Origin of the sequence: Streptomyces sp. NPDC056373 (genome assembly GCF_042262425.1) — a bacterium.
Classification (GTDB): Bacteria; Actinomycetota; Actinomycetes; order Streptomycetales; family Streptomycetaceae; genus Streptomyces.
In genome coordinates this window covers 304,584-362,058 of sequence record NZ_JBHJPX010000008.1, presented here as the reverse complement: position 1 = coordinate 362,058, position 57,475 = coordinate 304,584, and the positions used below count along the sequence as shown (strand labels likewise).

The window sequence follows — 57,475 nt, the reverse complement described above, 5'->3', positions numbered from 1 at the left end:
AGCCGCTCCGGATGGTCCAGGGCGAGGTTCCAGGCGATGTTGCCGCCCAGTGAATTGCCGGCCACCGCGTAGCGAGGCACCTCCAGCGCCTCCAGGAAGGCCGCCACCGCCGCCGTGTAGGTCGGGATGCGGTAGTCGCGGTCGTTGCGAGGGCCGGTCAGGCCGAACCCCGGCAGGTCGGGGCGGATGACGTCGAACGACCCCGACAGCAGGGCCGCCGCACGGTCGAAGTGCTGAAGCGACGAAGCGCTGCCGTGCAGCAGAACGAGTGCCGGGCCGTGCCCGGCGCGTTTGTAGTGGATCCGCGATCCACCCACCGCGATGAACCGGGAATCGGGCTGCGGCTCAGACCAGGTGCTCATAATGGCTACACTGTTACCGATAAGGTGGGCCTGTCAAGTGCAAGCCCTCCGGGCGTCACGGTCTCGCGGCCTGAGGAGTCGGGCGCGCGCCGCGGTAGCTCGCGCCTCGGCCGGGCGGGCGTCCGCAGTCGCACGGGAGTCTGATCCGGGGAGGCCTCGGGCTGCGTCGGCCGGCGGCCGACCAGCGTGTTCGGCGGCTTGAAGGCACCGCCGGGTGTCAGCTGTCGCCCGGCGGCGCCAGGCGGTCCATGCCGCCTTCGCGTGGCCGCGGCGGTGGATGAGCCACTGGCCTTTCAGCCGGGCGCGCCCACGGCGTCCGCGCCATCCACTGCGGGCGACCGTGGTGTACTGCGCCACCCGTACCTGTACGAGTCTCTGTACGGGCTGCCTCATGAAATCCCGGCGGTAACGACCGGCAGCCTGACGGGATTCGTCCTCGCGGCTCGCTCAGGTGACGATGCGGCAGGGCAGCTTGCTCAGCCCGTGCAGGGTGTTGTTCACGATGAACTCGGGCCTGCCGATCTCGAACCGGCGCACTCGTGCGAGCAGTGCTGTGAGGAGGGCGTGTGCCTCCAGCTTGGCCAGGTTCTGGCCGACACAGGCGTGGATGCCGACGCCGAAGGTCAGGTGGTCGGAGGGCTTCCGTGTGATGTCAGCTTCCCGACGCGGACGGCTCACGCGTGGTCTACAGCGAGGAGATCCTTCCCGAGGCCCTGGCGCCCATCGTCGAGCGAGCCGTGAGTGAGGGGATCGAGGGCATCGCCCGGTACTTCGCCGCACACCCCTGACGTGCGCAGGGCGCACGAGGTGCGAGCCGGATCGACGGTGACACAGCGGGACGCTCCGGTGCGGGCCGGGTCAGGCGACCCGGCCCGCCTCCTTGTACCTGGCGGGCCTCCGAGTCACGGGACCTGTCCGCCGAGCACGGCCTTCGCCGGCCGCTCGGCCACCTTCCGGCCGGGCTCGTCGCTCACCGCGCGGGAGTGGCCGGTGAGGTGGGGTCGGCCAGGGGGCGCCGGGCGGCCCTGTGGGCGTCGTCCTGTGGCACGCCCAGCATCCGCAGGACCATCTCGGCGAGGTTCACCGCGGCCTCGTCGCCGTCCAGGTCGGGGCGGGCGAATCTCAGCTCCACCAGGGACAGCAGGGTTCCGCCCAGGGCGGTCAGGGCCACGACCGGGTCGACCGGGGTGAAGCGTGCGGAGGCGAGGCCGGCCTCGAGGTCGCGCAGTGCCCGCCGGGCCAGTCCGTTGTCCGAGTGGATGTGGCCCATACCGCGCAGGCGCAGGACCTGCATCAGCTCGGGGTGGGAGTCGGCCATGCGGGCGCTGAGCCGGAAACCCGCCGCGACGAGTTCCGCGGGGTCGTCGATCCCGGCAAGGCGCTCGTCGAAGTTCTGGCCGAACTCCTCCAGGGCGTCCACCACGGCTGCCTCGAACAGCTCCGTCTTGGACTCGAAGTGGTTGTAGAAGGAGCCGAAGCCGACGTCGGCGCGCTCGGCGATCGCCTGGATGCTGGCGCTGGTGTCACCGGTCTCGGCGAGGATCTGCCGGGCGGCGCCGATGAGTGCGCGACGGGTCTCTGCGCGGCGCCGCTCGAAGCGGTTGCTGGGCGGGGCTGACGTAGGCATGGACAGAGTCTAACCGCGGGGCGATGACGACAGCAGCTCTGATGAAATCATCATTTCCTGTCGGGAAGGCCTTGACGACGAGACTGTCAAACTTGATGATTCCGTCATCACGGCAATGCTGCTCGGAGGGCACCATGTCTGAACCCTGCGTCCACGGGACCGACGTCAAGACGGCCCACCAGGACCTGCACAGCGACCAGGGCGCCCTGCGCGGCGAGCACCCCGGCCGCTCCCGCGATCCCGTCATCAAGGTGGCGGACCTGGCCTGGCTGGAGTTCGAAAAGCCCGACCTGGACCGGGCGGAGGTCTTCGCCCGGGACTTCGGGTTCGGTATCGCCGCCCGCACGGAGCGGGAGCTGTGGCTGCGCGGCACCTTCCAGGGCTCGCCCTGCATGGTGATCCGGCGGGGGCGGAGCTCGCGCTTCATCGGCCCGGCGTTCCGCGCGGCGGAGCGGGTCGACCTGGACCTGCTGGCGCGGGCCACCGGGTCCGACGTGCGGGACGCGGACGTGCCCGGCGGCGGCAAAGCGGTCGGCCTGCTCGACCCGTCCGGCCTCCCGGTAAGGGTGGTGCACTGCGGGGAACAGCTTCCCGCGCTGCCCGGGCAGCAGCCGCTGCTGCTCAACTTCGGCACGGCTCACCGCCGGACGAACACCGCACAGCGCCCACCGCGCGAGCCGTCCCGGATCCAGCGGCTGGGACATCTGGTGCTGGAGACCCGGGTGTTCGCGCGGGCACTGGACTGGTACCTGGACACCCTCGGCATGATCGTGTCCGACTTCCTGTTCATCGACGGGCAGCGCGAGCGCGGCCCGGTGATGGCGTTCCTCCGCTGCGACCTCGGCAGCGTGCCGGCCGACCACCACACGCTGGCCATGCACCTGGGGCCGAGTACCGGCTATGTCCACTCCGCCTACCAGGTCACCGACCTGGACTCGATCGCCGCCGGTGGCGAATATCTCAAGGAGCGTGGCTACAGGCGCAGTTGGGGCATCGGCCGGCACGTCCAGGGCAGCCAGCTCTTCGACTACTGGCGCGATCCCGACCACTTCATGCTCGAGCACTTCGCAGACGGCGACCTGTTCTCCTGCGACGTCGAGCCCGGCTGGGCGGCCTTCTCGACCAGCGGGCTGGCCCAGTGGGGTCCGCCGGCCACGCGTGACTTCCTCGGTGCGAGCCCCTCCCCGGAGCGGCTCCGCCACGTCATCGAGGCCCTGCGCGGTGACAACGAGATGGACGTGGCGCGTCTGCTGGGTCTGCTCCATGCCGCCAAGTCCTGAATCCTCAACTCCTCCACGAAAGTACTGACATGAGCACCAACGTCCTGCGCACCGCCGACGGGTGGTGGGTGGTCCTCCCTCAAGCTCCCGGCTCCGCTCGAGCAGGGGGGACCCCCATCGACCGGGCCGTCCCCGTCGGCACCGAGGCCGTCAGCACCGCCGAACTGATCGCCGACCGGGCCGCCGTACGAGAGGCCGCGCTCTCCGGCGAGCCCGGCACGCCCGTCGCCGACCTGGCCGTCCTCTCGCCGGTCACCACGCCCTGCCGGGTGGTCGCGCAGATGGTCAACTACCGTAGTCACGCCCGCGATTCGGGGTTCACCGGAGACATTCCGCCCGCCTTCTTCCGTAAGGCGTCCGGCTCGGTCACGGGCCCCGGCAACGCCGTCGTCCGGCCGCCGCATGTGAAGTTCCTCGACTACGAGATCGAACTCGGCCTCGTCATGGGGGCGCCGCTGCCCGTCGGCACCCGAGTCGACGAGCGGGACCTGCCGTCGTACGTCGCCGGGCTCGTGATCACCGACGACGTCAGCGCGCGGGACGTCCAGCTGACCAAGACGCAGTTCTACGAGAGCAAGTCGTACCCGACCTTCACCCCGACCGGGCCGTACCTCACCCTGCTGGAGCCGGAGGATTTCGCCCGCCTTCTCGACCTGCGGCTGAAGTTGTCCGTCAACGGCGCACTGCGCCAGGACCGCACTCTCGCCGACATGATCGTCCGCCCGGCGCAGGCTCTCACCCTGCTGGCCCGCTTCCAGACCCTCGACGCCGGTGACCTGCTGCTCACCGGCACCCCGGGCGGAACGGCGCTCAAGGCGCCGCCGAAGCCGGTCGAGAAGATCGGCGCGCTGCTGCCGCCCGCCGTGAAGTGGAAGGCGTTCTTCAGGAGCCAGGCGAAGAACCCGCACTACCTGCACGCGGGCGACGTGATCACGGCGACGATCGCGACCCCGGACGGCCGCATCGATCTCGGCGAGCAGCGTACGCCCGTCACGGACGCGCAGTAGGGCAGAGGTGAGCCGCACATGACCGTCGAGCACAACCCGGCAGCCGTACCCGTGGTGATCATCGGGGCCGGACCCGTGGGCGTGACCGCCGCCCTCCTCCTCGCCCGGCGCGGGATCCGCAGCGTCGTCCTCGAACGCCACCAGGACGTCTACCCGCTTCCACGCGCCGTCGCCACCGACGACGAGGTACGCAGGATCCTCCAGGCCGCGGGCGTGGGAGAGGAGTTCGCCGCAATCGCCCGACCGGCCAACGGGCTGCGGCTGCTCGACGCCCGGCACCGGGTGATGGCCGAGTTCCGCCGCACCCGGCACGGCCTGCACGGCTACCCGCAGACCAGCATGTTCGACCAGCCCGAGCTGGAACGACTGCTGCGTGCCGCCCTGGCCCGGCGCCCGGAGTGCGAGCTGCGGGGCGGTGTGGAGGTCACCTCCGTCGGACCGGACACGGCCGGCCCCGTGCGCGTGACCTACCGCGACGACGACGGCGAGCACCAGCTGTGGGCCGAGGCGGTCCTCGGCTGCGACGGCGCGGGCAGCCTCACCCGCGAGGCCATCGGCGCCGTATGGGAGGACCTGCGCTTCGAGGAGCAGTGGACCGTCGTCGACGTCCGCACGACGGCCGACGTCCGCTCCTGGGAGGGCGTCGACCAGGTCTGCGATCCGGACCGGCCGGCCACGTTCATGCGCGTCGGTGAGGACCGCTACCGCTGGGAGTTCCGGCTCCGGGACGGCCGGCAGCCGGTCCGCGAGCTGATCGCCCCGTGGCTGCCGCAGTCGTACGACGGGGACTTCGAGGTCGTCCGTGAGACGCAGTACACCTTCCGGGCGCGTGTCGCCGACCGCTGGCGCGGCGGACGGGTCTTCCTCCTCGGCGACGCCGCCCACCTCACTCCGCCGTTCATCGGGCAGGGCCTTTGCGCGGGCCTGCGGGACGCCCGCAACCTCACCTGGAAACTCGCCCATGTCCTCCAACGGGGCGGCGAGGAAGAGCTGCTGGCCACGTACGAGAGCGAGCGGAAACCGCATGCCCGCCATGTCATCCGGCTCGCGGTCGCCATGGGCTGGGCCATGACCGGCGGCCAGGACGGCGCCGCCGCGGCGCGCCGGAGGCTGCTGGCCGTCGCCTGCCGCATGCCCGGGCTCACCACGGCGGCCGGCCGCGACCTCAGCCCGCCCCTGACCACCGGACCCCTCGTCCGGCGCCGTCCTCGCAGGGGACTTGCCGGCACCCACTGCCCGCAACCGTGGATCACGGCCGACGGGCGCCGTACCCGCCTCGACGAGCTGCTCGGCGACTCCTTCGCCCTCCTGACCGCCGACGAACCCGGGCCCTCGCTGAACGCCCTTGCCCACGGACTCGGCATCCGCGCGATCCCCGTCACGGACCTCTGTGACGACGGCACCCTCGCCGCCTGGCTGCACGCGGGCCGGGCGGACGCCGTCCTGCTGCGTCCCGACCGCATCGTCATGGACGTCGTCCCGGCCGGCGGCCTCGACTTCACGGACACCTCCGCCTGGGCGTCCCTCCTGCACACCACGCTCGGGCCCCGTCCTTCCTCCCGGACCCTCGACGACCGCCTGCTGAGGAGCATCACACGATGAGCGTGCCCGACCCTTTCCTGACGCCTGATCCACGGGCCGTCGCGGACAGCTGCATCATGGACTTCGCCCGCCACGCCGGGATGCCCGGCTCCGACTACGCCACCTTGCACCGCTGGTCGGTCACCGATCTGGAGGGCTTCTGGGGTGCGGTGTGGGAGTACTTCGACATCGACGCGGACACCCCGTACGAGCGGGCGCTGGCGGAGGAGCGGATGCCCGGTGCCCGCTGGTTCCCGGGCGCCACCCTCAACTACGCGCACCACGCCCTGCGCAACCACGCCGACGACGCCGTGGCGGTCATCGCCCTCGACGAGACCGGCTCCTGCTACGAGGTGACCGCCGGTCACCTGCGCGCCCAGGTCGCCTCGGTCGCGGCCACCCTGCGCGAGCTCGGCGTGGGGCCAGGCGACCGGGTGGTGGGCTATCTGCCCAACACCCCGCACGCGATCGTCGCGTTCCTGGCCGCCGCGAGCCTGGGCGCCGTGTGGTCGGTGTGCGGGCAGGACTACGCCCCCAGGGCGGCAGCCGACCGGTTCGCCCAGCTCGAACCGACCGTCCTGGTCGCCGCCGACGGCTACCTCTTCAACGGCAGCACCTACGACCGTCGCGACGCCGCCCTCGAACTCGCGGCCGCACTGCCGACGGTGAAGGCCACCGTGCTGGTCGGCCACGTGGGCCTGCCGTGGCCCTCGCGGGCGTATCCGTCCCTGGTCGTCTCGTGGGAGGACGCCTCCACCCGCACCGAGGAACTCACCTGCGTCCCGGTGCCGTTCGACCACCCCCTGTGGGTCCTGTTCACCTCCGGCACCACCGGCCTGCCCAAGGGCATCGTCCACGGCCACGGCGGTGTCCTGCTGGAGCATCTCAAGACCTTGGGCCTGCACTCCGACCTGGGCTCCGGAGACCGCCTGCTCTGGTACACCACCACGCACTGGATGATGTGGAATCTTGTCGCCTCGACGCTGCTGACCGGCGCCACGACCTGCACGTACGACGGCAGTCCGGCGCCCCTCGCGAAGCCCGACGTCCTGTGGGAGCTGGCCGCGCGTCACCGGGTCACCGTCTTCGGCACCAGCCCCCAGTACCTGCTCGGCATGGAAAAGTTCGGCATCGACCCGTCCGTCCACGACCTGTCGTCGATCAGCGTGGTCGGCTGCACCGGCTCCGCCCTGCCTGCCTCCGCCTACCCCTGGGTCCGTGACCACGTCGGCGACCGCGTGCTGCTGGCCTCCATCAGCGGCGGCACCGACGTGGTCTCCGGATTCGCGGGCGGCGCGCCCAACAGACCCGTCTGGGCGGGACAGTTGTCCGCACCTCACCTGGGTGTGGCGCTGGCCGCGTACGACGCCGAGGGCTTCCCCGTGGTGGACCGGGTCGGCGAGCTGGTCGTCACCCGCCCGATGCCGTCGATGCCGCTGTCCTTCTGGAACGACCCCGACGGCACCCGCTACCGCGACGCCTACTTCTCCTCCTACCCCGGTGCGTGGCGCCACGGCGACTGGATCACCCTCACCTCCCATGGCTCGGTGATCGTCCACGGCCGCTCCGACAGCACGCTCAACCGCAACGGCGTCCGCCTGGGCAGCGCCGACATCCACGACGTCGTCGAACGCCTCCCGGAGATCGCGGAGGCGCTGGTCATCGGTGTGGAGGAGCCGGGTGGCGGATACTGGATGCCGCTGTTCGTGGTGCTCGCCGCAGGGGCGGCCCTGGACGACGCCCTCCGCGAGAAGATCGGGGAAGCGATCCGGACCGGCGCCTCACCCCGCCACGTCCCCGACGACATCCTCGAGGTCCCCGGCATTCCGCACACCCGCACCGGCAAGAAACTCGAAGTCCCGGTCAAACGCCTCCTCCAGGGCGCCCCGGTCGAGCGGGTCGTCGACCCCGCAGCCGTGGACGCCCCCGACCTCATCGGCTATTACGCCCACCTGGGCGCCGGGCGCCGGGACCGATCGGCATGACCACCGCACAGACCACCCTCGCCGTCGCGCTGTCCCTCGTCGTCCTCCCTCCGGGGCCGGCGAAGATCGCCGCCGTGCAGAAGAGCACCCGCAGTCCTGATGAGTTCATCATTTCTCTGACCCCCGACGGTGCATTCCATCAAGCTTGAGGAGGCCTCTTCATGCCCATAGGTACGGAGATTCCCGTCTACCACCCCGATCTGTACTCGGCCTCGGCCATTCGCGACACGTATCCGCACTACGCCGCCCTGCGGGCACTCGGCCCCGTGGTCCGGCTGAGCAAGCACAAGGTCTACGCCCTGCCACGCTATGCCGAGTGCAAGCAGGTACTGCTGGACGACGACACCTTCGTCTCCTCGGGCGGTGTCGCCCTGAACCCCGTGGCCAACTGTGTGGGCCAGGGCACCACGCTGTTCAGTGACGGCGATGAGCACACCCGCCGCCGTGCCCTCCTCGGGCGCCGCCTCACTCCCAGGGCGCTGCGCACGATGCAGGACACGGTCGAGGAGCTGGCCGCCACCGTGGTCGCGGCCGCCGTCGCCCGCCGTACGGTCGATGCCGTCGAGGTCGCCACGGCTCTGCCGATGGCCGTCGTCCCCGATCTGGTCGGCTGGCCCCGGCAGGGCCGCGAGCACCTGCTGCGATGGGCCGGCGCCACCTTCGACGCCCTGGGTCCATTCAATCGCCAAGCGGTGCGCACCCTCCCTGCGTCCCTCGGCATGCTGCGCTACGCGCGCGGTGTCGTGCGCGACCGCTCCGTGCTGGACGGCAGTGTGGGGCACGACCTGCTGCGTGCCGCCGACGAAGGCCGCATCATGCCGGAGGAGTGCGCCACGATGATGATCGACTATCTGGCGCCGTCCCTCGACACCACGATCAGCGCCATCTCCAGCGCCCTGCACCTGTTCGCCACTCACCCCGAGCAGTGGGGCCTGCTGAAGGCGGACCCGGACCTCGTGCCGAAAGCGGTCAACGAGGTCGTCCGCTACGCATCTCCGATCCGCGCCTTCTCCCGGACCGCAGCCCACGACACGGAACTCGCGGGAGTCCCCCTGCCCAGGGGCTCCCGGGTGCTGGTCCTCTACGGCTCCGCCAACCGTGACCCGCTGGAGTGGGACGACCCGGACACCTTCGACATCCGCCGCAACGCCGCCCGCCAACTCGGCTTCGGGCAAGGCACCCACGGCTGTGCCGGCCAGGGCCTGGCCCGTATGGAGACCTCCGCCATGCTCCGGGCCCTGGTCGACCGCGTCGACCGCATCGAGGTGGCGGGCACACCCGAGTGGGCCCTGAACAACGTCATCCACCGCCTCGAGAGCCTGCCTCTCGAACTCATCCCCGCGTGAGTCCCACGCATGACCGTTGCGAGGACAGCACCATGAAGGTCTCCGTCGACCACGCGCGCTGCGAAGGCCACGGCCTGTGCGCCGAACAGGCCCCCGGCGTCTTCAGCCTGAACGACGACGCCGAACTCACCCACCACTTCGAAGGCGCAGAGATACCCGACGAGCATCGGACCGCCTCGCGCGCGGCCGCCGGCGCCTGCCCGGTCGGCGCCCTTCGAGTCGTGTCGTGACCGCACCCGAGTTGATCCTGAAGGACCCGGTAGCCGCGATGCCGTAGGAACGTGCAGGTCAGTGGCGTATGGGGTGGGACATCACAGTTCTGGGCGTTGGAGTGCACGTGCACACCGTGCGGGGGCCACGCTCACCCGTGTGGACCGGATGCCGTAAGAGGCCCGTCAAAGCCGGGGGCCTGGCCGTAAGGGAGTCGTCAACGGGTGCCCCTTTCCGGCCACAGAGGCGTTCTCCTCTAATCGTCCGCACCAACCGAACCTCACTCCAGGAGTTCGCGATGGCCGATCTGGCCTTCGTCGTCGTCACACTCGCGGGTTTCGCGCTCGTGGCCCTCGTCGCCAAGGGGGTGACGAAGCTGTGACCGTCGAGAACGTCGTCGGTCTGCTCGTGGCCGTCGCCCTGCTGGGCTATCTCGTCCTCGCCCTGATCTTCCCGGAGAGGTTCTGAGATCTTCATGGGCCCCGTACTCGCCGGCGTCCTCCAGCTGCTCGCCCTCATGGTGGCGCTGGCACTCGCCCACAAGCCCCTCGGCACCTACATGGCCAAGGTCTACTCCTCCGGCAAGCACTGGCGCGTCGAGAAGTGGATCTACAAGAGCATCGGCGCCGACCCCGACACACAGATGCGGTGGCCCGCGTACCTGCGCGGTGTCCTCGCCTTCTCGGCAGCCGGTGTGCTCTTCCTCTACCTGCTGCAGCGGCTGCAAGGTGTGCTGCCCGGCTCGCTGGGCTTCTCCTCGATCGACCCGGACCAGGCGTTCAACACGTCCGTGTCCTTCGTGACCAACACCAACTGGCAGTCGTACTACGGCGAGCAGGCCATGGGCCACGTCGTGCAGACCGCCGGGCTGGCCGTGCAGAACTTCGTCTCCGCGGCCGTCGGCATCGCGATCGCGGTCGCCCTGGTGCGCGGCTTCGCGCGGTCCCGCACCGGTGAGCTGGGCAACTTCTGGTCGGACCTGGTCCGCGGGGTCACCCGCGTTCTGGTGCCTGTGGCCTTCGTCGCGGCGATCGTGCTCGTCGCGTGCGGCGCGATCCAGAACTTCTCCGGGATCCACGAGGTCGGCCAGTTCATGGGCGGGCAGCAGCAGTGGAACGGCGGCGCGGTCGCCTCACAGGAGGCCATCAAGGAGCTGGGCACCAACGGCGGCGGCTACTTCAACGCCAACTCCGCCCACCCGTTCGAGAACCCGACCCCCTTCTCCAACCTTTTCGAGATCTTCCTGCTCCTCGTCATCCCCTTCGCCCTGACCCGCACCTTCGGGCTCATGGTCGGCTCCGTGAAGCAGGGCTACGCGATCCTCGCGACCATGGCCACCATCTGGCTGGGATTCACCGCCCTGATGATGTGGACCGAGTTCGCCCACCACGGCCCGGCGCTGCAGATCGCGGGCGGGGCGTACGAGGGCAAGGAGGTCCGGTTCGGGGTCGGCGGCTCGTCGATCTTCGCGGTGGCGACCACCCTGACGTCGACCGGCGCGGTGGACTCCTTCCACTCCTCGTTCACCGGCCTGGGCGGCGGAATCACCATGCTCGGCATGATGCTGGGCGAGATCGCGCCCGGCGGCACCGGCTCCGGTCTCTACGGCATGCTGATCATGGCGATCATCGCGGTGTTCATCGCCGGTCTGATGGTCGGCCGCACGCCCGAGTACCTGGGCAAGAAGATCGGCACCCGCGAGATCAAACTCGCGGCCTGCTACATCCTCATCACCCCGGCGCTCGTACTGATCCTGGCCGCCTTCGCGATGGCGCTGCCGACACCCGCGAACTCCATGACCAACAGCGGGGCGCACGGCTTCTCGGAGATCCTCTACGCCTACACGTCCGCCGCCAACAACAACGGCTCGGCCTTCGCGGGCCTGAACGCGGACACGCAGTGGTTCAACACCACACTCGGCATAGCGATGCTGCTCGGCCGCTTCCTGCCCATGGTCTTCGTCCTGGCACTGGCCGGTTCGCTCGCCGAACAGAAGCCCGTACCGGTCACCGCGGGCACCCTGCGCACGGAGAAGCCGCTGTTCACCGGACTCCTCGTCGGGGCGATCCTCGTCATCACCGGTCTGACGTACTTCCCGGCGCTCGCGCTGGGCCCGCTGGCCGAGGGGCTGGCGTCATGACCACCCGGACCGAAAGCACACAGATGTCCACCACCACACCGGCCCGGGCACCGCACAGCGACGTACCCACCGGGCGCAAGTCCCCCGAGGGCCGAGTCGGCGCGGGCCTCTTCGACCCCGCGCAGCTGCTGAAGTCACTGCCGGACGCCTTCCGCAAACTCGACCCGCGGGTGCTGGTCAAGTCCCCCGTGATGTTCGTCGTGTGGATCGGCTCGGTCCTGACGACCGTGTTCTCCTTCAAGGACCCGGGGGACTGGTTCGGCTGGGCGATCAGCGCCTGGCTGTGGCTGACGGTGGTCTTCGCCAACCTGGCCGAGGCCGTCGCGGAGGGCCGCGGCAAGGCCCAGGCCGACACCCTGCGCAAGGCCAAGACCGACACGGTCGCGCGCAGGCTGAACGGCCCTGCCGAGGAGCAGGTGCCCGGTACCGAGCTCAGGATCGGCGACCTGGTCGTCTGCGAGGCCGGTGACGTCATCCCCGGCGACGGAGACGTCGTCGAGGGCGTCGCGAGCGTCGACGAGTCGGCGATCACCGGTGAGTCGGCGCCGGTCATCCGGGAGTCGGGCGGCGACCGCAGTGCCGTCACCGGCGGGACGAAGGTGCTCTCCGACCGGATCGTCGTCAAGATCACGACGAAGCCGGGCGAGACCTTCATCGACCGGATGATCAACCTGGTCGAGGGCGCGGCACGGCAGAAGACGCCGAACGAGATCGCGCTGAACATCCTGCTCGCCTCGCTGACGATCGTCTTCCTGCTGGCCTGTGCCACGCTGCCGCCGTTCGCCGACTACGCGGGCACCCACCTGACGATGGTCGTCCTGGTCGCGCTGCTGGTCTGCCTCATCCCGACCACCATCGGCGCGCTGCTCTCCGCCATCGGCATCGCGGGCATGGACCGCCTGGTCCAGCGCAACGTCCTGGCCATGTCGGGAAGGGCCGTCGAAGCCGCGGGTGACGTCTCGACGCTGCTGCTCGACAAGACCGGCACCATCACCCTCGGCAATCGCCGGGCCGCCGAGTTCGTGGCGGTGGCCGGAGTGACGGACGACGAGGTCGCCGAGACCGCCCAGCTCTCCTCGCTGGCCGACGAGACGCCCGAGGGCCGCTCCGTCGTCGTGCTGGCCAAGGAGAAGTACGGACTGCGTGAGCGCCGGCAGGGCGAGCTCACGGGCGCCGAGTGGATCGGGTTCACCGCGCAGACCCGCATGTCGGGCGTCGACGTCGACGGGCGCAAGATCCGTAAGGGCGCCGCCGGTTCGGTCATCAAGTGGGTCGAGGAGCGCGGCGGCACGGTCGCCGACGACGCGGACGCAACCGCCGACCGGATCTCCGAGGCGGGCGGCACCCCGCTGCTCGTCGCGGTCGAGGACGCCGACGGCGCACGGGTGCTGGGCGTGATCCACCTCAAGGACGTCGTCAAGGACGGCATGCGCGAGCGGTTCGACGAGTTGCGCCGCATGGGCATCAAGACCGTCATGATCACGGGTGACAACCCGCTGACGGCCAGGGCCATCGCCGAGGAGGCCGGTGTCGACGACTTCCTCGCCGAGGCCACCCCCGAGGACAAGATGGCCCTCATCAAGCGGGAGCAGGAGGGCGGCAAGCTCGTCGCGATGACCGGCGACGGCACCAACGACGCCCCGGCCCTCGCGCAGGCGGACGTCGGCGTGGCCATGAACACCGGCACGTCGGCCGCCAAGGAGGCCGGCAACATGGTCGACCTCGACTCCGATCCGACCAAGCTCATCGAGATCGTCGAGATCGGCAAGCAACTCCTCATCACCCGGGGCGCGTTGACGACGTTCTCCATCGCCAACGACGTCGCGAAGTACTTCGCGATCATCCCGGCGCTGTTCGCCGCGGTCTACCCGGGCCTGGACAAGCTCAACATCATGGGCCTGTCCTCACCCGACTCCGCGATCCTGTCCGCCGTCATCTTCAACGCGCTGATCATCATCGCGCTGGTGCCGCTGTCCCTGCGGGGCGTGCAGTACCGGCCGGTGAGCGCCGACAAGCTGCTGCGCAGGAACCTGACCATCTACGGCGTCGGCGGGCTGATCGCCCCCTTCGTCGGCATCAAGCTCATCGACCTGCTCATCTCCCTCATCCCCGGGATCGGCTGAAGGCCATGAACAACTCCGTATCGAACACGGGCCGGTTGCTGTGGGCGGGGCTGCGGGCCCTGCTGGTGCTGACGCTGGTGACGGGCGTGATCTACCCGCTCGCCGTCACGGGCGTCGCACAGACCCTCTTCAACGACAAGGCCAACGGCTCGGAGGTCAAGGCGGACGGCAGGGTCGTCGGCTCCTCGCTCATCGGCCAGGCGTACAACCTGCCGCCGAAGAAAGGCCAAAAAACCCCCGAGCCGGACCTGAAGTGGTTCCAGGGCCGCCCGCAGAACGGCCTCGGCACCAACAACGTCAACACCCAGTACAAGCTGATCCTGTCCGGGGCGACCAACCGGTCGGCCGACAACAAGGACCTGATCGACTGGGTGACCACCGCGAAGGCCGCCGTCGTCAAGGACAACTCGGTGCCCGGCTACACGGTCGAGCCGTCCGAGGTGCCCGCCGACGCGGTGACGTCCTCCGGCTCCGGTCTGGACCCGGACATCTCCCCGGCCTACGCCGAGCTCCAGATCCACCGGGTCGCCGAGAAGAACGACCTGCCCGTCTCCCTGGTGCAGAAGCTGGTCGACCAGCACACCGAGGGCCGCACGCTCGGCTTCGCCGGGGAGCCCCGGGTGAACGTCCTGGAGCTCAACATCGCGCTCAAGGCACTCACCCGCGTTCCGCCACTGGTAAGCCTTCGGTAAGAACAGCTCCTCGCCCCTCGGCTCGGCATTGGTCATGTACCGGCCGAGGGGTACCGTCGCTCCGATATCGACGACGGCAGAACGGAAGCCGGTGAGAATCCGGAACGGTCGCGCCACTGTGTTCCACCCTCTGACAGCAGGGGGCGGAGAGTCAGACCCGTAGCCGTCGTCATGTGCACCACCGAGATGGGACGCGAACTCCCAGAGGAGGCCCTGCCATGGCGCAGCATGTCGCCCCGCCGACCGCCAACACCCCCGCTCTTCCCGCCAAGCTGCCGATCGGCGCGATCGCCCCCTGGGCGGTCTTCTTCGGCATCCTGATGCTGGTCCTGCTCTACTTCGTCGGCGCCGAGCAGGGCGCCACCTCGGTCGTCTCCGGCGAGGACGTCCACGAGTGGGTGCACGACGCCCGCCACCTGCTCGGCTTCCCCTGCCACTGACGCCGGGAGCCGACACCTCATGAACTCCACCATCGTAAGAAACCTGCTCGTGCGGGGCATGCTCGCCGGCCTCGGGGCCGGCGTGCTCGCGCTGGTCGTCGCCTACTTTCTCGGGGAGCCGAACGTCGACAAGGCGATCGGTTTCGAGCAGGCCCATGCCCCCGCGCACGAGCACGAGGCCGAACTCGTCTCCCGCGGCCTCCAGTCCACCGCCGGCCTGGCCACCGGTGTCCTGATCTACGGGGTCGCCTTCGGCGGTATCGCCGCCCTCGCCTACTGCTTCGCCCTCGGCCGAGTCGGCCGCTTCACCCCACGGGCCACCGCGCTGCTGCTGTCCGGCTGCGCACTGCTCGCCGTCTATGTCGTGCCGTTCCTGAAGTACCCGGCCAACCCGCCCGCCGTCGGCGACCCCGACACCATCGGCCAGCGGACCACCCTGTACTTCCTGATGATGGTGCTCAGCGTGCTCATCGCGGTCGCTGCGACGCTGCTCGGCAAGCGGCTCGCACCGAGGCTCGGCACCTGGCACGCCACCGTCGTCGCGGTGGCCGCGTTCGCCGTCGTGATCGGACTGGCGTACGGGTTCCTGCCGGTCGTCAACGAAGTCCCGAGCGACTTCCCGGCCACCGTGCTGTGGCGGTTCCGCCTGTCCGCGCTGGCCTTGCAGGTCACCCTGTGGGCGGGCTTCGGGCTCCTCTTCGGCGAACTGGCCGAACGGCTGCTGAACCCCGAGCCCGCTGCCGCGGCTGCGGCCTCGGCGGTGGCTGCTCCCGGCTGACCGAGACGCGATCACCTCCCGGACGGCGACAGGGAGTTGCCGCCCCGACGCCCTGGGGACGAGCCGAGCCGCGGCCTCGGCCGTCCGTCAGGGGGCCGCTGCCACACGCCGTATGTCGCGGCCCTCGAGGCGGCTGCGATCGCTACCAGGCGAAGGCTTCCGGAGACGGCCCCGGTCCCGGGAGGATCTCGTCCAGCCCGGCCAGCATGGGGCTGGAAGCTGGAAGCTGGACGAGGCAGAGTTGTCAGCCTGCCAGCCGAGCTTTCCAGATCTCCTCGCTGGGCCATTGCCGGGCCCAGGCGGCGGAAACCTCTGGATAGTCCCGCGCGGACCGGGGTGCCTGAATCTCGATCAGGTCCTCCACGACGAAGTCGCAGGCCCGCAGCAGACGGAGCATCTCACCGTGCGGCAGGACGAACTCCACGCGTTTGCCCCAGTCCAGCCGCGTCAGGCCGAACTGGCCCCGGGACAGAGTGGTGGATGCCGGCCCCTCGGGCGGTGAACACAGCGCGTACAGCGGTGAGTAGCGCGAGAACACAAGCCGGCCTCCAGGAACGAGAAGCCGGGCTGCCTCCGGGATCCACTTGTAGGGGTCGCACCACAGAGAGGCGCCGAACTCGCTGATCGCCAGGCCGAACGTGCTGTCCTCGTAGGGCACCTGCTCCGCATTGCCCAGGACGAGGGGGAAGTCGATGCCGAACTCCGCCTGCATCGCGCGTGCGGTGGCGAGCTGCTGCTCCGAGAGGTCGATCCCGACCGGGCGGGCCCCTGCTCTGGCCAGCCAAGCGGAAACGTAGGCCGTGCCACAGCCCAGCTCAATGGTGCGCATCCCTTCGATGCCGTCGGGAAGCAGGGAAACCCGCGACTCGGGGGTGGCCCACAATCCCCAGGACGGTTCCATCTGCGCCCAGTGATCACGGGCGAGCGGCCCGTGCCACGCAGCCGCCTCGTCATCCCAAAAACGTCGGTTCCGCTCCACGTGGTCCGCCGGACCGTCATGAGTCATGGAGACATACGATCGAGAATGCCGCTGCTGGAGCAACGGAATTTCCACGGCGCCGGTCTCCCCCGAGTCGGGCGGCCGGTACGACGGCCGGGTTCGCACCGCCGCGGACAGCCGCGTTCTTCGTGGTCGGGGCGGTCCGCTCCGGTCAGCGTGGCGGTGCCGACGTGACCCACGACCGGATCTCGTCACGGCAATGGCATTCGGCCAACCCTCCACCCCTTTGCGTCCTCGGACAACCGCGCGGCCGGTCGTTTCCCTCTCACAGCGCGGGCGGAGCGAAACGCCTCTCACATGACGGCCCCGGCCCGGACCTCGCGGACGTGCCGTGCCGCCTGCTTCCTTCTCACAGCACCGAAGGACGAGGTAACCATGACCAGAAGACGCACCGCTCGGCTGCGGCGGACGCTGCTCGCCGGCACCACGGCTGTCGCCGTGACAGCCGTCACCGCGGGCATCGTGGCCGCAGCGCAGGAGCCCGCGAAGGCCGCGAGGGGCCCGGAGCTGAGCCTCGTCGCGGCGACCACTTCGGTGACGCTCACCACCTGGAAGGAGGATCCGGGTGTGTACTTGGACCTCGGCACCTACCTCATCGCCGAGGGGGCGCCGCTGGACCTCAAGGTGACCCGGAAGTCCTACAAGGACCCGGTGACTGTCACTCAGACCGTGTACGAGGGAGGCAAGGCCGAGGCGAAGAAGCTGCCCACGGGCACCGTGAAGGACTTCTCCGGGCTGCCCGGCTTCTCGGAGATCACCCTCACCGACAAGGCAGGCAAGAAGGTCCTCACCCGCAGCGAGGATTTCTGCCCGAACAACGCCAGCGGCCGAGTGCGGCCCGACGCACCTTCGACCTCCAAGTATCCGGAGAGCTGTCCCACCAACCCCTTCACCCTCGGCTCCGTGTGGGGCGTCGAGAAGGGCTGGGCGGCCAACACCTACGGGGGCTCGTACAGCGAGCTGGTCCAGCTGCCGGCCGGTACCTATACGGCCAAGGTCGGTGTCGCCAAGAAGTACCGCGACCTGTTCGGCATCGCCGACAAGCCGGCCACGGTCAAGGTGACCGTGGTGGAACGAAGCGACGAGGACGAAGGCTCCACCGGGGCGGCGCCCCGCTCCGCGAAGGCCGGCGAGCACGCCGGGCACGCCGGGCACGGTGCCGGTCACCAGGCGCCGGCCGCGCACGCGGGTCACGGGCCGGGGCATGCCCCGACGCCCGCCGAGGCTGCCGCGCCGGTGACGAGCGGTGCGGGTCCGTCGTACAACGTGGGCCACGGTCCGCTGAAGGCCGCGCCGCCGGCCCTGCCGTGGGCGTTGAAGAAGAAGCAGCAGTCCGCACTGTCTCAGCAGGCCCGGGACACCGGCGGCCAGACCGACGGTTCGCGTCAGGCGCCCGCTCTCGAACCGCTGTCGAAGAGGCCCACCGGCAAGGCCTCCGTCCCGGACGTCCCCAAGCCCGACCTGCGCTCGCTGCCGGCCTACGGCATCATCATCAGCGACGGCGAAAAGGACATCCCGGGCAAGGACTACCTGGCGTTCAGTGCCAACGTCTGGAACGCCGGCCCGGCGCAGCTCGTGGTCGACGGGTTCCGCTCGCCCGGCAAGGACAAGATGGACGCCTTCCAGTACTTCTACGACGCCAAGGGCAAGCAGGTCGGCTACACCCCGACCGGCACCATGGAGTGGGACCCGCGCCCGGGGCACGTGCACTGGCACTTCACCGACTTCGCCAGCTACCGGCTGCTGAAGGCCGACAAGAAGGAAGCCGTGCGCAGCGGCAAGGAAGCGTTCTGCCTGGCCAACACCGACGCGATCGACTACACGGTGAAGAACGCCAACTGGCACCCGTACAACACGGATCTGGCCACCGCCTGCGGCGAGGAGAACTCGATCTCCGTCCGCGAGGTGCTGGACGTCGGCTCGGGTGACACGTACACCCAGGACCTGCCGGGCCAGTCGTTCGACATCACCGGCGTGCCCAACGGCACCTACTACATCCAGGTGCTGGCCAACCCCGCGAAGCGGCTGAAGGAAACCAACCTCGACAACAACAGCGCCCTTCGCAAGATCGTGCTCGGCGGCGAGCCGGGCAAGCGGACGGTCACCGTGCCGGCGCACGATCTGGTGAACGCCAACTGACCCCTCCGCACGACGGCTGGAACGTCCCCGCCCGAGCCGGGCGGGGACACGGCTCTCTGAGCCTGCGGTTCCCTTCGGGGACGTCGACCGGGGGCTGGTCTCCGTCGCGGACGGCCCTGACACGGGCCTCAGCATGCTGCAACCCCGGCATCGGGTCCTGCTTCCGCAAGTGGCGCGGAGCGGCCATGGTTCCCTCGGAACACAGGAGCGCCTCAACGGCCGCGACCAGCGGATCGGGTGGCCGGACGCCCCTGATCCGTCGGAGGCAGAGACCTTCCTGGCACTGCGCCTCGAGACCGGCCGGGTCCCGTGCGACCCCGCCGGCCTCTCCCACGACGTCGGGGTAGAGTTGCTGATCGTCACGGCGGCGGCACCATCACGGCCATGGTGATCTTCGCCAAGCGCGTCGCGCACCTCGCCCAAGTCACCCCGGTCGTCGACCCCGACGGCACCACGGTCGTCTACCGGGTCACGGGTGAGCTGTTCTTCGCCTCCTCCAACGACCTGGTCACGCGGTTCGACTACGCCACGGACCCTGACAAGATCGTCATCGACCTGTCCGAGACCCACATCTGGGACGCCTCCTCCGTCGCCGCCCTCGACGCGATCGAGACCAAGTACGCTCAGCGCGGCAAGGACGTCGAGATCATCCGGCTGAACCAGCCCAGTGCCCGGATCCACCAGAAGCTCAGCGGCGAACTCACCGGCAGCCACTGACCTCCAGTGCCGAAATCGCAGAGGGCCCCGGCCGGTCGGACGCTGCAACACCAACAGCGTCCGACCTGCCGGGGCCCTCGCGGTTCCGCCCGAGAGCGCAACGCCGCCCTCGTCTCGCCCTGGTGAAGGACCGGCCATACGGAAGGCGGGGAAGCGTCGGACGACATGCCACTCGTCGTAGGCCGCTGGAACGCCATGCGAGCGGGGACGAACGTCGCCCCGGCGATGCAGGCGAAGGCTGCGGCTCCCATGCACCCCATGGTCACAACCGGCACCAGCGTCTTCGGTACCCGCAGCGCCGTGCCCATGGTGGTGGTGATGAGCACCTTCCTGGCCCTGACGACCGCCGCGGCGATCATCTGCCGACAGCAGGGCCGGGCGGAAGCCCGAGTGGCCTCTGCTGGGCACTGATACCGAATCGGACGGCTGCGGGGGGGGGAGAGAGAGAGAGACCGTCCGCGGGTCGGCTCTCAGTGCCGCTCGGGCTGGGGGAGGGACTGCGCGCACCAGATCGTCTTGCCGTCGGTGGTGTGCCGGGTGCCCCACCCCTGGGTGAGCTGGGCGACGAGCAACAGGCCGCGGCCGCCCTCGTCGAACGCGCGGGCCCGGCGCATGTGCGGGGCGGTGTTGCTGGCGTCGGAGACCTCGCAGATCAGGGAGGAGTCGCGAATCAGCCGCAGCCTGATGGGCGGCTCGCCGTATCTGATGGCGTTGGTCACCAGCTCGCTGACGACCAGTTCGGTGACGAACACCGCCTCTTCCAGGCCCCAGGCGTCCACCTGGTCGACGGCGAGCTTTCTGGCATGCGGCACCTGCGCGGTGTCGGGCTCGACCTCCCAGTCGGCGACGTGGCGGGGATCCAGCGCGTGGGTGCGAACGAGAAGCAGGGCCGCGTCATCGGCGCGGCGCCGCGGAAGCATGGTGTCCATCACCGTGTCGGACAGGGCCTCCAGCGAGGTGGTGGGGTGGTTCAGTGCCCGCTGGAGTTCCGCGGTGCGCTGGTCGACGTCGTGCTCGCGGCTTTCCACCAGTCCGTCGGTGTAGAGGGCGAGCAGGCTGCCCTCGGGCAGTTCGAGCTCGGCGGCCTCGAACGGCAGCCCACCGACGCCGAGCGGCGGCCCCGGATGGACCGGCACAGGGGCTCGGGTGCCGTCCTGCGAGATGATCAGCGGCAGGGGATGGCCGGCGCTCGCCAGCGTGAGGTGCCGGGAGACCGGGTCGTAGACGGTGTAGAGGCAGGTGGCCCCGGACTCGCCGGCCGGCTGGAAGTGGCCCTCGGGCTGCAGGTCGCTCGCCAGGTGGAGGACCAGGTCGTCCAGGTGGGTCAGCAGTTCGTCCGGTGGCAGGTCGACGTCGGCCAGGGTGCGTACCGCCGTCCGCAGCCTGCCCATGCTGGCCGAGGCGTGCAGGCCGTGACCGACGACATCGCCGACGACCAGGGCGACCCGGGCGCCGGACAGCGGAATGACGTCGAACCAGTCACCGCCCACTTCCGTACCGGTCCCGCCGGGCAGGTAGCGCGAGGCCACCTCGACCGCCTCCTGGTTCGGCAGCACTTGTGGCAACAGGGTGCGTTGCAGGGTCAGCGCGGTGGTGCGCTCGCGCGAGAACCGGCGGGCGTTGTCGATGGCGACGGCCGCCTTGGCGGTCAGCTCCTCGGCGAGGATCAAGTCGTCGGCGGTGAACGCCTCGGGCCGGTCGACGCGGGAGAAGGCGACGACGCCGAGCAGCGCGCCGCGCGCCCGGAGCGGCACGGTGATCCGGCCCGTCAGCCCGTCCGCGGCGATGGACTCGTCGATCACCGGGTTGCCCGGGGGCCAGTGGGCCGGGTCGGCTGCGAGTCCGGGCCCGAAGGCCCACTCGCCGCCCTGGCCGGGCTCGACGGAGAGCTCGACCGTGGACCTGCCGGCAGCCATGCAGCGGGCGGCGACGGAACCGGCCGCGTGCGTGACCGGTGCCGTGACCCCCGGAGCCCGGTCGGCGCCCACCTTCGTGCTGTGCTGGGCCGCTCGGCAGAGCCGGATGGTCTCGCCGGGGGAGAACTGGGCACCTGAGGGCGGTTCCTCGCCGCGCAGGACCTCGTCGAAGAGGTCCACGCTGACGAGGTCGACGAATCCCGGCACCGGGGTCCTGGCCAGTTCCTGGGCGGTGCCGATCACGTCGAGTGTCCGGCCGATGCCACCACTGGCCTCGTTGAGGATGAGCAGGCGTTGCCGAGCCCAGTACTCGGCGCTCATGTCGAATCCCCAGTTGGCGATCGCGCGGACCCTGCCCTCGGCATCCCGGACGGGCCAGATGCTGGTGGCCCAGGCGTTGGCGTAGTCGCTGCCGCGCGGCCGGAAGACCGTGATGAGACGCGTGGGCTCGCCCGTCCTCGCCACCTGGGCGAGCGCGTCGGTGTAGGGCTTGTCGTCCCTCTCGGGAAACAGCGAGCGGTCGAACTCGGGAAGCACCTCGCGGTACTTCCTGCCGAGCACCTGCTCCTCGGAGTGCGCGATCACCCGGCCCGAGGAGGCGTTGATCCACAAAAACCGCAGCTCGAGGTCGTAGACGCCCAGAGCGAAGGGAGACTGCTCGAAGGCCCGGTCGGCGATCACCGGGCGGCGTCCCCAGCGCTGCATGGTCACCACATGGCCCAGCGCCCGCTCGTCGGGCCCCTCCAGCGGATGGGCCGTCACCACGGCGTCCACCACGGAGCCGTCCCGGTGGCGTAGCAGGAGGAACCCCGTCGGGCCGGGGCCGGCACCGTAGCCCTCGGGGAAGCCGGGCGGCGGGGGATCGACCAGCAGATCGGTCAGGAGGTGCCCGACGGTGTCCTCCGCCGTCCAGCCCAGCAGCAGCCGGCCCCCCTCACTCCAGCCGCTCACGATGCCGTCCGGGCCCACCACGACAGCGGCCGTGGGGGCATCCTGCTTGCCGTCCGTCTCCACGTATCACGCCTCCGTCCGGATTGCCGTGCCCGTCGGGGCTGGTCTCCAGCGGTAGCTTCCAGCCTAGGTCGGCCCCCGCCGCACGGCGCTCCAGGCCCCGGTGCCGTCCGCGAGGCGCTACGACCAGGGCAGGACCAGCGCGCCCCAGGCGACGACGGGGCCGAGGGCGACGATTCCGCCGGTGTAGCCGATGACCTGGCGGTAGAAGCGGCGGGGATCCACCCCGCGGGCGTTGCTGAGGACGAGCGCGCCGTTGGTGGAGAAGGGCGAGGTGTCGACGATCGTCGTGGAGACGGCGAGAGCGGCGATCAGCCCGGCGGCGCTGAGGTGGCTGGAGAGCAGCAGCGGTACGGCGATCGGGATGATCGCGGTGAGGATCGCGGTGGAGGAGGCGAAGGCGGACGTGATGGCCACGGTGAAGCACAGCAGCAGGGCGACGGCGACCGGTGCGCCCAGGCCCGCCGCGTGCTCGGAGATGTTCTCGATGATGCCGGCCTTCTCCAGCATGGCGATGTAGGTCATCATGCCCGCGACCAGCAGCAGCGTGGACCAGCTGACGCCCTCCACGGCCTTCTCCTGGCGCTTCATGTCCACCAGGGCCAGCAGGGCACCGGCCCCGAGGGCGAGGAATCCGATCTCCAGATGGAAGCCGAGGGCGCCGATGACGAGGGCGGCCAGGCAGGCGAGGGTGAGCCATTGACGCCAGTCGGGCCTGCCGGACACGGCGAGGTCCCGGTCCTCGGCCGCTTCCGCCGAGTCCTCGGCCGCCGGGACGGTCCGCTTGGCCAGCAGCACGTAGGTGAGTGCCGAGAGCACCAGGTTGATCAGGAAGCTGGCGCTGAACAGCGTCACCGCGGAGATGTGCAGTTCGGTCTTGTCGACCAGGCCGAGCACCAGCGCACCGGACACCGCGAGCGGGGAGAACGCGCCCGCGTGCCCGCCGCTGATCACCATCATGCCCACGACCAGCGGGTTGAGCTTGTAGCGGTAGGCGAAGTTCATGCCGATCGGCGCGAGGATCGCGACCGCGGCGGGAGTGAACGTGCCGAACGCCGTCAGCAGCGCGGCCACCAGGAACAACACCCACGGGATGAGGGCGACCTTGCCGCGCACCAGCCGTACCCCGGCCGCGACGAGCCGGTCGATGGTGCCGTTGCGGCGGGCGACGGAGAACAGGTAGGTGACCCCGACGATGGTCACGAAGAGCTTCGCCGGGAACCCCTCGAAGATCTCGTCCTCGGTGAGGCCGAGCGAGGCGGTGCCGACCGCGAAGGTGGCGACGAAGGCGAGGATGCCCAGGTTGATCGGCAGCACCGTGCCGATCACGAACATCACCAGCAGCGCGCCTATGGAGATCACTTCAGCAGACATCTTCGTCCTTGGTGCGATGGGGGAGGGGCGCGCCCCGGGGGCGCGAGGGTGTCCCGGTGCGGACGGCTGGGGGACCGGCCGACCGAGGTGATGTCCGTCCCGGTTCAGGCGGCTTGCGTGCGGCCGGTTCCCGGGACATGGACGCGGCCGGTTTCCGGGACGTAGATGCGGGCGTCGGCGAGCAGCCGAGCCGCGCGTTGCACGGTGACCCGCCGCGGCAGGCCGTCCCGCAGGTCGGTGCAGCGGACCGCGACGACGCCGGCGGGGGTGCCCAGACGCAGCCATTCGTCGGTCGGGCCGCCCAGGGTCCGGCGGACCACGGAGTCCCCGACGAGCCCGGCCGCCGCGACGGCGACGGCGGAGGTCAGGCCGATCGCGGGGTGCGGGGCGTTCATGCTGAGCATGCGCACCGAGACGTCGTGGTCCTCGGCGGCCACCCGCTCCCCGAGGGTGGTGGTGTAGGGCCCCGGGGGGCCCACCAGTCCCACCTTGGGCACCGCGTCGCCGGGTTGCGCACCCGGTTCGACCAGCCCCATGAGCGGTGCGGCGGCATGACGGACGGTGCGCAGCCAGGGCACGTCCGCGGACATCCGCTCCAGTGACTCGGCGCCGGTGCGTCCGGCGCCGAGGGCGTCGACGAGGACGACGGGTGCTCCGGCGTCCACCATGCTCACCCGTACCGGCTCGGCGGCAGTGACCGGCAGGTCCTGCGAGGCCTGCCCGGTGGGCAGGAGCGAACCGGTGGTGCCGCCCGCCGGATCGCGGAAGGTGAGGCCGACGGCGACCCCGCCGGCCCGGGTGCCGGGTACGGTCTGGCGGCCGAAGTGGTGCACGACGCCACCGGTGGTGTCGACGAGCCCTTCGAGGACCGCGCCGGTGTTGGTGTTGCGCATCACCACACGAGTGCGGTCGCCGGTGATCGCCACCATGCCCTTCGCGACGGCGTACAGCGCGACCCCCGTGGCGCAGTTGCCGCAGTTGCTGGTCCACTCGACCGAGCCCGTGCCGATGCCCACCTGGGCGAAGAGATAGTCCACGTCCACCCCGGGTTCGGCAGCGGCGCCGACCACCGCCGCCTTCGACGTGGTGGGGGTCGCCCCGCCCACACCGTCGAGTTCCACGGGATCGGTGGCGCCGTACGCGGCGACCAGCAGCTTCTCCAGGTCGTCACGGCCGGCGGGGACGTCGACCTGGTTGAACAGCCAGCACTTGCTGGTGCCGCCACGCACCAGGGTCGCGGGAGTGTGCACTCTGAGCTCTTCCTTGATCGACGAAGGGGGAGGGAAGGGCCGAGGCGGTGGTGTCGGGCGCATTGCGGGCCGGTGAACCGCTCGGCGATTGCGGAGACCTTCGCAGAGGGCTGACTTCGGAACAATCGCAGTTCGCTACAGGTGGGTTTAGCTCAGCTAAAGTCGCAGGCATGCTGAACGTGCGCCGACTGCTGCTGCTCACCGAGGCCACCGAACGCGGGTCCCTCACCGCCGCGGCGGAAGCCCTGGGCATGACCACGTCCGCCGCCTCCCAGCAGATGTCCCTGCTGGAGCAGGAGGCCGGACAGCCCCTGATCGAGCGGCTGCCACGCGGGATCCGCCCCACCCCGGCGGGTGCCGCGCTGGCCGGGCGCGGTCAGGCGATCCGCCGTGAACTGCGCGCGGCGCAAGCCGACCTGGACTCCTTCACGGCCCTCGACCAGGGCACTTTGCGGCTGGGTTCCTTCCCCACGGCCAGCGCGTCCCTGCTGCCGCTCGCTCTCACCCGCTTCCGGCGTCGTCACACCGGCATCCGCATCGAGGTACGCGCCGGGGTCCTCGCCGAGCTCCGCGAGATGCTGCACACCGGGGAGGTGGAGCAGGGGCTGCTCTGGGACTACGAGTGGAACCGCCTCGACGATCCGGCGCTCTCCCTCACCCACCTCCTGGACGACCCCACGGTGCTGGTCGTCCCCGCCGACTCACCCCTTCGCAACCGTCCCTCCGTGCGCCTCGGTGACCTCGCCGACCAGGAGTGGATCATCCGCGCCGACAACCACCCCGTCGCCGACGTCCTGCGCCGGAGCTGCCGCCAGGCGGGCTTCGAGCCGCACATCGCCTACTCCTCGCACGACTACCAGGAGGCGCAGGCCATGGTCGCCGCCGGGCTCGGCATCGCGCTCGCCCCCCGCCTGGCCCTCACCAGCCGGCGCAGCGACGTACGTCTCCTGCCCTTCGCCTCCGACGTACCGGCTCCCACCCGCCGCATCCTGCTCGCCCGCGCCACGGCCCGCCCCGCCACTCCACCCGCCCAGGCGATGGCCCGTGTCCTGCGCACGGTGGCGCAGCGGTTCACGGCCCCCGGCCTGCACCGGGCCCAACTCGGTGCGGTACGGCGCGGCTGAGCACGGGTCCGGCCTCGGACCTCCGGTGACTGCGGACACGCAGCGGCCGAGCCCGAGGAGCCCGCGCGGCCTGCGTACAACCGGTTCCCCGAAGTCTTGACGATGCAAGAGCGGAAGTCTTGACGATGCAAGAGCGCGCACCTACGTTCCCTACACCGCTCCCGATCGGTCGATCTCCCGAAACTTTCGCTGCGGCGGGAGCGCTCCCACGCCCCGTCCGGGCGAACAGAGCAGACGCCCGGACGAGCGACGCCCCTCTGTGAAGGAGGAACCATGCCGTTACACCGCAAGGGATCCAGCACCACAGGGCCCGAATCTCCAGGTCGTCGTGCCCTTCTGGCGACGATGGGCGCGCTGCCCGTCCTCGCGGCCGCGACACCGGCCGTCGGGGCACCTCGCACCCCGTCCGTCGCGGCCGCGGTGACCGTCGACCCGTCGGCGACGCGGCAGACGATCCGGGGATTCGGCGGCATGAACCACCCCCTGTGGATCGGCGACCTGACACCCGCTCAGAGGGACACGGCCTTCGGCAACGGCGAAGGGCAGCTCGGCTTCTCGGTGCTGAGAATCTTCGTCTCGGAGGACCGGGCCAACTGGAACCGCGAAGTCGCCACCGCCAAGCGTGCGATCGAACTCGGGGCGACCGTCTTCGCATCGCCCTGGAACCCGCCCGCGAACATGGTCGAGACGTTCGTCCACGGCCAGCAGACCAACGCGAAGCGGCTCCGGTCCACCATGTACGGCGCCTACGCACAGCACCTGAACGACTTCGTCGGCTTCATGCGGAACAACGGAGTGAACCTGTACGCCATCTCCGTGCAGAACGAGCCCGACTACGCTCACGACTGGACGTGGTGGACCCCGGGCGAGATGACCAGGTTCCTGCGGGAGAACGCCGGCTCGATCAGCACCAAGGTCATCGCCCCCGAGTCCTTCCAGTATGTGAAGAGCTTCTCGGACCCGATCCTCAACGACGCCAGAGCACTCGCCAACGTGGACATCCTCGGGGCCCACCTCTACGGCACACCGTTCCAGAACTTCCCCTACCCCCTCTTCAAGCAGAAGGGAGGGGGCAAGGAACTGTGGATGACGGAGGTCTACTACCCCAACAGCAGCGACTCGGCCGATCTCTGGCCCCAGGCACTCGGCGTGGCGGAGCACGTCCACCGCGCGATGGTGGACGCCGAGTTCCAGGCCTACGTGTGGTGGTACATCCGGCGCGGCTACGGACCCATGCGGGAGGACGGCCGGATCAGCAAGCGCGGTGCCGGCATGGCGCACTTCTCCAAGTTCGTCCGACCGGGGCACGTGCGCATCGCGGTGACGCCGAATCCCGCGCCCAACGTCTTCGTCTCGGCGTACAAGGGGAGCGGTTCCCGGCTGGTCATCGTCGCCGTCAACAAGGGAACCTCCGGTGTGAGCCAGCAGTTCGTCCTGCAGAACAACACCTCGTCCGGTGTGTCGTCCTGGCTGACGGACGCCGGCAGGAATCTCGCGGCCCAGAACAGGATCACCGTGTCGAACGGCTCCTTCACCGGTCAGCTTCCCGCTCAGAGCGTGACGACCTTCGTCACCGGGTGAGGATCCGCCCGCCGTCTTCCCGCATCCCGAGGTGAGGGACGCGAGGGGGCCGGCGGCGACCGCGCGCACGGCCCGGCCGCGGCACTGCGCGCCGGGCCGGTGGCCGCCTCGACGCGCCCCGGGGCCGTTTCGACGCGCGCACGCCCCCCTTACCGGCGGGCGCCCGGCGCTCCACGCGCCGGGCGCCTCCCGATCCGGTTCAAGTGCCGTGTCCTGTCCGGCTCTTGATCGTTCCAAGTGACGTGCAGTCGAGCGCTGCCGGGGCCCGGGGCGCGGGCAGGACGGTTGCCGCCGCCTTACTCACGGTGCTGCCGGCCGGGGACTGTGCCGGGCCGTCACAACCTGCGTTGCCGGGGGCTTCGCGCTTCGCCCGGGCCCCGAACGTGTGAGCCGGTGATCGAGCGCGATCCCGGAGCCCGGCAGGGCGGTTAGCGGGCGACGGGCTTCCCGACTCGGGCGGACTCGTCCTGCAGGAGCAGGGAGAGCAGGGAGGCCACGGGCAGGCCCGCTTCGGCCGGGTGGCGCAGCACCTTGTCCGGTTCGATGCGGTAGATGTTCGTGCGCCCGTCCCGGGTGTGGGAGAGATAACCGTCCTGCTCCAGATCGGCGATGATCCGCGAGACGGCACGTTCCGTCAGACGGCAGCGGGCAGCGATGTCGCGGATGCGGACGTTCGGGTTGTCGGCAATGACTGCCAGTACGCGCGCGTGGCTGGTGATGAACGTCCATCCGCTGTGGGACTCGGGCACTCCGACCATGCGCAGCATTTTAGAGGAGCCCGTTGCCGGAACGTAGATACGTGACATACTTTTCATGCAACATATGACGTGCTCCCCTCGGGGGATCCACAGAAGGACTGACCATGCCCTGGGACGAGGCCGGCGCGCCGGCGCTCACGCGCGACGCCGGCGCCGAGACGCGGCCGGAACAGCCCGCCGTGCCTGCCTCGGAAGGGGCCGCGGTGCTGCGGTACGAATGGCGGGGGGCCTGGGTCGTCATCGCCCGCGGCGCCTACGACATGGATTCGATCACGCCATTGGCGGACGCGCTCTCGGTCGCGGTCAGGAAGCATCCGAAGGTGATCCTGGACGCCTCCGGCATCACTTTCGCCGACTCGGCCCTGCTGAATCTGCTGATCCTCACCCACCAGGCGGGCACCCTGCGGGTCGTGGCGCCCTCGGCGCAGCTGCGGCGGCTCTGCGAGATCACCGGAGTCGACGCCCTCCTGGAGATCCGGGACTCCGTGGACACCGCCGCCGTCTCCTGAGCCGGCCGGCCTCACTTCCGTGGCGCTTCCCCGGTCGGCCTGCCCGCGCCGCCGAAGGGTTCGAGGCTCGCTGACGCAGTTCGGCCGAGGATGGTTGCTCCTGCTTTGTTCAGGGCTTGAAACGTGGGTTAACCTGCGGCGTATTTCCACATCGCATACACAACTGTGACCGTGGAACACGCTTGCACGACAACCGGGCCGCACATCGGTCCGGGGGGTTCCGAGTCCTCGGCTTCGAGGACTCTTGGGGAGCGGAACGAGGGTGCGCATGACCAGCGACAGCACTGGGGTCGTCGACGCGGTGCCGGGCGACCAGGAGTTGCGCAGGCTGCTGGCCGGCCTGACGGCCGTTCGCGACGGGGACTTCGGCACCCGGCTGCCGGACGACGCGGACGGCCTCATGGGCGACATCGCCACGGTCTTCAACGGCATGGTCGACCAGCTGTCCGTGTTCACCTCGGAAGTCACCCGGGTGGCCCGTGAGGTCGGCACCGAGGGCACGCTCGGCGGGCAGGCGGAGGTGCCGGGCGTCTCGGGCACCTGGGCCGACCTCACCGACTCGGTGAACGCCATGGCGGGCAACCTGACCACCCAGGTCCGCGACATCGCCCAGGTGGCCACGGCCGTTGCCAAGGGCGACCTCTCGCAGAAGATCGACGTGCCCGCCCGGGGCGAGATCCTTCAGCTGAAGGAGACCGTCAACACGATGGTCGACCAGTTGTCGGCGTTCGCCGACGAGGTCACGCGCGTGGCCCGCGAGGTCGGCAGTGAGGGACGGCTCGGGGGCCAGGCGCAGGTGCCCGGCGTGGCCGGCGTCTGGCGTGACCTCACCGACTCCGTGAACCACATGGCGGGCAACCTCACCAGCCAGGTCCGCTCCATCGCCCAGGTGACCACGGCGGTCGCCGAGGGCGACCTGTCGCAGAAGATCACCGTGGACGCTCGCGGGGAGATCCTGGAGCTGAAGAGCACCATCAACACGATGGTGGACCAGTTGTCGGCGTTCGCCGACGAGGTCACGCGCGTGGCCCGCGAGGTCGGCACCGAGGGGCGCCTCGGCGGCCAGGCGGACGTCAAGGGCGTCAAGGGCACCTGGCGCGACCTCACCGACTCGGTGAACTTCATGGCGGGCAACCTCACCGGCCAGGTCCGCAACATCGCCCTGGTGGCCACGGCGGTGGCCAAGGGCGACCTGTCGCAGAAGATCACCGTGGACGCTCGCGGGGAGATCCTGGAGCTGAAGAGCACCATCAACACGATGGTGGATCAGTTGTCGGCGTTCGCCGACGAGGTCACGCGCGTGGCCCGCGAGGTCGGCACCGAGGGGCGCCTCGGCGGCCAGGCCCAGGTGCGCGGGGTGTCGGGGACCTGGAAGGACCTCACCGACAACGTCAACGTCATGGCGTCGAACCTGACCGGCCAGGTCCGCTCCATCGCCCAGGTCGCCACCGCCGTGGCCCGCGGCGACCTGTCGCAGCGGATCACCGTGGAGGCCGCGGGCGAGGTCGCGGCGCTGGCCGAGGTCATCAACACGATGGTCGACACGCTGTCGGCGTTCGCCGACGAGGTCACGCGTGTCGCCCGCGAGGTCGGCACCGAGGGGCGCCTCGGGGGCCAGGCGCACGTGCCGAACGTCGCCGGCACCTGGAAGGACCTCACCGACAACGTCAACTCGATGGCCAACAACCTCACCGGCCAGGTGCGCAACATCGCGCTCGTGACGACCGCGGTGGCCCGGGGCGACCTGTCGAAGAAGATCGACGTGGACGCCCGCGGCGAGATCCTCGAACTCAAGACGACGATCAACACGATGGTCGACCAGCTGTCGGCGTTCGCCGACGAGGTCACGCGAGTCGCCCGCGAGGTCGGCACCGAAGGACGCCTCGGCGGACAGGCCGAGGTCGAGGGCGTCTCCGGCACCTGGAAGCGCCTGACGGAGAACGTGAACGAACTGGCGGGCAACCTGACCCGACAGGTGCGGGCCATCGCCGAGGTCACCAGCGCCGTCGCCGAGGGCGACCTGACCCGGTCGATCAACGTGGAGGCGTCCGGCGAGGTCGCCGAGCTCAAGGACAACATCAACTCGATGGTGGAGTCCCTGCGCGAGACCACCCGGGCCAACCAGGAGCAGGACTGGCTCAAGACGAACCTCGCCAGGATCTCGAGCCTGATGCAGGGCCACCGCGACCTGCCCGTGGTCGCCGAGCTGATCATGGACGAGCTGGTCCCGCTGGTGTCGGCCCAGTACGGAGCCTTCTACCTCGCCGAGGACGGCGACGCCGGGCCCGAACTGCGGCTCGTGGGCTCCTACGGCTACCCGGAGGAGAGCAGCCGCCCCTCCCGCATCGCCTTCGGCCGCACCCTGGTCGGACAGGCGGCGCGCAGTCGGCGCACCATCATGGTCGAGGAGCTGCCGGACGGCTACGTCACCATCTCCTCGGGCCTCGGCCAGGTGGTGCCGTCCGCGCTGGTGCTGCTGCCCATCGTGGTGGAGGGCCAGGTGCTCGGCGTCATCGAGCTGGCGTCGGTCACCCGCTTCACCCAGATCCACCGGGACTTCCTGGCGCAGCTGATGGAGACCATCGGCGTCAACGTCAACACCATCGTGGCCAACGCCCGCACCGACGAGCTGCTCGTCGAGTCGCAGCGCCTCACCGTCGAACTCCAGGCCAGGTCCACCGAGTTGCAGGTGCAGCAGGAGGAACTGCAGCGCTCCAACGCGGAACTGGAGGAGAAGGCCTCGCTGCTGGTGGCGCAGAACCGGGACATCGAGGCGAAGAACCTGCAGATCGAGCAGGCGCGTCAGGAGCTGGAGACCCGTGCCCAGCAGCTGTCGCTGGCCTCGAAGTACAAGTCGGAGTTCCTGGCCAACATGAGCCACGAACTGCGCACCCCGCTCAACAGCCTGCTCATCCTCGCCCAGTTGCTCGCACAGAACCCGTCCCGCAACCTCACGCCCAAGCAGGTCGAGTACGCGCAGATCATCCACTCCGCCGGTTCGGATCTGCTGCAGCTGATCAACGACATCCTCGACCTGTCGAAGGTCGAGGCCGGGAAGATGGACGTCACGCCCGAGCGGGTGACGCTGCGGCAGCTCATCGAGTACGTCGAGGCCACCTTCCGGCCGATGACGACGCAGAAGAGCCTGGAGTTCACGGTGACGACCGCGCCCGGCGCGCCCGCCGACGTGCTCACCGACGACTCCCGGCTGCGCCAGGTGCTGCGCAACCTCCTGTCGAACGCCGTGAAGTTCACCGAGCAGGGCGGCGTGGAACTGAGCATCGAGCCCGCCTCGGACGACGAGGTGCCCGAGGGCGTGGTGCGGGGTGCCGCCGTGGTCGCCTTCCGGGTCAAGGACACCGGCATCGGCATCCCGGAACAGCACCTGGAGACGATCTTCGGCGCCTTCCAGCAGGCGGACGGCACGACCAGCCGGAAGTACGGCGGCACCGGCCTGGGCCTGTCCATCACGCGGGAGATCGCCCAACTGCTCGGCGGCGCCGTCTCGGTGCACAGCACGCCCGGCCAGGGCAGTACGTTCACCCTGTTCCTGCCCGTGGCCCGCCCCGACTTCGAGGAACTGCTCCACTCCGGCAGGCCCCTGGAGCGGATCTCGGCGGAGCCCGTGGCGGAGGGACTGGCCGGCTCGGTGCCGGTGCCCCAGATCGGGCCCGGCACCCGGCCCCGGCGTCTGCTCGTCGTGGAGGAGCGCTCGCGCGGTCTGCTGACCCTCGTAGCGGAGAGCGTGGTCGCCGACCTGACGCACGGCCGCGCCGACGGCGCTCAGCGTCCCGCGGTCGACATCATCACCGCCGTCGGCGCACAGGAGGCGGCCGGTGCCCTCGCGTCCGAGCCGTGCCACTGCGTCGTCCTGGAGCTGGGCATGCCCGACGACGAGGCGTCCCGCTTCCTCCAGGCCCTGGAGGGCGATTCGGCGCTGACGAGCGTTCCGGTGCTGGTCCACAGCAGCCACCCCGCGGACGTTCCCCTGGACGAGACGCTGCGTTCCCGCTCCGAGGGCGGCGCGCTGGAATTGCTGTCCAGCCTCGACGAACTGCGCGAGCGCATCGCCCTGCACCTGTCCGCCGAGGAACCCGGGGACGTGCTCTCCCTCGTGCGGACCGAAGGGCCGCAGCACCTGACGCCGCCCTCCGTCGACGACGCGACGGCGGGCCGTACCGTCCTCGTCGTCGACGACGACGCGCGGAACCTCTTCGCGCTGAGCGGGATCCTGGAGATGCACGGCTTCCGTGTCCTGCACGCGGAGAACGGGCGCAGAGGCATCGAGACACTGATGAACAACCCGGACGTCGCCATCGTGCTGATGGATGTGATGATGCCCGAGATGGACGGCTACACCGCGACGGCCGAGATCCGCCGGATGCCGCAGTACTCCTCGCTGCCCATCATCGCCGTCACGGCGAAGGCGATGCCGGGGGACCGGGACAAGAGCCTCGCCTCGGGGGCCAGCGACTACGTCACCAAGCCCGTCGACACGCGCGACCTCATGGCCTGCGTCCGCCGCTGGCTGCCCGCATGAGCACACCGGCGCCCGGCCCCCGCACCGGCGGGCCGGGCGCCCCGCAGCGCCTGTCGTTCCGCGCCCCAGGGCACTCCAGCCGAGGAGCTTCCACACCGTGAGCATGTCCGAGCAGCCGCGCGAGCCGGGTCGGGGCGGTGAGCCGGAGCGCGGCTCGGCCGCAGATCCGGAGTCATCGCCGCCGTCGGTGACCTCCGACGCGTCGACCCCGGCCGCGGACGGGGAGCCCACGTCCTCCGACCGAGCGGTCGCGATCCCCGGCGGGCCGGCACGGGACGTCGAGGGTCCGCCGGAGTCCCGCGACGAACCGCCCGCCGACGTCGAGGACCCCTCACCCGCCTCTCCGGTGGGCCGGCTCGCCGCCACCGTGGAACGGCTCAGCCGGGAGGTGCGGGCCGCTCAGGCGGAGGCCGAAGGGCGTGCCCTCATCGAGCTCGCCAAGGGAGTCCTGGTCGAGCGGCTGCAGTGCGGTCCGGCCCAGGCCGCCCGACAGCTCACCCAGTTGGCCGAGCAATCCCAGGTCTCCCCCCTGGAATTCGCCGTCGACGTCATCAACCAGGCGGCCCGGGACCGGATGTCCGAGGTGACGGACGCCTTCCTCGCCGCCACCAGGGCCGCGGACGAGGTGGAGACCGGGTCGGCCGCCGTGCGCCTGCGCGCGGCCGAGAGCGGCGTACTGGCGGCGGACGACGCCCAGGCCGTGGCGGACGCCCTGCTGGAGCAGGCGCTGCGCCCGCTCGGTGCGGTGGCCGTGGCCATCTGGGCCGCGGGCGCCGACGGTTCGCTCACCCTGGCGGGCAGCGCCGGCTTCTCGCCGGCCGAGGCGGAGCGCTGGCGTTACGTCCCGCCGGACGTGGTGACCGTGGCACGACGGGGGCTCATCGAGCGCGAGGGGCAGTGGATCACCACCCTCGGCACGACCGGACTGCCCACCATCGGCCTGCACCACCATCCGGACGGCGGCCGGGCCGCCCTGCCCGCCGGCACCGGAGGCCGTATCCACGGTGTGCTGGAGGTCGCCTGGCCGGCCCCGTTGGCACCGCAGCCCCCGCAGATCGTCCGGCAGCTGGAGGCACTGGCCGAACTGTGCGCCCACACCCTGGAGATGTACACGCCGCCGCAGGGAGCTGCCCAGGAGCCGCGCGTGCTGCCGGACGCCGCCGAGCTGATGGACCTGGCCGACGGGCTGTACGACCCCGCCCTCGTGCTGGTGCCCCATCTGGACGGCGACGGGCACCTGGTGGACTTCCGCATCCAGCACGCCAACAACCGCTTCCTGGACCCGGCGGGCAGGCCACGGGCGGTCGTGAACGGCGCGCTGCTCCTGGAGGCCTACCCGATGGCTGCCGGGGACAGCGAGTTGTTCCAGCGCGTCGAGCGGGTCTACGCCACCGGTGAGCCCTTCCGGGCCCGCCGCATGAACCTCACCGCCCTCGTCGACCAGGTCCCGCTCTCGGCGGTCGCGGACATCAGCATCAGCCGCCATGGCATGTCCGTCCTGCTCATCTGGCGCATCGAGGACGAGACTGCGCGACTGGCGAGCCTCCTCCAGCACGCCCAACGGCTGGGCCGTATCGGCGGGTTCGAGGAGAACGTCCTCACCGGCGAGATCACCTGGAACGGGCAGCTCTTCGACCTGTACGGGCGCCCGCAGACGAGCATCCCGGTGCCGCTGGAGGAGCTGCCGGCCCATGCGCACCCGGACGACGGTGTGTCCATCCGCCGTTTCCTGCGCACGCTGCTGCACCACCAGCGTCCGGCCGCCGCCGCCTTCCGGCTGCAGCGGCCGGACGGGGTGACCCGGCACATCCGGATCGTCGCCGAACCGGTGCTGGACACCGACGACCGGCTGCTCCTGGTCCGCGGCGCCTGCCAGGACATCTCGGCCCAGCACTGGACCGAGGTGGCGCTCGCGGCCACCCGCGACCAGCTGGCGCACACCGAGCAGCAGGCCACCGAACGCAACCGGCTGACCCTGCAGCTGCAGCACGCCATCATGCCCCCCACTCAGGCGCCGTTGCAGGTGTCCGGCCTCCAGGTCGCCGTCCGATACCGGCCCGCGGAGACCGAGCAGCTGGTGGGCGGCGACTGGTACGACGCCGTGGTCCTGCCGTCCCGGAAGGTGCTGCTGTGCGTCGGGGACGTGGCCGGCCACGGCATCAAGGCCGCCACCAGCATGGTGGTCCTGCGCAACGCGCTGCGTGGTCTGGCGGTGACCGGCGCCGGGCCGGGACAGTTGCTGTCGTGGCTCAACATCGTGGCGCACCATCTGACGGGTGCCGTCACCGCGACGGCGGTGTGCGGCCTGTACGACCCGGTCACGCGGACGCTGCGCTGGGCCCGGGCCGGACACCTCCCGCCCGTCCTCGTCCGGGATTCCGAAGCGGACCCGCTGCCCCTGGTCAAGGGACTGCTGCTGGGTGCCGTCCCGGAGGTCGTTTATGAGGAGACGGAGCTGCAACTGGCAGCCGGGGACACCCTGTTGATGTACACGGACGGCCTGGTCGAACGCCGTGACCGGCCCGTGGAGGAGTCCCTGACCCACCTGCTGACCACGGCCCGTACGGCACCCAGCACCCTCGACCAGCAGTTGGACCGCCTGTTGACCTACAGCAAGTCGGACACCGACGACGACACGTGCATCGTGGGTATCCGGGTCGGGTGAGGGGCGAGAGCGAGGAGGTGCGGGGAGCGGCTCTGCCGCCCCTCGCGCCTCACCGTCGCTGCAGGACGCCCGGGGGAATCACCGCGTCCCTGGCCTTGTCGCCGGTGGGGAGCTGGTCGGCGTAGCCGGCCTCGGTCCACACCAGGTTCTTGAACTGCTCCGGGGTGAGCGCGCCCTGCCACGGAATGCCGCCCGGGCAGAACACCGAGGAGCAGTCGGAGCAGTGGTGCGCGGGCCGCCACAAGCGCTCGGCGCGCTGAGCGCCGGCCTCGGCCGCGGCCTTCTCCCGGCTGTCGCTCCGCGCGACCACGATGGTCCCGATGAAGCAGAGCAGAGCGAACGCCGCCCCGCCGGCCAGGTACAGCGGCTTGTCCTGGTGCACGCCGACATAGGCGAAGGCGATGCCCATGCCGGTCAGCACCATGCCCTCCGCGATGTGCACGCATCCGTCGCCGCGCTTGTCCGGCCCCGGCGCCAGCCGGCCGAACAAGTCGTCCCGCATCGCACCCTTGCCGCCGCGCGCCTGCTCAACCGTCCGGACCCGGCTGCCGCCACACCTCGGACACACCACTCCGACCGGCCCTCCGGCCCCCTCGTACTCCATGATGATCAGCTTATCGGTGCGCCATGTTCACGGTGACGACCATCGCACAGGGTGCACAGTGCCGCGTCGCTCGTGCAACGCCGACCACTACCTAATGGAGGGCCTCCTGCGCGGACTGCGCCCCCAGGACGCCGACCGGGCGATCGACCTCTACGGTGTGACCGGTACCCGGCCCTCGTACCGGGGCGTCCACTGCGCCCGGGCGACGGCCTCACGCAGTTCCTCCTCCGTCGCCCGCGGGGCCACCCCGTCCTCGACGGCGGCGAGGGCCGCGGCCAGGGCGATCTCGCGGGCGGACTCCCGCATCCCGGTCAACGGCGGCAACAGCGGCACGGGGAGGTCCTCGCCGTCCGCCGCCCGTACCGCGCACCGTGCGACGGCCCGGGCGGCTGCCACGAGCATGCGGTCCGTGACCCGGGTGGCCCCGCTCGCGGTCACCGCGAGGCCCATGGCCGGGAAGACGTACACGTTGTTCGACTGCGCCACGGGCACCTCGCGCCCGTCGACCGTGAGCGGCGGGAAGGGCGACCCCGTGGCGATCAGCGCCCGCCCCTCGGTCCAGCGGGTGAGGTCCGCCGGGTCGGCCTCGGAGTGCGAGGTGGGGTTGGACAGCGGGAAGACGACGGGCCGTTCGCAGGCCGCCGCCATCTGCCGCACGATCTCCTCGGTGAACGCGCCGTGCGCCGTCGACAGCCCGATGAGCGCCGTCGGCTCCACGCGGCGCACCACCTCGGCGAGACCGGTGTCGTCCCAGTCCGCCAACTCGCTGTCGTCGCGCGCGAACTCCCGCTGCTGTGGGGTGAGTTCGGAACGCGAGGAGACCAGCAGGCCGTCGACGTCCAGGACCCAGAACCGCGCCGTGGCCTCGTCCTTCGACAAGCCCTCGTCGACCATCGCCGTACGGATCATGTCGGCGACGCCGATCGCCGCCGACCCCGCGCCCAGGATCACCACGCGCTGCTCGGGCAGCGGGGTGCCGGCCACGTCCGCCGCGGTGGACAGGGCGCCGAGTGTGACGGCAGCGGTGCCCTGGATGTCGTCGTTGAAGGTGAGCAGCCGGTCGCGGTAGCGGGCGAGGATCGGATGGGCGTGCGCGGTGGCGAAGTCCTCCCACTGCAGCAGCGTGCCGGGGAGTTCCGCCTCGACCGCCGAGACGAACGCCTCGATCATCTCGTCGTACTCGGCGCCGGTCAGCCGCCGGTCGCGCCGGCCCAGGTAGCGGGGATTGTCGAGCAGGGCCTCGTTGTCGGTGCCGACGTCCAGCAGGATCGGCAGCGTGCGGGCCGGGTGGATGCCGCCGATCGCCGTGTACAGGCTCAGCTTGCCGATGGGGATGCCCATGCCGCCGACGCCCTGGTCGCCCAGGCCGAGGATGCGCTGGCCGTCGGTGACGACGATGACGTCCACGTCGTGGTCCCGGTGCGGGCGGTTGCGCAGGATGTCCCGGAAGCGGTGCCGGTCCTCCCAGGTCAGGAACAGGCCGCGGGGCCGCCGGTAGATCTCGCTGAACTTCTGGCAGGCCTCGCCCACCGTCGGCGTGTAGACGACGGGCAGCAGCTCCTCCAGGTACTCGGTGACCAGACGGTAGAAGAGCACCTCGTTGGTGTCCTGGAGCTGCCGCAGGTAGATGTGCCGGTTGAGGGGTTTGTCGTAGCCGCGGAACGCCTCGTAGGCGCGGGCGACCTGCTCGTCCAGGGTCTCCACGGCGGGTGGCAGCAGTCCGTCGATGCCCAGTTCCACGCGTTCGCGACGGCTGAACGCGGTGCCCTTGTTGACCAGGGGGTCGGCCAGGGTGGTGACGGCGGGGCCGGTGGTGGGGCGGGGGTGATGTGTCGGCTGGTCCATGAGGTGACGCCTTCCCGTGACGCGCCGGTACGTGCGGGTGACGTGTGCCATCCGGACGACCACCGGCCCTCGGGAAACGTCTCCCGGCCACCGACGAGTTCCGCCCTGCCGCCTCGCTGCCCTCACGCCCGGCACTGACGGGCCCGCCGCTGTGTCCGGTCACGGTGCCGCCGCCCGGCCGCGGCACCGTGACCACCCCGAACAGCCCAATCGCACTGCGCCGGAGGAGGCGAACGTGGATGAGCGGTGTGACCGTGGTGGAAGGGATGCGCGTGCACACAGGGACCGCTTGCACACGGGGACCGCTCGCACACGGAACCGCTCGCACACGGAACCGCTCGCACGCGGGACCGCTCGCACACAGGACGAGGAGACACGATGGCGGAGGCACTGGTCGAGGGCGGCACGAAGGGCGCCGCCACGGCGGTCGGCACGTTGCCTGACGTCTTCGAGCAGCTCAGCGCTGTCGCCGACGCCGTCCTCTACGAGGGCTACCTCCTCTACCCCTACCGCCGCTCCTCCAGCAAGAACCGGGTCCGCTGGCAGTTCGGCGTGCTGTTCCCCCGGGACTGGGTCGAGGCGGACGGCCCCGTCCTCCCCGGTGTCTCCGGCTCCGCCGACTCCTGGTACCAGCAGACCGAATGCCTGCTGCGGATCCGCCGGCCGGACAGCGCCCGCGTCCGCGTGCGGGTCCGCTACCTCCAGATGCAGCGCAAGCAGGTGGAACAGGCGGGACGCCCCGTCGAGTCGCTGCGCACCGACGACGGCACGGTGCATCTGACCTTCGAGGAGGCCCTGCCGCGCGAGTGCGAGGTGGCGGCCCCGCTCGACGAACTCCTCCAGGGCGCACGCACCTTCGCGGTGGGTGCCGCGGCCGGTGAGGACGTCGAGCCACTGCCCGACGGCACCGGGCGGGTGGTGCGCAGCCGGGAGGAGATCCGGGCCGAGACCACCCTCAGCGCCGAGCGGCTCTCCGAGGACCTCTGCAGGATCCGCGTACGCACCGCGAACACCGCGCCCGCACCCCGTCCGGGCACCGTGCGCGACGAGGCACTGCGCCGGGCCCTCATCGCCACCCACACCCTCGCCGGCGGCGACGGCGTGGAGTTCGTCTCGCTGATCGACCCACCGGCGGACCTGCAAGCAGCCGTGCGCGCATGCCGCAACGAGTTCACCTTCCCCGTGCTGGGGGGCGAGACCGGGGACACCGGACGCGTCCTGCTGTCCGCGCCGATCATCCTGCCCGACCACCCCCAGGTCGCCCCCGAGAGCCCGGGCGACCTGCACGACGCCGCGGAGATCGACGAGATCCTCACGTTGCGCACGATGCTGCTGACCGACGAGGAGAAGCGCGAAGCGCGCGCCACCGACCCGCGGGCCGCGGCGATCCTCGACCGCGTCGACACCATGCCGCAGGAGGTCTTCGAACGGCTGCACGGCGCGGTCCGCTCCCTGACACCGGCCGCCCCCGCGGCGCCCGCCGACCACTCCCCGGCCCCCCTCGCCCCCACGGGGCCCGCCGACCGCCCCGCCTGGTGGCAGGAGGGGGCCGACGACGGTCTGTCCCCGGCCACCGACACCGTGCTCGTCGACGGCGTCCGGCTCGGCGGCGGCAGCCGGGTACGGCTGCGCCCCCGGGGACGCGGCGCCGACGCCCAGGACATGTTCCTGGCCGGGCGCACCGCCGAGGTCGCCGCCGTCTTCCACGACGTGGACGGCAGCACGCACCTCGCCGTCACCCTCGACGACGACCCCGCCGCCGAACTGAACAACTGGTACGGCCGCTTCCACTACTTCCGGCCCGACGAGCTCGAACCCCTCGAGCCCGCCGGATCCCCGGACGAGCCGTCGGCACCGGCTCCCGCCGCAGCTCCCGCGCGGCACACGTCCGACTCCGAGACCCCCGCAGCGGAGGCCGAGTGACATGACCACCCACAGCAGCACCGAAGAAGTCAGCAAGGAACCCGAACGGTCCGAGGACCGGCAGGGCATCGACGAGATCCACATCCTCTGGATCTCCGAGGGCATGAGCTGTGACGGCGACACCGTCTCGCTCACCGCCGCCGACCAGCCCTCCATCGAGGACCTGGTGCTCGGCCTGATCCCGGGCCTGCCGAAGGTGAACCTGGTCAACAAGGTGCTCTCGCCCAGCCTGGGCGGCGAGGACTTCCTCGCCCCCTACCGGGCCGCCGTACGAGGCGAACTGGGCCCCTTCATCCTCGTCATCGAGGGCTCGATCCCCAACCAGAACATCATCGAGGGCGACGGCTACTGGACGTCCTTCGGCAACGACCCGGAGACGGGCGAGCCGCAGACCCTCAACTGGTGGATCGACCAACTGGCACCCAAGGCCTGGGCGGTGGTCGCCGCCGGCACCTGTGCCACCTTCGGCGGCATCCACGCCATGTCCGGCAACCCGACGGGCTGCATGGGCCTCGCCGACTACCTGGGCTGGGACTACACCTCCCAGGCCGGCCTGCCCGTCGTCAACGTGCCGGGCTGCCCGATCCAGCCCGAGAACTTCATGGAGACCCTGATCTGGGTCCTCTACCACGCGGCCGGCTCCGCGCCCCCGCCACCGCTGGACCACATGCTGCGCCCGCAGTGGCTGTTCGGGAAGACGGTCCACGAGGGCTGCGACCGCGGCTCGTACTACGAGCAGGCCAACTTCGCCGCCGACTACAACTCGCCCAAGTGCCTCGTGAAGACGGGCTGCTGGGGTCCGGTGGTCAACTGCAACGTGCCCAAGCGCGGCTGGATGGGCGGCATCGGAGGCTGCCCCAACGTCGGCGGCATCTGCATCGGCTGCACGATGCCCGGCTTCCCGGACGCGTTCATGCCGTTCATGGACGAGCCTCCGGGCAGCACCCTGTCGTCGCTGGTCATCAAGCCGTACGGGGCCGTCGTGCGCCGACTGCGCGGCATGACCAACGAGCTGGTCAACCACGAGCCCAGATGGCGCCACAACCAGCGCAAGCTGACCAGCGGCTACGACCCCCACTGGCGCGCCTGATGAGGCTTCCCCGCAGCAAGCCCACCACCCCACACACCACCGACAGCGAGGGGCAGTACCGCAGATGACCACCACCGAGGCGCGGCCCACGGACCGCAAGCCGCCACAGCTCGTGGACATGTCCTGGGATCCCATCACACGGATCATCGGGAACCTGGGCATCTACACGAAGATCGACTTCGCCAACCGGGAAGTCGTCGAATGCCACAGCACCTCGTCGCTGTTCCGCGGCTACTCGGTGTTCATGAAGGGCAAGGACCCGCGCGACGCGGGCTTCATCACGTCCCGGATCTGCGGCATCTGCGGCGACAACCACACCACCTGCTCCGACTACGCCCAGCAGATGGCCTACGGCGTCAAGCCGCCCCCGCTGGCCGAGCACATCGTCAACCTCGGCGAGGCGGCCGAGTACATGTTCGACCACACGATCTTCCAGGACAACCTGGTCTTCGTGGACTTCTGCGAGGCGATGGTCAAGGCCACCAACCCCGGTGTCCTGGCCCGCGCCGAACGCACCGAGGCGCCCCGCGGCGAGATCCACGGCTACCGGACCATCGCCGACATCATGAAGGCCTTCAACCCCTTCGAGGGCGAGGTCTACAAGGAGGCCCTGAAGGTCAGCCGGGTCACCCGCGAGATGTTCTGCCTGATGGAGGGACGGCACGTCCACCCCTCCACGCTGTACCCGGGCGGCGTCGGCACGATGCCGCAGCCCACCGTCTTCACCGACTACCTCGCGCGCCTCATGCGGGTCATCGACTTCGTGAAGAAGGCCGTCGCCATGAACGACGACGTCTTCGACTTCTTCTACGAGGCGCTGCCCGGCTACGAGGAGGTCGGCCGCCGTCGCGTCCTGCTGGGCTGCTGGGGCGCCTTCCAGAACCCCCAGACCGTCGACTACCGCTACGAGAACATGAACTCCTGGGGCAAGGACATGTACGTCACCCCGGGCATCATCGTCGACGGCGAGCTGGTCACCAACAACCTCGTCGACATCAACCTCGGCCTGCGCATCATGCTCGGCAGTTCCTACTACGAGGACTGGGTCAACGAGCAGCCGTTCGTCACCCACGACCCGCTCGGCAACCCCGTCGACATGCGCCACCCGTGGAACCAGACCACCGTCCCCGTGCCGCAGAAGCGCGACTTCGACGACAAGTACAGCTGGGTGATGAGCCCCCGCTGGTTCGACCAGCGCACCGGCGACCACCTCGCCCTCGACACCGGCGGCGGCCCCCTGGCCCGCCTGTGGTCGACCGCGCTGAGCGGCCTGGTCGACACCCCGTACGTCAAGGCCACCGGCCACAGCGTGCGCATCTCCCTGCCCAAGGGCGAGTCGCTGCCGGAGACCACCCTGGAGTGGCGCATCCCGCAGTGGAGCAACACCATCGAACGCGACCGCGCCCGGCCCTACTTCATCGCCTACGCGGCCGCCATGGCCCTGCAGTTCCTCGAAGAGGCCATGGGCATGGTGCGTGCGGGCGAGACCAAGGTGTTCGAGAACTACGAGGTGCCCGACGAGGCGATCGGCTGTGGATTCCACGAGGCGGTGCGCGGCGTCCTCTCCCACCACCTGGTGATCAAGGACAAGAAGATCGCCAACTACCACCCGTACCCGCCCACCCCGTGGAACGCCAGCCCGCGCGACAAGTTCGGCACCCCCGGCCCGTACGAGGACGCCGTCCAGGGCCAGCCCATCTTCGAGGAGAACGGGCCGGACGACTTCAAGGGCGTCGACATCATGCGTACGGTCCGCAGCTTCGACCCCTGTCTGCCGTGCGGTGTGCACATGTACGTCGGCAAGGGCAAGACGCTGACCACCCTGCACTCGCCGACGTACGGGGCGAACCATGGCTGAGGCCGTCGGCGCACGGCTGGCCGACCCGGACGTCGAGGCCCGGCTCGCCCGGCTCGACCAGGCGCTGGAAACCCTCGAGTCCGCGCCCGGGCCCACGACCCGCTCCGCGACCGAGGCGGTGGCCCTGCTGACCGAGGTCTACGGCGAGGCCCTGGCCCGCGTCCTGGACGCCGCGGACGGGCAGCTGGCCGAGCGCCTCGCCGAGGACGAGCTGCTCGGGCACCTCATGGTGCTGCACGACATCCACCCCGAGCCCGCCGAACGCCGGGCGGCACGCGCGGTCGAACGGCTGCGGCCCGCCGTGCAGGAACGCGGCGGTGACGTGGAGTGGGCCGGGGTCGAAGGGCAGGTCGCCCGGGTCCGTCTGACCACGGGCGGGGGCGGATGCGGGTCCGGATGCGGCGGCGGAGGATCAGAGGTCACCGATGCGGTCAGCGCGGCGGTGCTCGCCGCGGCTCCCGAGCTGACGTCGGTGGAGTCCCTGACCGAGAAGCCCCCTGCCTTCGTCCCCCTGACCACGCTCAGGCACCGGAGCGCACCGTGACGACCGGCAGTGACGGTGCGCTGGCCCGCCTCATCCGCTCCTCGGCCGACCGCACGGCGGCGGCCGAGCGGGAGGTGTGCGACCTGTGCGCCGCACCCGTCGCCGACGAGCACGCCCACCTGTACGACACGGGCAAGGAGGAGGTGCGCTGCGCCTGCGGCCCCTGCTCCGTGCTGTTCGCCGACGCGACGGCCGGGGACGGCCAGTACCGTCTCGTGCCCCGGCGCCGGGTCCGGCTGCCCGAGGTCGACACGGCCGCGCTGGGCGTGCCCGTCGGCCTGGTCTTCTTCGTGCCCCGGGCCGACGGCACCGTCACCGCCGAGGGCCCGAGCCCCGCGGGAGCCATGCGCTGGGAGGTGGACGCGGCGGCCTGGCGGAAACTGTCCGGCATGTGTCCGCAGCTCGCGACCGTGGAACCCGACGTGGAGGCCCTGCTCGTGAACACCGTCCACGGCCTCGACCACCACTGGATCGTGCCGATCGACGACTGCTACCGGATGGTCGCCGTCGTACGCCGGGAGTGGCGAGGCCTGTCCGGCGGCGGCCGGGTGTGGCCGGCCGTCGAGCAGTTCTTCGAGGACCTCACCGAGCGGTCATAGCCACGCACTCCGCAGGTCGGAGGCGAGGAAGGAGAGCACCCTCATGGGCAACATCAGAGTGGGCCGGCCCCAGGCCAAGCCCGACACGCCCCGGCACGTCACCGGGATGCACCAGGGCAACAGGGGACCGCGCGAGCGGCAGAAGGGTCACCACGAGGACGGCAGCGCCGACGCGCGCCGCTCCACCGGGATCCACTGGAAGAGGCACGACACCCTCGCCGAGACCATGCCGAACATCTCGCCGGGATGACCACCGTGACGCGAACGAGCAGGGAGTCACCGCGATGAAACGAGTACGCAGAACCGTCATGCGCAGGCGGGGCGGTATGAGCGGCCGGCGGGTGCTGAAGACCGAGGCCGTCCTGGTGGGCGGCGCGGCCCTGGCCCTGCTGTGCTGGGAGTGGCCCAGCCTGAGGCGCGAGGCGCGGATCTGGCGGATGGCGGGCGGGTTCCGCGCCGGTCACCGCTATCCGTGAGCAGGCCGTGCACGAACTGTCGATCGCGACCGCGATCATCGAGCGGGCCGGCGAGCTGGCCCGGGCGGACGGGACGGAGACCGTCTCGAAGGTGACCGTCCGGGTCGGCGAGCTGGCGGGCGTCGTCCCCGACGCCCTGGATTTCGCCTTCGAGGCCGCCCGCGACGGCACGTCCCTCGCGGGAGCACGGCTCGTCGTCGAGCAGATTCCCGCACAGGCCTGGTGCGGCCCGTGCGCCGAGGAGTTCGCGGTGGGCATGCCCCCGTTCTTCTGGTGCCCACGCTGCGACCAGCCCTCCAGCGACCTGCGCAGCGGCCGTGAACTGGAGATCGCCGGGATCGAGCCGGCACCGGCATAGCCGACGGACGAAGGGCCCCGCCGACGCCTCGGCGGGGCCCTTCGCTCTGTCCCGTGCTCAGCAGATGCGCGGCAGCTGCTCCCCGAGGGGCAGGTCGACCACCCGTGTCCCGCCGAGCCCGGTGGCGACCACCACCATCCCGGGATGCTCCGCGACGCACTCGCCGATCAGCGCCGCCCCGGCTCCCTGCGGATGGGCCCGCATGGCCGCCAGCACCTCCTCCGCCCGCGCCGGGGGCACGAAGGCGACCAGCCGGCCCTCGTTGGCGACGTACAGCGGATCGAGCCCGAGGAACCCGCAGGCGTTCGCCACGGCGTCCGGTACGGGGATCGCCCGCTCCACCAACCTGACCCCGGTCCCCGAGGCACGGGCGATCTCGTTGAGGGACGCGCCCAGGCCGCCCCTGGTGGGGTCGCGCAGCACATGGATGTCCGGGGTGACGGCCAGCACGGCCGCCACCAGGTCCGCCAGCGGTGCGGTGTCGCTGGCGACCTCGACCCCGAACTCCAGCCCCTCCCGCACGCTCATGATCGCCACGCCGTGCAGTCCAATCGGCCCGCTGACGATGACGGCGTCCCCGGGCCGGGCCCGCTGGGGCCGGATGTCCACCCCGCCGGGCACCAGACCCACCCCGGCGGTGGTGACGTACACCCCGTCGCCGTGCCCGGACTCCACCACCTTGGTGTCGCCCGTGGCGATCGTGACCCCGGTGGCCTCGGCGGCCGCTCCCATCGAGCGCGCGATCCGCTCGACGACCGTCAGCTCCACGCCCTCCTCCAGGACGAAGGCGGCGGAGAGGTAGGCGGGCCGTGCGCCGCTCATCGCGAGGTCGTTGACGGTGCCGTTGACCGCGAGGTCGCCCAGGCAGCCGCCGGGGAAGAACAGCGGCCGGACCACGTAGGAGTCGGTGGAGAACGCCAGCCGCGCGCCGCCCAGTTCGAGGACCGCGGAGTCGGCCAGACCGGACAGGGTGGCGTTGCCGTAGGCCGGGGTGAAGATCTGCTCCATCAGCTCCGCCGACAGCGCACCCCCGCCACCGTGCCCCATGACCACCACCCCCTGGTCACGCAGCGGGGCGGGGCAGGTCCAGTCGGCCGGGTCGACCACATCGGTGACGTGCTCAGGCAACGGGAGTCACCTCCTCCTGCGCGGCGGCTCCCGCGGCCTGCGGGGCCGGGGCGTTCATGCGGCGGTAGAGGTAGTAGGCCGCGCAGGCGCCTTCGCTGGAGACCATGGTGGCGCCGAGCGGGGTGCGCGGCGTGCAGGTGGTGCCGAACGCGCCGCACTCGGTCGGCTTGATCAGGCCCTGGAGCACCTCGCCGGCCCGGCACTCGGCGGGCTCCTCGGTACGGATCCCGCTCACGTCGAAGCGGTGCTCCGCGTCGTAGGCGCGGAAGGCGTCGGTCAGCCGCCAGCCGCTCGCCGGGATGGGCCCGATGCCGCGCCAGTTCCGGTCGGTGACCTCGAAGACCTCCTCGATCATGCGCACCGCGACCGGGTTGCCCTCCTCGCGCACGGCCCGCGGGTAGGCGTTCTCCACCCGGTGCTCACCGCGCTCCAGCTGGCGTACCGCCCGGCGGATGCCCTCCAGGATGTCCAGCGGCTCGAAGCCGGTCACCACCATCGGCACCTTGAACCGCTCGGCCAGGTCCGGGTACTCCGCCATCCCCATCACGCTGCACACGTGCCCGGCGGCGAGGAAGCCCTGCACCCGGCACTTTGGCGCCGTCATGATCGCCTCGACGGCCGGGGGCACCCGCACGTGCGACACCAGCAGGCTGAAGTTGGTCAGGCCCAGCCGGCGTGCCTGGTGCACGGCCATGGCGTTGGCCGGGGCGGTGGTCTCGAACCCGATCGCGAAGAACACCACCTCCCGGTCCGGGTTGCCGCGGGCCAGCTCCAGGGCGTCGAGCGGTGAATACACCACGCGCACGTCGCCGCCCTCGCCCTTGACCCGGAACAGGTCGCGGTCGGTGCCCGGCACCCGCAGCATGTCGCCGAAGGAGCAGAAGATCACCCCGGGCCGCGCGGCGATCTCCAGCGCCTTGTCGATGACCTCCAGCGGCGTGACACAGACCGGGCAACCGGGTCCGTGGATCAACTCGACCTGCTCGGGCAGCAGTTGGTCGATGCCGTGCCGGATGATCGAGTGGGTCTGGCCGCCGCACACCTCCATCAGGGCCCAGGGCCGGGTGGCGGTGGCGCGGATCTCGTCCAGCAGGCGCCGGGCCAGCTGGGGGTCGTTGAACTCGTCGATGTACTTCACCGGGCCTCGCTCCCGCTGTCCTGGGGCTCCGTCACCGCGGCGGTGCCCGCCTCCTTGGCCGCCTGCTCCCAGGCGTCCCCGAACTCCTCCTCCAGCAGCCCCAGTTCCTCGAACAGCTTCAGGGAGGCCAGGGCCGATTCCTCGTCCAGGCGCTGGAGCGCGAACCCGACGTGCACGATGACGTACTCACCCACCTTCACGTCGGACACGTACTCCAGGCACGCCGGTTTCTGCACGCCGCCGAAGTCGACCAGCCCGGTGAGCGGGTCGGCACTGTCGTCGATGGACACGACCTTTCCGGGCACTGCCAAACACATGGGTCACTCCTTCTGTCGTAGGTGCGCCGCGACCACCAGCTGGCCGAGGGCCAGCCCGCCGTCGTTGGGCGGGACTTCGCAGTGGCGGAGCACCGCGAAGCCGTTTGCGGACAGCAGCCGCGCGCACTCCTCCTCCAGCAGCGCGTTGGCGAACACCCCGCCGCTGAGCGCGGCGGTGGTCAGGCCGGTGTCCTGACGCGCCCGCCGGCAGATCCCCGTGACCGCCTGTGCCACGCCGCGATGGAAACGGGCCGCGAGCACGGCGGCCGGGGTGCCGCGCCGCAGATCGGCGATGAGCGCGCCGAGCACGGGCGCCGGGTCGAGATCCCCGGTGAAGGCGTACGCCGACGGGTCGGCGTCCCACACCGAAGCGGCAGCGGCCTCCAGTTCCAGCGCGGCCTGCGCCTCGTACCCCGCGCGATGGCACACACCCACGAGCGACGACACCGCGTCGAAGAGGCGGCCCATACTGGAGGTCGGCACACAGGCCAGGCCGCCGGACAACTGCTGCTGGAGCACGGCCAGTTCCCGGGGTGGGCAGGCGGTGACGCACGGCAGGTCCGGGTCCCACGGCAGCCCTGCCGCCCACAGCCGGGCCAGGGCCAGACGGCACGGGTTGGCGACGCCCGCGTCACCGCCCGGCAGCGGGGCGGGGGAGAGACGGGCGTAGCGGCGGAAGCCCGTGTAGTCGGCGAGCAGGATCTCGCCGCCCCAGACGGTGCCGTCGTCGCCGTAGCCCGTGCCGTCGAAGGCGACGCCGATCACGGGGGTGGTGCCGTCCAGGCCGTGCCCGGCCATGGCGGAGGCGATGTGCGCGTGGTGGTGCTGGACCGGCACGGGGGCGTGCCCGGCCAGTCGGGAGGCCCACCGTGTGGAGTGGTACCCGGGGTGCCGGTCGGCGGCGACCAGCTCGGGGCTCACACCGGTGAGGGCCCGCAGGTGCGCGTCCGCCCGCCGGGCCGCCTCCAGGGTGGTCAGGTCGCCCATGTCGCCGATGTGCGGGCCGAACCATGCCTGGTCACCCGCACCCAGGCACAGGGCGTTCTTCAGGTCACCGCCCACGGCGAGAGCGGGCCGCACGGGCACCGGCAGACGCAGCGGCCGGGGCACGTAGCCGCGGGACCGGCGCAGCACCTGCTCGGTGCCGTCCGGGCGTACGCGCAGCAGGGAGTCGTCGCAGGGGGAGGCGATGGTCCGGTCGTGGGCGAGCCAGGCGTCGGCCAGCCCGGCGAGCCGGGTCAGCGCCTCGTCGTCGTCCGTGACGATCGGCTCCCCGGAGCGGTTGCCGCTGGTCATGACCAGCACCCGGGGGCCGGGAGGATCACCGGGCAGGCCGAACAGCAGGGTGTGCACGGGCGTGTAGGGCAGCATCACGCCGAGGTGCGGGCTGCCGGGGCAGACGCCGGGCGCGAGGCCGTTCGTCTCCGGGCGCCGGCGCAGCAGGACGATGGGGCGGCGGGGGCCGGTGAGCGCCGCCAGCTCGGAGGAGGAGACCTCGGCGAGCCGCCGTACCTCGTCGAGGTCCGCGCACATCACCGCGAACGGCTTGCCGCCGCGTGCCTTGCGGCTGCGCAGGGTGTCGACGGCGCGTGCGTCACCGGCGTCACAGGCCAGGTGGTAACCGCCGAGCCCCTTGACGGCGACGATCTTCCCGGCCGCCAGCAGCGCGCGGGCCGATGCCAGGGCCCCGGCGTCCCGGTCCGGGCGGACCCCGCTCCCGGCGGCGGGCACCAGGCGGAGCCGGGGACCGCAGTCGGGGCAGGCCACGGGCTGGGCGTGGAAGCGGCGGTCGAGCGGATCGCCGTACTCACGGGCGCACGCGGCGCACATCCGGAAGCCGGCCATGGTCGTGACCGCCCGGTCGTACGGCATGCCCGTGGCGATGGTGAAGCGGGGGCCGCAGTGGGTGCAGGTGACGAACGGGTGCCGGTGCCTGCGGTCGGCCGGATCGCCCAGCTCCCGCAGGCACTCCCGGCAGGTGGCCGTGTCGGGCGGGAGGAGGGTGCTGCCGGGGGAGCGGTCGGTGGAGCGGATGTCGAAGGTACCGTCGGCGCCCGTCGCGGGCAGGTCCTCGAACCCGACGCCGGTGACGGTGGCGAGCGGCGGAGGTTCCTTCGCCAGCCGGTCGCAGAAGCCGGCGACACCCTCCGGCGGGCCCTCCACCTCGATCAGGACGCCGCTCGCCGTGTTGCTCACGAAGCCCGCCAGCGCGAGCTCGGAGGCGAGGCGGTGCACGAACGGGCGGAAACCCACGCCCTGCACGGTGCCGCGCACGGTGACGCGACGGCGTACCGCCCCGGTGACGGGCGCTGTCACGAGACGAGGCCGGCTTCGGCGCCCTCGTGGGTGTGGGTGTGGGAGTGGGTGTGCGGACGGGGCGCCAGGGGCGGCCGGTGGGCAGGGGCTCCGTCCCGGACGGCGAGCACCCGCTCCAGCACGGTGTCGACGCCGGCGCCGGTGCGGGCGCAGGACCGCACCACCTCCACCCCCGGGTTGACCCGCCGGACGTTCGCCTCGAAGGCACCCTCGTCGAACCCGGCCGGCCCGGACAGGTCGGTCTTCGTCAGCACCACCAGCTGGGCGGACCCGAAGGCGGTCGGGTACTTCAGGGGCTTGTCCTCGCCTTCCGTCACCGCCATGAGCACGATCCGCAGGCTCTCGCCGAGGTCGTAGGACGCGGGGCAGACCAGGTTGCCGACGTTCTCCACGAACAAGAGCGAGGTCCCCTCGGGCAGCCAGCTCTCGACGTGAGCGCGCAGCTGCCGCGCCTCCAGATGGCACAGCCCGTCCGTCAGCAACTGCTTCACCGGGGCTCCCGAACGGGCCAGCCGGTCGGCGTCGTTCTCGGTCGCCAGGTCGGCGGTGAGCGCTGCCACCGCAAGGCCCCGCTCCACCGCCCTGGCCAGCACCCGGCCGAGCAGCTCCGTCTTGCCACTGCCCGGGCTGGACAGCAGGTTGACCACGCTCACTCCGCGCCGGGCCAGCTCCTCGCGCAGGCCCGCGGCCAGGGAGTCGTTCTTCGCCAGGACGGCCTGGGTGACCTCGTCCACGGAATCGCACATGGGCGCCGCTCCTCGCGGGTCGGTAGGGAAATCGTTCCGCTACCGATCCTCCGCGCCGCCGCGCACCGTGCCCGGCAGCCCGGCCGACGACAGGGCGATGGATTCGTCCGGGCGGCTCAACGGGGGCGTGGCCCCGGGGTCGGCGAGCAGCACCGGCGCCATCGCGTGCAGCGCCGCGACGGCCCGCCCCACGGCCTCCCGCACCGTCGCGCTGATGCCCGGGGCGATGTCCTCGTCGGCAGGCGCCCGCAGCTCCGGCTCACAGGCCAGTACCAGGACGCGGGGCAGCGGCTCGTCGCCCAGGTGGGCGGCCAGGGCGAGGACCGTCGCCGGGTCCATGCCGTGCGCCTCGGGCGGGGCGCCCGCGGTGGATCGATCCGGCAGGTCCGGCTCGATCAGCGACAGCGTGCCCGGCGCGTGCCCCCGCACGGCCGCGTCGACCAGGACGGCCGTGTCGTAGCCGTCGAGCAGCTCGTACGCCAGGTCCATGCCGCGGATGCCGAAGTCCCGCACCCGGACCTCCGGCGGCAGCGGGCGTTCGTCCAGGGCGCGGATCACCTCGGGGCCGAAGGCGTCGTCCGCAAGGAAGATGTTGCCGACCCCCGCCACGAGCAGCCGCGCGCTCACTGCGCGTCTCCCGTGGCCGTCGGCCGGGCGGAGCCGCCCGGGAGCTTGCGCACGAACGCGGACCGCAGCGCGTGGTACGGCGCCTCGGGGTCGAAGAAGACCGCGCGCATCCGGTTGAGTTCGTCCCGCCGGTATTCGGCGAGGGGCCGCTGGAGCTCGTCCGCGTGCCGTGCCGTGGCCTTGGCGGTGATCCGGCCGGGGAGATCCGGATCCCCGGCCAGGCCGGCGGCCAGCCGCTCCACCTCGCCGGCGAAGTCCTGGGCCGCGGCCGGCACCAGACGGTCCACCAGCCCGATCCGCTCGGCGGTCGCGGCACTCACGGGCAGCGCCCGGCTCGTCAGCCGTTCGGCCGTCTCCGCGCCCACCCGGCGGGGCAGCGAATACGTCCAGAACTCCGACCCGTACAGGCCCATGTTCCGGTAGTGCGGGTTGAGGACGCCGCCCGCGCGGCACCAGACCTCGTCGGCGGCCAGGGCGAGCATGACCCCGCCGGCGGCCGCGTTGCCGCCGAGGGCCGCCACCACCAGCCGGTCGGTGGTCCGCAGCACCGCTTCGACCAGGTCGTTCATGGCGTTGAGGTTGGACCAGGACTCGGCCGCCGGGTCACTCGCCGCCTCGATGACGTTGAGGTGGATGCCGTTGGAGAAGAAGTCCCGGGCGCCGCCGAGCACCAGCACCGAAGTGGGGCGGGTGAGGGCGTAGCGCCAGGCGGCGAGCAGCCTGCGGCAGTGGGTGGTGCTCATGGCCCCGCCGGGGAACGAGAAGGTCAGGAAGCCGATGGGACCCCGCTGCCGGTAGCGGATGTCGGTCCAGGTGGTGCGGTCCGGCGGCAGTTCGAGCGGCGCCGCGATCTCGGGCAGCCAGTACGGGCGGTCGTGCGAACCCGGCATACCCGGGCCGCTGCCGGGCGGGGCCGGGAAGCCGGCGAGCACCGAGGCCGCGGGACGGCGGAACGGCGCCGGGTCACCGGAGCTCTTGCGGGGGCGCAGTTCCGGGATCCACACCGCGCCGTCCCGGGTGGCCCGGCAGACCGCACCGGCCCGGGTCGCGAGCAGCTCACCGGGCTCCCCGCGCAGCCGGTCCTCGGGGTGCCCGCCGTGCAGGAACACCTCCCGGCCGCAGATCTCGTCCCGGACGCCGGGCTGCGAGTCGGCCCCGCGCAACTTGCGCAGCACCGTCGCCGTGTCGTCGCCGCCCCAGTCGATCCGCCGCTGCTCCTGGCGGAAGAAGTCCCGCCACACCACATGGGTGCCGGGTTCGCTCTGCGGACGCGGTTTGTAGGACCCGTCGGCGTAGCGCCGCACGGCCAGCAGCACGGCGGCCGTGGCGGCGTCGGCCAGCTCGTTGCGGTACATGTCGCTCTTGCCCGCCGGCGGCACGGGGAAGGAGCCGTCCGCCCACACGTCCCCGGCGTCCATGGCCGCCTCGGCCTGCAGCACCGTGACGCCCCACTGCGAGGCTTCCTCGGCGATCGCCCAGTCGAGCGCCGACGGGCCCCGGTCGCCGGGCGGCCCCGGGTGCACGATCAGGCAGGTGTGGTCCCGCCACACGTCCTCCGGCAGGGCCGACTTCAGCATCGGGGCGACGATCAGCTCCGGGCTTGTCTCCCGTACGGCGTCCCGGACGGCGTCGGGCCCGTGCGAGGCGAGCACGACGTCCACCCGGTGCCCCTCGTCCGACAGTTCGGCGAACACACGCTGGGACAGGCTGTTGAACGCGCTGGCGACGAGCAAGATGTCCATGACACGGCATGGTCGCCCGTCACGGGTGGGCCGTGAAGGACCACGGCGGCGTTTCGCGGTGCTCATCCGCTTCCGGCGGAACGGGCCCGGCCTCCAGTCGAGTCCGGCCGGGTGTGCCGCCGGGGCGTCCGCGCCACCTTCGAGAACGTGCCCCACGGTCGGGCACCGGGCGCGGGTCCGGGGCGTTCTGGGGTGTGGAACGCTGGGTGTGAGGGGCCGTGGTGCGGCCGCCGGACACGGGGGAGTGAGGAATGACGCGAGTGGGAGGCCGGGCCGGTGGCGGCGCGCCGCGCGGGGTGGACGTGGCCCGGCTGGCCGGGGTCTCGCAGAAGACGGTGTCACGGGTGCTCAACGGGGAGCGCTACGTCTCCGAGGACGTACGCCGAAGGGTGCTCGAGGCGGCCGGGGAGCTCGGCTACCGGCTGAACAGCGCGGCCCGGGCCCTGGCCTCCGGGCGGACCCGTTCCATCGGCGTGATCACCCTCGGGACCGCCCTGTACGGCCCCGCCTCGCTGCTGATCGGCATCGAACGGGCCGCACGGGACGCCGGTTACGCGCTGCGGGTCGTCAACACGATCGAGGGCGACCCGGGTGGTGTGGCCGGTGCGGTGGAGTCGCTGCTGGAGCAGGGCGTGGACGGCATCGTCGTCTCCGAGCCGATCGACGAGGGGCCGGTCTCCATCGGCGTCGACGTGCCGGTCCTCGTGCTCGGCGCACCGGAGGCGTTCGGCGGTGCCCGCACCATGGCCAGGGGGGTCGGCGCCGAACTCCTCGCCCGGACGGCCACCGAGCACCTGCTGGATCTCGGCCACGCGACGGTCCACCATCTCGCCGGCCCGCAACGGTGGTTCGCCGCCCGGGACCGGCTGGAGGGCTGGCGCGGTGCCCTCGCCGCACGCGGCATCGCGCCGCCCGCCGTGCTGCACGGTGACTGGTCGGCCGCGTCCGGATACGCGGTGGGCCGCGAGATCGCCGCGCGCCGTGACTGCACCGCCGTGTTCGCCGCCAACGACGACATGGCCATCGGCGTCGTCCGCGCCCTGGCGGAGGCCGGGCTGCGGGTGCCGGACGACATCAGCGTGGTGGGCTTCGACGACATCCCCGTGGCCGCCTTCGTCACCCCGCCGCTGACCACGGTGCGGCAGCCGTTCGACGCCGTGGCGCGGGAGGGGCTGCGGCTCCTGGTGCGCGCGATCGAGGACCCGGACGCGGACCTGCCGCCGGCGTACGATCCGCCGGTCGAGCTCGTCGTCCGCGCGTCCACGGCACCCCCGCCCCGGGGCGCACGTCCGCCCGCACCCACCGGGGCCGAGCCGCGGGGCGACACGGCGGCCGGCCCACGCTGATGCACCGGCCTCCCCCTTGCCCGGGGCCCGGGCCTGACGCACGCTGTTCGTATGGGTGGGCAAGACGGCCCTACGCTCATCAACTCCGTCCAGCGGGCCATGCGGCTGCTGGAGGCGGTGAGCGCGCACGAGAACGGCGCGCCTGCCAAGCAGCTGGCGCGTGAGACGGGCCTGCCCCTGGCCACCGCCTACCACCTGCTGCGGACCCTGGTCCACGACGGGTACGTGCGCAAGCTGGACGACGGCGGCTTCGTCCTCGGCGACAAACTGCAGACGCTGCAGTCCACGGGCCGTGCGCAGGCCCTTCTCAGCCGGGTCCGGCCCACCCTCGCCGCGCTGCGGGACGAGCTCGCCTCGGCCGCCTACCTCACCTTCTACGAGGACGGCGAGATCCGGGTCGCCGAGATCGTCGACGGCCCCGGGACACCCCGTGTCGATCTCTGGGTGGGCTTCGAGGACGCCGGGCACGCCACCGCACTGGGCAAGTCCGTCCTGCGTGAGATGGACGAGGAGGCCCGTCAGGACTACCTCTCCCGGCACCATCTCGCCGACCTCACCCCGCGGACGATCACCAGCCTCCCGGAACTCCTGCGGAGGCTGGAGACCCCGCCCATGGCCCCGGCCGTCACCGACCTGGAGGAGTACTCCCTCGGCACGGTCTGCGTCGCCGTACCGGTCTACAGCGGGGACACGCTCGGCTCGCTCGGAGTGTCGCTGCCGTCGAACCGGCTCTCCCGGCTGCCGGAGATCCGCGAGCGGCTGCTTCCGACCGCGAGCCGTGTGACCAGGAACCTCTCGCTCACTATCTGAAAATCCGCTCCTTGCCGGGCACTACCCTCACCCCGTTTTCTGGATAAGTCAGACATTTCCGGGACGTGCCCCGTGCACAGGTGAGGACTGCGGACACCGACATGAGCCAAGCCCGCAACCATGGCGACGACCACTCGCCCGTACGGCCGTTCCGCAACCGGGTGGCCGGTGCCGGGGCTTCGGCCCGCAGGCGCGCCGTCGCGCAGCTGGGCGCCGGCGCACCCGTACTGCCCGTGCTGCCCGTCCTCGTCCTCGCCGCCGTCGTGTCCGCCGACCTCGTGGGCGGTGCGGGGATGGTCTGGCTGCCCCTGCTCGCGGCCGGGCCGGCCCTGGCGGCGACGACCAACGGACCGCGCGGGGTCCTCTGCGTCGGCGTCCTCGCCGTGCTGGTCGGTGCGACGCTCGGGGTCCGGGACGGAGTGCCGGACCGCGAACTGGCCGCCGTGCTGTCGGCCCTGGTCGCCGTCTCACTCGCGAGCGGCCTGGCCGGCGTGCTGCGCGGACGCCGGGAGCGGGTGCTCGCCGCCGTCCGATCGGTCGCTGAGACCGCCCAGCACGCCCTGCTCAAACCCGTGCCGGCGACCGTCGGGCCGTTCCAGGTGGCCGTCCGCTACAGCGCCGCGGCGGCCGAGGCCCGTATCGGCGGGGACCTCTACGCCCTGATACCCACCCCGCACGGGGTGCGGCTGATCGTCGGCGACGTACGCGGCAAGGGGCTGCCCGCCGTCGGGACCGCCGCGCTGGTGCTCGGTGTCTTCCGGGAGGCCGCCCACGACGAGCCCGACCTCCTCGCCGTCGTCGACCGGATCGAGCGGAGCCTCGCCCGTAACCTCGGCCGCGACGACTTCGTGACCGCCGTGGTCGCCGGGTATCCGCGGGACGGGCATCTGGAGGTGGTGAACTGCGGGCACGCGCCCCCGCTGCTGGTGCGCGCCTCCGGGGCCGTCACCCCGGTGGAGCCCGTGCTTCCGGCGCCGCCCCTCGGACTGCGCGACCTGGCGGGGTACGCCCCGGGACTCCACACGCTCCCCTTCGCCGACGGCGACCAGCTGCTGCTCTACACCGACGGGGTCACCGAGGCCCGCGACGGAGGCCGCGCCTTCTACCCCCTGGCCGAAGGCCTGCAGCGGCATGTCTCCCAGGAGCCGGCCCGGACGCTCGGCGCGCTCCACGAGGAACTGCTGGCCCACGTGGGCGGCAGGCTGCACGACGACGCGGCCCTGCTCCTCATCCGCAAGCCGGTTGTGCGCGCGGCGGAAGAGGAGGCGCCTGCCCCGGACGGCACCGCCTCGGATGTTCCGGCCCCGGTGCCCGGGGCGGAGTGCTGGTCCTGAGGCCTTCGGTGGCCGCACGGGCCCGGACACCCCCCGGGGGGGCCAGGCGGGATGCTGCTCGGGAGCGGTCGCCGCGGCCACGGACGCTCACGCCTCGCGCAGGTCCCTCACCCGGCGGATCTTGCCGACGGAACGCTCCAGGGTCTCCGGTTCGACGATCGTCACGTCGGCGGTGATGCCGATGCCGTCCTTGACGGCCTGGGCGATCGTCCCGGCCGCGGCCTCGCGCCGCTCGGGGCCGGTACCGGGGCGGGCCTCGACACGGACGGTCATGTGGTCCAGGCGGCCGCGTCTGGTCAGCTGGATCTGGAAGTGCGGGGCGACGCCGGGTGTGCGCAGCACGATCTCCTCGATCTGGCTGGGGAAGACGTTCACCCCGCGCAGGATGATCATGTCGTCGCAGCGGCCGGTGATCTTCTGGATGCGGCGGAACGCGGGCCGGGCCGTGCCGGGCAGCAGCCGTGTCAGATCCCGGGTGCGGTAGCGGACGACCGGCAGGGCCTCCTTGGTCAGGGACGT

General features: G+C 71.4%; 49 protein-coding genes and 1 pseudogene (2 of these 50 only partly in view). 32 read left to right on the top strand and 18 right to left on the bottom strand.

Annotation, left to right across the window (positions count from 1 at the left end):
• From ACFCXS_RS19415 to ACFCXS_RS19405, 3 genes are all read right to left on the bottom strand, one after another.
• A protein-coding gene (locus ACFCXS_RS19415) for an alpha/beta fold hydrolase (protein WP_376644565.1) crosses the window boundary here: on the bottom strand, positions 1-362 show its start. The gene continues 472 nt to the left of window position 1, outside the view; 362 of the gene's 834 nt are visible here — the first part of the coding sequence; the start codon lies at positions 360-362; its stop codon lies beyond the left edge, outside the window.
• Between the two features lie 447 nt (positions 363-809).
• Positions 810-1,040, bottom strand: coding sequence for a cytochrome P450 (locus tag ACFCXS_RS19410; RefSeq protein WP_376644564.1), 231 nt, complete (start codon positions 1,038-1,040; stop codon positions 810-812).
• Positions 1,041-1,332: 292 nt separating this feature from the next.
• Positions 1,333-1,989, bottom strand: a complete 657-nt coding sequence (locus tag ACFCXS_RS19405; protein ID WP_376644563.1) for a TetR/AcrR family transcriptional regulator — start codon at positions 1,987-1,989, stop codon at positions 1,333-1,335.
• A gap of 134 nt (positions 1,990-2,123) precedes the next feature.
• Between ACFCXS_RS19405 and ACFCXS_RS19400 the strand changes: the two genes are divergently transcribed.
• From ACFCXS_RS19400 to ACFCXS_RS19340, 13 genes are all read left to right on the top strand, one after another.
• Positions 2,124-3,269, top strand: coding sequence for a VOC family protein (locus tag ACFCXS_RS19400; RefSeq protein WP_376644562.1), 1,146 nt, complete (start codon positions 2,124-2,126; stop codon positions 3,267-3,269).
• Between the two features lie 29 nt (positions 3,270-3,298).
• Positions 3,299-4,276 carry a fumarylacetoacetate hydrolase family protein gene (locus ACFCXS_RS19395; protein ID WP_376644561.1) on the top strand — a complete coding sequence of 326 codons (978 nt, stop codon included), beginning with the start codon at positions 3,299-3,301 and terminating at the stop codon, positions 4,274-4,276.
• A gap of 18 nt (positions 4,277-4,294) precedes the next feature.
• Complete coding sequence (locus tag ACFCXS_RS19390) at positions 4,295-5,878, top strand: bifunctional 3-(3-hydroxy-phenyl)propionate/3-hydroxycinnamic acid hydroxylase (RefSeq protein WP_376644560.1); 1,584 nt, start codon at positions 4,295-4,297, stop codon at positions 5,876-5,878.
• Entirely contained in the window at positions 5,875-7,842 is a 1,968-nt protein-coding gene (locus ACFCXS_RS19385) for an acetoacetate--CoA ligase (protein WP_376644559.1), read from the top strand. The genes ACFCXS_RS19390 and ACFCXS_RS19385 overlap by 4 nt, the downstream gene beginning before the upstream one ends.
• Positions 7,839-7,991 carry a hypothetical protein gene (locus ACFCXS_RS19380; protein WP_376644558.1) on the top strand — a complete coding sequence of 51 codons (153 nt, stop codon included), beginning with the start codon at positions 7,839-7,841 and terminating at the stop codon, positions 7,989-7,991. Before ACFCXS_RS19385 ends, ACFCXS_RS19380 begins: the two co-directional genes overlap by 4 nt.
• Positions 7,992-8,003: 12 nt before the next feature.
• Positions 8,004-9,188 (top strand): cytochrome P450, encoded by a 1,185-nt coding sequence (locus ACFCXS_RS19375; RefSeq protein ID WP_376644557.1) that lies wholly within the window; start codon positions 8,004-8,006, stop codon positions 9,186-9,188.
• Between the two features lie 32 nt (positions 9,189-9,220).
• Positions 9,221-9,418: a ferredoxin gene (locus tag ACFCXS_RS19370; RefSeq protein ID WP_376644556.1), complete on the top strand. Its 198-nt coding sequence runs from the start codon at positions 9,221-9,223 to the stop codon at positions 9,416-9,418.
• 358 nt (positions 9,419-9,776) lie between these two features.
• Positions 9,777-9,866, top strand: coding sequence for a K(+)-transporting ATPase subunit F (kdpF, locus tag ACFCXS_RS19365; protein ID WP_376644555.1), 90 nt, complete (start codon positions 9,777-9,779; stop codon positions 9,864-9,866).
• A 7-nt stretch (positions 9,867-9,873) separates the two neighbouring features.
• Entirely contained in the window at positions 9,874-11,538 is a 1,665-nt protein-coding gene (kdpA, locus tag ACFCXS_RS19360) for a potassium-transporting ATPase subunit KdpA (RefSeq protein WP_376644554.1), read from the top strand.
• Positions 11,535-13,661 (top strand): potassium-transporting ATPase subunit KdpB, encoded by a 2,127-nt coding sequence (kdpB, locus tag ACFCXS_RS19355; RefSeq protein ID WP_376644553.1) that lies wholly within the window; start codon positions 11,535-11,537, stop codon positions 13,659-13,661. The genes kdpA and kdpB overlap by 4 nt, the downstream gene beginning before the upstream one ends.
• A gap of 5 nt (positions 13,662-13,666) precedes the next feature.
• Entirely contained in the window at positions 13,667-14,353 is a 687-nt protein-coding gene (locus tag ACFCXS_RS19350) for a potassium-transporting ATPase subunit C (protein WP_376644552.1), read from the top strand.
• A 218-nt stretch (positions 14,354-14,571) separates the two neighbouring features.
• Positions 14,572-14,793, top strand: coding sequence for a CbtB-domain containing protein (locus tag ACFCXS_RS19345; RefSeq protein ID WP_376644551.1), 222 nt, complete (start codon positions 14,572-14,574; stop codon positions 14,791-14,793).
• Between the two features lie 19 nt (positions 14,794-14,812).
• Entirely contained in the window at positions 14,813-15,571 is a 759-nt protein-coding gene (locus ACFCXS_RS19340) for a CbtA family protein (RefSeq protein ID WP_376644550.1), read from the top strand.
• Between the two features lie 244 nt (positions 15,572-15,815).
• On the opposite strand, the gene ACFCXS_RS19335 is transcribed toward ACFCXS_RS19340, so the two are convergent.
• Positions 15,816-16,577, bottom strand: a complete 762-nt coding sequence (locus tag ACFCXS_RS19335) for a class I SAM-dependent methyltransferase (protein WP_376644549.1) — start codon at positions 16,575-16,577, stop codon at positions 15,816-15,818.
• Positions 16,578-16,946: 369 nt separating this feature from the next.
• Between ACFCXS_RS19335 and ACFCXS_RS19330 the strand changes: the two genes are divergently transcribed.
• The 3 genes and pseudogenes from ACFCXS_RS19330 to ACFCXS_RS19320 all read left to right on the top strand — a co-directional run bounded on the left by ACFCXS_RS19330 (position 16,947) and on the right by ACFCXS_RS19320 (position 19,838).
• Positions 16,947-18,710 carry a lysyl oxidase family protein gene (locus ACFCXS_RS19330; protein ID WP_376644548.1) on the top strand — a complete coding sequence of 588 codons (1,764 nt, stop codon included), beginning with the start codon at positions 16,947-16,949 and terminating at the stop codon, positions 18,708-18,710.
• A 369-nt stretch (positions 18,711-19,079) separates the two neighbouring features.
• Positions 19,080-19,427: pseudogene (locus tag ACFCXS_RS19325) on the top strand (STAS domain-containing protein); the annotation flags it as partial.
• Positions 19,428-19,592: 165 nt separating this feature from the next.
• Positions 19,593-19,838: a hypothetical protein gene (locus ACFCXS_RS19320; RefSeq protein ID WP_376644547.1), complete on the top strand. Its 246-nt coding sequence runs from the start codon at positions 19,593-19,595 to the stop codon at positions 19,836-19,838.
• A gap of 59 nt (positions 19,839-19,897) precedes the next feature.
• Here ACFCXS_RS19320 and ACFCXS_RS19315 read toward each other — a convergent pair whose 3' ends face one another.
• The 3 genes from ACFCXS_RS19315 to ACFCXS_RS19305 all read right to left on the bottom strand — a co-directional run bounded on the left by ACFCXS_RS19315 (position 19,898) and on the right by ACFCXS_RS19305 (position 24,978).
• Entirely contained in the window at positions 19,898-22,357 is a 2,460-nt protein-coding gene (locus tag ACFCXS_RS19315) for a SpoIIE family protein phosphatase (protein WP_376644546.1), read from the bottom strand.
• Between the two features lie 117 nt (positions 22,358-22,474).
• Positions 22,475-23,728, bottom strand: a complete 1,254-nt coding sequence (locus tag ACFCXS_RS19310; RefSeq protein WP_376644545.1) for an SLC13 family permease — start codon at positions 23,726-23,728, stop codon at positions 22,475-22,477.
• 104 nt (positions 23,729-23,832) lie between these two features.
• Positions 23,833-24,978 (bottom strand): PrpF domain-containing protein, encoded by a 1,146-nt coding sequence (locus tag ACFCXS_RS19305; protein ID WP_376644544.1) that lies wholly within the window; start codon positions 24,976-24,978, stop codon positions 23,833-23,835.
• Between the two features lie 170 nt (positions 24,979-25,148).
• On the opposite strand from ACFCXS_RS19305, the gene ACFCXS_RS19300 reads away from it, so the two are divergent.
• Both ACFCXS_RS19300 and ACFCXS_RS19295 read left to right on the top strand, forming a co-directional pair.
• Positions 25,149-26,102 carry a LysR family transcriptional regulator gene (locus ACFCXS_RS19300; RefSeq protein ID WP_376644543.1) on the top strand — a complete coding sequence of 318 codons (954 nt, stop codon included), beginning with the start codon at positions 25,149-25,151 and terminating at the stop codon, positions 26,100-26,102.
• Positions 26,103-26,375: 273 nt separating this feature from the next.
• Entirely contained in the window at positions 26,376-27,683 is a 1,308-nt protein-coding gene (locus ACFCXS_RS19295) for a glucuronoxylanase (protein ID WP_376644542.1), read from the top strand.
• Positions 27,684-28,111: 428 nt separating this feature from the next.
• On the opposite strand, the gene ACFCXS_RS19290 is transcribed toward ACFCXS_RS19295, so the two are convergent.
• Entirely contained in the window at positions 28,112-28,441 is a 330-nt protein-coding gene (locus tag ACFCXS_RS19290; protein WP_376644541.1) for a helix-turn-helix transcriptional regulator, read from the bottom strand.
• Between the two features lie 104 nt (positions 28,442-28,545).
• Here ACFCXS_RS19290 and ACFCXS_RS19285 point away from each other — a divergent pair, with 104 nt between their 5' ends.
• From ACFCXS_RS19285 to ACFCXS_RS19275, 3 genes are all read left to right on the top strand, one after another.
• On the top strand, positions 28,546-28,950 hold the full coding sequence (locus tag ACFCXS_RS19285) for an STAS domain-containing protein (protein ID WP_376644540.1): 405 nt from the start codon (positions 28,546-28,548) through the stop codon (positions 28,948-28,950).
• A gap of 268 nt (positions 28,951-29,218) precedes the next feature.
• Positions 29,219-33,490 carry a HAMP domain-containing protein gene (locus tag ACFCXS_RS19280; protein ID WP_376644539.1) on the top strand — a complete coding sequence of 1,424 codons (4,272 nt, stop codon included), beginning with the start codon at positions 29,219-29,221 and terminating at the stop codon, positions 33,488-33,490.
• Between the two features lie 103 nt (positions 33,491-33,593).
• Positions 33,594-36,155, top strand: coding sequence for a SpoIIE family protein phosphatase (locus ACFCXS_RS19275; protein WP_376644631.1), 2,562 nt, complete (start codon positions 33,594-33,596; stop codon positions 36,153-36,155).
• Between the two features lie 49 nt (positions 36,156-36,204).
• On the opposite strand, the gene ACFCXS_RS19270 is transcribed toward ACFCXS_RS19275, so the two are convergent.
• Together ACFCXS_RS19270 and ACFCXS_RS19265 are read right to left on the bottom strand one after the other, a co-directional pair.
• A complete protein-coding gene (locus tag ACFCXS_RS19270; RefSeq protein WP_376644538.1) occupies positions 36,205-36,657 on the bottom strand; it encodes a hypothetical protein in 453 nt (150 codons plus the stop codon).
• A gap of 252 nt (positions 36,658-36,909) precedes the next feature.
• The gene (locus tag ACFCXS_RS19265) at positions 36,910-38,604 is read right to left on the bottom strand and encodes an NAD-dependent malic enzyme (RefSeq protein ID WP_376644537.1); all 1,695 of its coding nucleotides are present in this window, start codon (positions 38,602-38,604) and stop codon (positions 36,910-36,912) included.
• A gap of 378 nt (positions 38,605-38,982) precedes the next feature.
• Between ACFCXS_RS19265 and ACFCXS_RS19260 the strand changes: the two genes are divergently transcribed.
• From ACFCXS_RS19260 to hypA, 8 genes are all read left to right on the top strand, one after another.
• Positions 38,983-40,527, top strand: coding sequence for a hypothetical protein (locus tag ACFCXS_RS19260; protein WP_376644536.1), 1,545 nt, complete (start codon positions 38,983-38,985; stop codon positions 40,525-40,527).
• 1 nt (position 40,528) lies between these two features.
• Complete coding sequence (locus ACFCXS_RS19255) at positions 40,529-41,617, top strand: hydrogenase expression protein HypE (RefSeq protein WP_376644535.1); 1,089 nt, start codon at positions 40,529-40,531, stop codon at positions 41,615-41,617.
• A 64-nt stretch (positions 41,618-41,681) separates the two neighbouring features.
• Positions 41,682-43,475 carry a nickel-dependent hydrogenase large subunit gene (locus ACFCXS_RS19250; protein ID WP_376644534.1) on the top strand — a complete coding sequence of 598 codons (1,794 nt, stop codon included), beginning with the start codon at positions 41,682-41,684 and terminating at the stop codon, positions 43,473-43,475.
• The gene (locus tag ACFCXS_RS19245; protein ID WP_376644533.1) at positions 43,468-44,019 is read left to right on the top strand and encodes a NifU family protein; all 552 of its coding nucleotides are present in this window, start codon (positions 43,468-43,470) and stop codon (positions 44,017-44,019) included. The genes ACFCXS_RS19250 and ACFCXS_RS19245 overlap by 8 nt, the downstream gene beginning before the upstream one ends.
• The gene (locus ACFCXS_RS19240; RefSeq protein ID WP_376644532.1) at positions 44,016-44,618 is read left to right on the top strand and encodes a DUF5947 family protein; all 603 of its coding nucleotides are present in this window, start codon (positions 44,016-44,018) and stop codon (positions 44,616-44,618) included. The genes ACFCXS_RS19245 and ACFCXS_RS19240 overlap by 4 nt, the downstream gene beginning before the upstream one ends.
• A gap of 43 nt (positions 44,619-44,661) precedes the next feature.
• Entirely contained in the window at positions 44,662-44,868 is a 207-nt protein-coding gene (locus ACFCXS_RS19235) for a hypothetical protein (protein WP_376644531.1), read from the top strand.
• Between the two features lie 34 nt (positions 44,869-44,902).
• A complete protein-coding gene (locus ACFCXS_RS19230) occupies positions 44,903-45,094 on the top strand; it encodes a hypothetical protein (RefSeq protein WP_351642087.1) in 192 nt (63 codons plus the stop codon).
• A 7-nt stretch (positions 45,095-45,101) separates the two neighbouring features.
• Positions 45,102-45,452 carry a hydrogenase maturation nickel metallochaperone HypA gene (gene hypA, locus ACFCXS_RS19225; RefSeq protein WP_376644530.1) on the top strand — a complete coding sequence of 117 codons (351 nt, stop codon included), beginning with the start codon at positions 45,102-45,104 and terminating at the stop codon, positions 45,450-45,452.
• Between the two features lie 57 nt (positions 45,453-45,509).
• On the opposite strand, the gene hypE is transcribed toward hypA, so the two are convergent.
• Genes hypE through ACFCXS_RS19190 form a run of 7 tightly spaced genes read right to left on the bottom strand, consistent with a single transcriptional unit; the run spans position 45,510 to position 53,466 of the window.
• Positions 45,510-46,580, bottom strand: a complete 1,071-nt coding sequence (gene hypE / locus ACFCXS_RS19220; RefSeq protein WP_376644529.1) for a hydrogenase expression/formation protein HypE — start codon at positions 46,578-46,580, stop codon at positions 45,510-45,512.
• Complete coding sequence (gene hypD, locus ACFCXS_RS19215; protein ID WP_376644528.1) at positions 46,573-47,718, bottom strand: hydrogenase formation protein HypD; 1,146 nt, start codon at positions 47,716-47,718, stop codon at positions 46,573-46,575. Before hypD ends, hypE begins: the two co-directional genes overlap by 8 nt.
• A complete protein-coding gene (locus tag ACFCXS_RS19210) occupies positions 47,715-48,035 on the bottom strand; it encodes a HypC/HybG/HupF family hydrogenase formation chaperone (protein WP_376644527.1) in 321 nt (106 codons plus the stop codon). Before ACFCXS_RS19210 ends, hypD begins: the two co-directional genes overlap by 4 nt.
• 3 nt (positions 48,036-48,038) lie before the next feature.
• Positions 48,039-50,351 (bottom strand): carbamoyltransferase HypF, encoded by a 2,313-nt coding sequence (gene hypF, locus ACFCXS_RS19205; RefSeq protein ID WP_376644526.1) that lies wholly within the window; start codon positions 50,349-50,351, stop codon positions 48,039-48,041.
• The gene (hypB, locus tag ACFCXS_RS19200; protein ID WP_376644525.1) at positions 50,348-51,097 is read right to left on the bottom strand and encodes a hydrogenase nickel incorporation protein HypB; all 750 of its coding nucleotides are present in this window, start codon (positions 51,095-51,097) and stop codon (positions 50,348-50,350) included. Before hypB ends, hypF begins: the two co-directional genes overlap by 4 nt.
• A gap of 39 nt (positions 51,098-51,136) precedes the next feature.
• Positions 51,137-51,724 (bottom strand): hydrogenase maturation protease, encoded by a 588-nt coding sequence (locus tag ACFCXS_RS19195; protein ID WP_376644524.1) that lies wholly within the window; start codon positions 51,722-51,724, stop codon positions 51,137-51,139.
• The gene (locus ACFCXS_RS19190; RefSeq protein ID WP_376644523.1) at positions 51,721-53,466 is read right to left on the bottom strand and encodes an enoyl-CoA hydratase-related protein; all 1,746 of its coding nucleotides are present in this window, start codon (positions 53,464-53,466) and stop codon (positions 51,721-51,723) included. Before ACFCXS_RS19190 ends, ACFCXS_RS19195 begins: the two co-directional genes overlap by 4 nt.
• 251 nt (positions 53,467-53,717) lie before the next feature.
• Here ACFCXS_RS19190 and ACFCXS_RS19185 point away from each other — a divergent pair, with 251 nt between their 5' ends.
• The 3 genes from ACFCXS_RS19185 (at position 53,718) to ACFCXS_RS19175 (ending at position 56,956) form a co-directional block, all read left to right on the top strand.
• Entirely contained in the window at positions 53,718-54,812 is a 1,095-nt protein-coding gene (locus ACFCXS_RS19185; protein WP_376644522.1) for a LacI family DNA-binding transcriptional regulator, read from the top strand.
• A gap of 51 nt (positions 54,813-54,863) precedes the next feature.
• Entirely contained in the window at positions 54,864-55,622 is a 759-nt protein-coding gene (locus ACFCXS_RS19180; RefSeq protein WP_376644521.1) for an IclR family transcriptional regulator, read from the top strand.
• Positions 55,623-55,723: 101 nt separating this feature from the next.
• Positions 55,724-56,956 (top strand): PP2C family protein-serine/threonine phosphatase, encoded by a 1,233-nt coding sequence (locus tag ACFCXS_RS19175; RefSeq protein ID WP_376644520.1) that lies wholly within the window; start codon positions 55,724-55,726, stop codon positions 56,954-56,956.
• 87 nt (positions 56,957-57,043) lie between these two features.
• Here the strand turns inward: ACFCXS_RS19175 and paaK are convergent, their stop codons facing one another.
• On the bottom strand, positions 57,044-57,475 hold the end of the coding sequence (gene paaK, locus ACFCXS_RS19170; protein WP_376644519.1) for a phenylacetate--CoA ligase PaaK. It continues 924 nt past the right edge of the window; the window shows 432 of its 1,356 coding nt (coding positions 925-1,356); the start codon falls outside the window, past its right edge — the gene reads right to left on this strand; its stop codon occupies positions 57,044-57,046.

Coding starts and splice junctions, on each gene's coding strand:
- ACFCXS_RS19290 (WP_376644541.1), bottom strand. CDS start 28,441: ATGGTCGGAGTGCCCGAGTCCCACAGCGGATGGACGTTCATCACCAGC.
- hypB (WP_376644525.1), bottom strand. CDS start 51,097: ATGTGCGATTCCGTGGACGAGGTCACCCAGGCCGTCCTGGCGAAGAAC.
- ACFCXS_RS19395 (WP_376644561.1), top strand. CDS start 3,299: ATGAGCACCAACGTCCTGCGCACCGCCGACGGGTGGTGGGTGGTCCTC.
- ACFCXS_RS19255 (WP_376644535.1), top strand. CDS start 40,529: ATGACCACCCACAGCAGCACCGAAGAAGTCAGCAAGGAACCCGAACGG.
- kdpB (WP_376644553.1), top strand. CDS start 11,535: ATGACCACCCGGACCGAAAGCACACAGATGTCCACCACCACACCGGCC.
- ACFCXS_RS19340 (WP_376644550.1), top strand. CDS start 14,813: ATGAACTCCACCATCGTAAGAAACCTGCTCGTGCGGGGCATGCTCGCC.
- ACFCXS_RS19175 (WP_376644520.1), top strand. CDS start 55,724: ATGAGCCAAGCCCGCAACCATGGCGACGACCACTCGCCCGTACGGCCG.
- ACFCXS_RS19265 (WP_376644537.1), bottom strand. CDS start 38,604: ATGGACCAGCCGACACATCACCCCCGCCCCACCACCGGCCCCGCCGTC.
- ACFCXS_RS19350 (WP_376644552.1), top strand. CDS start 13,667: ATGAACAACTCCGTATCGAACACGGGCCGGTTGCTGTGGGCGGGGCTG.
- ACFCXS_RS19405 (WP_376644563.1), bottom strand. CDS start 1,989: ATGCCTACGTCAGCCCCGCCCAGCAACCGCTTCGAGCGGCGCCGCGCA.
- ACFCXS_RS19380 (WP_376644558.1), top strand. CDS start 7,839: ATGACCACCGCACAGACCACCCTCGCCGTCGCGCTGTCCCTCGTCGTC.
- kdpA (WP_376644554.1), top strand. CDS start 9,874: ATGGGCCCCGTACTCGCCGGCGTCCTCCAGCTGCTCGCCCTCATGGTG.
- ACFCXS_RS19330 (WP_376644548.1), top strand. CDS start 16,947: ATGACCAGAAGACGCACCGCTCGGCTGCGGCGGACGCTGCTCGCCGGC.
- ACFCXS_RS19320 (WP_376644547.1), top strand. CDS start 19,593: ATGCCACTCGTCGTAGGCCGCTGGAACGCCATGCGAGCGGGGACGAAC.
- ACFCXS_RS19295 (WP_376644542.1), top strand. CDS start 26,376: ATGCCGTTACACCGCAAGGGATCCAGCACCACAGGGCCCGAATCTCCA.
- ACFCXS_RS19400 (WP_376644562.1), top strand. CDS start 2,124: ATGTCTGAACCCTGCGTCCACGGGACCGACGTCAAGACGGCCCACCAG.
- ACFCXS_RS19370 (WP_376644556.1), top strand. CDS start 9,221: ATGAAGGTCTCCGTCGACCACGCGCGCTGCGAAGGCCACGGCCTGTGC.
- ACFCXS_RS19180 (WP_376644521.1), top strand. CDS start 54,864: ATGGGTGGGCAAGACGGCCCTACGCTCATCAACTCCGTCCAGCGGGCC.
- ACFCXS_RS19375 (WP_376644557.1), top strand. CDS start 8,004: ATGCCCATAGGTACGGAGATTCCCGTCTACCACCCCGATCTGTACTCG.
- ACFCXS_RS19335 (WP_376644549.1), bottom strand. CDS start 16,577: ATGACTCATGACGGTCCGGCGGACCACGTGGAGCGGAACCGACGTTTT.
- ACFCXS_RS19245 (WP_376644533.1), top strand. CDS start 43,468: ATGGCTGAGGCCGTCGGCGCACGGCTGGCCGACCCGGACGTCGAGGCC.
- ACFCXS_RS19310 (WP_376644545.1), bottom strand. CDS start 23,728: ATGTCTGCTGAAGTGATCTCCATAGGCGCGCTGCTGGTGATGTTCGTG.
- ACFCXS_RS19250 (WP_376644534.1), top strand. CDS start 41,682: ATGACCACCACCGAGGCGCGGCCCACGGACCGCAAGCCGCCACAGCTC.
- ACFCXS_RS19210 (WP_376644527.1), bottom strand. CDS start 48,035: ATGTGTTTGGCAGTGCCCGGAAAGGTCGTGTCCATCGACGACAGTGCC.
- ACFCXS_RS19300 (WP_376644543.1), top strand. CDS start 25,149: ATGCTGAACGTGCGCCGACTGCTGCTGCTCACCGAGGCCACCGAACGC.
- ACFCXS_RS19285 (WP_376644540.1), top strand. CDS start 28,546: ATGCCCTGGGACGAGGCCGGCGCGCCGGCGCTCACGCGCGACGCCGGC.
- ACFCXS_RS19385 (WP_376644559.1), top strand. CDS start 5,875: ATGAGCGTGCCCGACCCTTTCCTGACGCCTGATCCACGGGCCGTCGCG.
- ACFCXS_RS19280 (WP_376644539.1), top strand. CDS start 29,219: ATGACCAGCGACAGCACTGGGGTCGTCGACGCGGTGCCGGGCGACCAG.
- ACFCXS_RS19235 (WP_376644531.1), top strand. CDS start 44,662: ATGGGCAACATCAGAGTGGGCCGGCCCCAGGCCAAGCCCGACACGCCC.
- ACFCXS_RS19260 (WP_376644536.1), top strand. CDS start 38,983: ATGGCGGAGGCACTGGTCGAGGGCGGCACGAAGGGCGCCGCCACGGCG.
- ACFCXS_RS19185 (WP_376644522.1), top strand. CDS start 53,718: ATGACGCGAGTGGGAGGCCGGGCCGGTGGCGGCGCGCCGCGCGGGGTG.
- ACFCXS_RS19345 (WP_376644551.1), top strand. CDS start 14,572: ATGGCGCAGCATGTCGCCCCGCCGACCGCCAACACCCCCGCTCTTCCC.
- ACFCXS_RS19230 (WP_351642087.1), top strand. CDS start 44,903: ATGAAACGAGTACGCAGAACCGTCATGCGCAGGCGGGGCGGTATGAGC.
- ACFCXS_RS19390 (WP_376644560.1), top strand. CDS start 4,295: ATGACCGTCGAGCACAACCCGGCAGCCGTACCCGTGGTGATCATCGGG.
- ACFCXS_RS19275 (WP_376644631.1), top strand. CDS start 33,594: ATGTCCGAGCAGCCGCGCGAGCCGGGTCGGGGCGGTGAGCCGGAGCGC.
- ACFCXS_RS19190 (WP_376644523.1), bottom strand. CDS start 53,466: ATGGACATCTTGCTCGTCGCCAGCGCGTTCAACAGCCTGTCCCAGCGT.
- ACFCXS_RS19270 (WP_376644538.1), bottom strand. CDS start 36,657: ATGCGGGACGACTTGTTCGGCCGGCTGGCGCCGGGGCCGGACAAGCGC.